Below are 57,671 nucleotides of genomic sequence, written 5' to 3'. Positions count from 1 at the left end.
AGCAATATACGTAAGATAATTGACATGTAGTTCTCCCTTATACAATACGTGCATGTACCACTTCATGCATATTTTTGCTTAAGTTTGGTGTCTAGGTTATCTAAACCATTGAAATAAAACGATAGACATGCAGGTGCGGCTCATGTATGAAATGATATGACCTATATCAAAGTAGCTTTGGCCGCCTTGTCGTTCGCGCATTTTTACCGGCACTTCTCCAATGGTATAACCGTGTCGGGCAAAATATGCCAATGCATCGGGCTCTGGAGCTAAGTCAAAAGCTTGAGCATAGATGCGTATAAGTTTTTTGTTGTACATGCGCAATCCCGATGTTGGATCCTGAATTGATATGTGAGCTATCAGATGAATAAGTGCCGAAATAAGGCGCGATCCAAGTCCGCGCGCGCCTGTGGGTTTATCAACACCGGTACGCGAGCCAATGACAATGTCGGCATCTTGGGCGCACATACATTCGTACATGCTCATAATATAGTCGGGCATATGCTGTCCATCTGCATCAAACTGGACAACAGCTTCGTAGTTATGCCGATATGCATATTTCATACCCGTTTGAAAACCTGCAGTAAGCCCGCAGTTAATGGGAAGTGACAAGTAATTAAACTTGTTCTGCTCGCAGATAAGTGCGGTTGTATCTTTTGAGCCATCGTTTACAACGAGATAATCTATTTGAGGACAACTGGCCGTTAATTCCCGAATAGTTCGCTCTAGACAGGCGGCTTCATTGTAAGCAGGAACAACTGCTAATATTTTTGGCATAAAACTCCTCATAAGTGTTCTTACATGCATGAGTATACACTATTTAAGCACGCATAATTTTCTGTGTATGCTCATCTATTATGGATTTATGAAGAAACGCCATGCAGGTTTATCGCATTTTCTATGGGTTACAATAAAGAAGTTTCGCAAGCGCGCCAGGGGTAAGTGCCTCTGCGCTCATACATCGGGTTATCTCAAGGAGTTACTATGGAATCACCATGTATTGAACAGGGAAATTTTGTCTTTCATCGCAGCAAAATTGATGGGCTTTTCATTATTAACACAAAAGTATTTGGTGATGAGCGCGGCTTCTTTATGGAAACGTATAAAGAACCCGACTTTATACAAGCGGGTATTACAACCAAGTTTGTTCAGGACAATCACTCAAAATCTTGCCGTGGTGTTTTGCGCGGCCTCCATTTTCAAATTCATCATCCGCAATCAAAGCTTGTTCGCGTGGTAAAAGGCCGCGTCTTTGATGTGGCGGTCGATTTAAGAAAAGGCTCTGCTACCTATGGCCAATGGGAAGGCGTTATCCTTTCCGAAGAAAATCATACCCAATTTTATATACCTCAAGGCTTTGCCCATGGTTTTTTGGTTTTGAGCGACGAGGCCGAATTTTGTTACAAGTGTGATGACATCTATCATCCAGGTGACGAGGGTGGCATTATGTGGAATGACCCTGATATTGCAATCGAGTGGCCAGCTTTATCAGGCGATACAGCATTTAATCCATCATCACTTATTTTGTCCGAAAAAGATAAAACGCATCCGTTCTTAAGAGATACTCACATTTCGTTTTAGAAACGCGCGTGTGCGTATAGCTTTGGCACGCTCAATCAAAAATAGACGCAACTGGCATGTGCAAACTTCCAACTAAAGAACTTTTGTATCTTTTTGTAGCATACGATTAAACGACGCTACAATGGTTGTCACATGTAACCAGAATCACTTGGAGGCTTTTGCATGAAAGAATATGATGACAAGACACTTGCTCATGTTCAACGCCTAGAACTGATGATTTTAAAAGATTTTATTCATGTGTGTGACGAATATGACCTGACGTATTTTGCTTATGGTGGAACTGGCATTGGTGCATTTCGTCATAAAGGTTTTATTCCTTGGGATGACGACATTGACGTTTGTCTTCCTGCATGTGACTATAAAAAACTTTTAAGTGTTTTTGAGCGTGATTATTCAAAAACATATACCGTTATGAACGCACATAAAGATCCTCATTATCCACTTCCAACATCGCGTATTATGATTAAAGGTACGCAATTTTGCGAGGAAGCACTTAAAGATTTACCGCTTGATTTAGGCATCTTCCTTGATATCTACTGCCTTGATAACATTCCCGATGACGATAAGCTTTTTCGTAAACAGGCTCGTAAGGCATGGTTTTGGTCGCATATGCGCCTCCTTAAATTAATTCCCAAGCCCTTTATTGTCTATCACGGATTTAAGGGTTCGGTCGTACGTTTTGTAACGTATACCGCTGGTTGGATTATTTCGCACATGCCGCTTAGTCTTGAATACTGTCTAAAAAAAGAAACAGAAGCTCACGAACAGTATGCCGATGAAAAAACTGGTCGCATTGGCTATCTGTGCGATACCAATCCTTATAATCTGGTTTGGACATGGGAAGAAGTATTGCCGCCCGTGATTTTGCCTTTTGAAGGTTTTAACGTAAAGTTTCCAGCAAATATAGACGCTCATTTGCGTGCTTTTTACGGCGATTATATGCAAATGCCTCCCGTTGAACAGCGTAAAAATCACTATCCTGCACGTCTAGATTTTGGTTCTTGGAAGTAAGAGCTATTTTCTCATGTGAGTATCATGCACCTTGCAGCTTTGCCGGGTGCATGCACTTTACCGAGGTATGTCGAGCGATTCTATTCATTTTAACCGCTTTACGCCCGTTTTGAAGTTTGGTTGCTCATTTGTCCACGCGCATACAGTTTGTTTATAGCGCGCGCAATGCAGGTTGGCCAAAAACGTTTCAGCATGCTTAAATCCTCTTGCTCGCGTTTATTATTTTCAATTAAACGAGATGTTTCTGATCCTTCATGGATTCGATGACACATAAGAGGCTTTGGATTATAAACAAACATGCCTTGTTTTCTACTTAAAAACTCCCATGTTTGCCAGTCAAGATTGGATCCATAGCTTGTTTCAAAAAGAGGACGTGTAAATTTATGCATAATATAGGTGACAGCAGGACAACAAATAGGGTTGCCAAAAGCTAAAATTAAGCGCTTTATGAGCTTTACCTGAGCTAAAGTGTGTAATTGAAGCGGCATAAGCATGAGGCGCTTAATACCTAAAAGACGATTATCACAAACTTCCGTAGTTCCACGCAGCTCTGCATATCCCGAGAAATACAGCAGCGGATCTGTGGCGGCATTTATATGTGCAAGCATTTCTTCTACATAACGGGGTTTATATACGTCGTCTTGGTGCGCAATTGTTACAAGCTTTGTGTCTGCACGCGATAATGCAAAATTCCAGTCGCCGCCTATGCCATGAGAATCAGTGGTATTGATATAAAAGGGTATGCCATATTGTGAACATAGATGTTCTATGGTGTCCGATGGCGTGGACGTAACTAAAAGCACACGACTTGTCACACTTTGATTTTTTAGCGAGCGCATGCAATCCTCAAGGTAGGGACTGTCTTTATATGCGCAAATAACAAAACAATGGTCGTTAGATGTATACACGTTCTTCCTTTGGTTGCCAAGATTCTGTAGAGAAACCATAACATAGTATAATAGCAAGATGCGTTGAGAATACGTGTGAAGGCTTATGTATACACATGAGTTATACCGATATATGTATTACAGAAGTGGATGTAGAATGGCCTATAAACAATATGAAGATCCTCATGAATTAAGACAACTCCAGCTCATTTCAACCATGATTTTGGGTGAATTTGATCGTATTTGTCAAAAGCTCAACATTGAATATTATGTGTATGGTGGTACCGCAATTGGTACAGTTCGCCATAAAGGCTTTATTCCTTGGGATGACGATGTTGATATTGCTCTATTTAGAGAAGACTATGAACGCTTTATGCGCGAAGCTCCTCAAGAAATGGGGGAGGCCTTTGAACTTATAAGTGGTAGGACAGAGCCGTTTTTCCCTGCATGCAATGCTAACTTTTCACTCAAGAATACGTTTTGTGTTCCAGAGGAATTTGCACATTGTCCTTTCCAATATCCTATCGGCATTGGACTGTTTGCATTGGATAAGCCTTCGAATAATCCTCGTATGTTTGCACGTCAAAGGCGTATGACATGGTTTTTTGCACGTCTCGCTTTTTTGCGTGCTACGCCTGCGCCTCATGTCCAACTTTCTCAGCCGCTTAAAGGATTAGTATTGGCTGCATGCTATCTGGCCTATTGGGCAATGAAAATTTTTCATGTTTCACCTCGCTGGATTCATGCACGTTGGGAGCATTATGCTCGTCTGGCAGAACATGAACAAGGTGAGACCTACGTTGATTTTATGGACAGAGATCCTCATGCATGGGCGGTAACGCGTGCGGAGGCCTATCCGGCTATCCGTGTTCCCTTTGAAACTATTACGGTTAATCTTCCTAAGGCCTATGATGTGATGCTTAGGCGTGGATTTGGCGATTATATGCAATTACCACCCGAAAATGATCGAAAAAATCATTATCCTTCTCGCTTAGACTTTGGACCGTATAAAGACATTAAGGAATAACGTGTGGAAATAGCTCAAAGTAAGGCGCAACTGCGCAAAAATTATATATGGAATACGCTAGGTAGTGCTGCAAATGCTCTTTCCAGTGCAATTTTGTTGCTTATGACTACACGCATTTTAGGCCTGGAAGCTGCGGGTATTTTTGCGATTGCGTTTGCCTTGTCACAACAGTTTCAAGTTATTGGACATTTTGAAATCCGCTCCTATCAAGCAACCGATTCCCAAGAACGATTTTCGTTTGCAACATACCTTGCCGCGCGTTACATAAGTTGTCTTGTTATGTGTGTAGTAATTGTTGGATATACGCTTTATACCAATGGAATAACACCAGTTGCACTAAGCATTATGTTGATAGCATTGCTTAAACTCTTTGATGCATTTGAAGATGTATTCCATGGCATGTTTCAGCAGCGAGGCAGACTTGACATTGCTGGGCGCGCGTTTTTCGCACGTATTATTGCGTGTATGCTTGGTTTTTGTATTGCGGCGTTTATCACTCGAGATTTATGCTCCTCATGTATCGTGGCTTTTATTTTGTCTGCGTTTGCATTTTTCTTTTGCAATATTCCTTTTGCTCAACGGTTTGTGTCGCTTCGTCCGTCATTTAAGCCTGCGGCCATAATTAAGCTGTTTTGGACGTGTTTGCCACTTTGTATAGGCTCGTTCTTTCTTGTATATATTACTAACGCTCCTAAATATGCAATAGATATGTATTTAACCCGTGATTACCAGGCGCTCTATTCCATTTTATTTATGCCGTCTTTGGTTATTAATCTTTTAAGTGGCTTTGTCTTTAAGCCGCTTCTTACCGATATGGCGTTGTGCTGGTCTCAAGCGCGCATTAAAGACTTTGCGCAGATCATTTTTAAAGGATTTATGGCAATTTGTGCGGCAACACTTGTAACCTGTTTGGCGGCATGGTTTTTAGGAATCGAAGTGCTGGGCGCACTTTATGGTGTTCAACTTGCAGCATATAAGCTTGAGCTTATGCTTCTCATTGTTGGTGGACTTTTTAATGCAAGTGGCATAATTCTTTACTATGCAGTAGTAACGATGCGCATGCAGAAGTACATTTTTGCTGCATATGGTCTTGCGTCCTTGTTTGCATTTTGTGCATATGGATTGGTGGATACCTATAAAATTTGTGGTGCAGTCGTGATATATGACGCGGCTATGTTAATTGTTGCCCTTGTTTTCCTGTGCGTTACGCTCGTGGGATTTATGCAAACAAAACGGAGTAAGCGTTCAAAGACACGGTAAAATCATGCAACTATGACTTGATTTTGTGTCCAAGGCTCTTTGTGTTCAGATTATGTTTGCTCTATAAAATAATTGAACGTTCAATTATCTGACTCTATAATTAAAAAATGAACGCATGAGAGCGTTACCGTATGAATACCATGTTGGTATCGCAGTTGTAAAGGACAGATAATGAGTCTTAGTAGAGCTATGTTTTATATTTTGCGCGCACAAGGAAGCTCCCAGCAGCTCTATACCCAGCGTGAGCTTTGTGAAATAACACATATGTCATTGGGTTCAGTAAATACGGCATATGCGCAGGCAAAACGTGTCGGATATCTTGTAGATGGACGTCTAAGTGAAAAGGGTCGCGCTGCATTAAAGCCCTATGAAGTCCACAATGCAATTATTATGGCGGCTGGTTTATCATCTCGTTTTGCACCCATTTCGTACGAACGTCCTAAAGGTGTTCTTAAAGTTAAGGGCGAAGTTCTTATTGAACGCCAAATCAAGCAGCTACTCGAAAAGGGTATCTCAGATATTACGGTTGTTGTTGGTTATAAAAAGGAATGTTTTTTCTATCTTGCGCAAAAATATGGCGTGGATATTGTAGTGAATCCTGATTATGCAACACGCAATAATAACTCAACCTTATGGCATGTTAAAGATCGCCTGAGTAACACCTTTATTTGTTCGTCTGATAATTATTTTGTTATTAACCCCTTTGAGCGCTATGTCTATCGAGCATATTACGCAACGCAGCATGTAGATGGTGATACCAACGAGTGGTGTGTAACAACGGGGGCTCAGGGGCGTATTACCAAGGTAACCATTGGCGGCCATAACAGCGATATTATGCTTGGTCATGTGTTTTTTGATACGGCTTTTTCACAAAAATTTGTTGATATTTTGCAGGAAGAATACCCAAAACCCGAGACTGCAGATAAACTTTGGGAAGATATTTATGTTGATCATCTTAAAGAATTGTCCATGGTTTCAAGGCTGTATTCAAGTGATGACATTAAAGAATTTGACTCACTTGAGGATTTAAGATCGTTTGATCCTCATTTTTTGGAAAATGTTGACTCTGAGGTCTTTGATAATATTTGTAAAACTCTTTCGTGCTCAAAACAAGATATTGGTGGATTTTATCCACTTAAGCAGGGTCTTACCAATTTGTCTTGTCACTTTACGGTGTGCGGTAAAGAATACGTGTATCGTCATCCAGGTGCTGGCACCGATAAAATGATCGACAGAACAAGCGAACGTGCAGCGCTTCTTAAAGCTCGCGAATTAGGGCTCGATACTACATTTATCTATGAGGATGAACGCAAGGGCTGGAAAATTTCGCGTTTTATTCCCCATGCACGTACCCTTGACCCAACCGATGATGCGCAACTTAAACGTGCAATGCAGATGTGTAGGACGCTTCATGACAGCTCGGCACAGCTTGCTCGTCGCTTTGATTTCTTTGATGAAGGCTTGCGCTACGAGCAGCTTCTTAAAGAGCATGGACCTATTGATATTTATGGCTACGATGAATTAAAAGAAAAAGTTACCTTACTTAAATCGTATGCAGAGGCTGATGGGTATCCCTTATGCATATCACATAATGATTTTTATATGCTTAATCTTCTGTTAGACGAGCACGACACCATGACGCTTATCGACTGGGAATATGCAGGCATGTCTGATATTGCCAATGACTTTGGAACGTTTTGTGTATGCTGCTCGCTTGACGAAGAACGTGCTAATAGATGTATTGATTATTATTTTGGGAGAAAAGCTTCAGACAAAGAACGTCGACATTTCTGGGCGTACGTTATATTTGCAGGCTGGTGTTGGTATATTTGGTCGCTTGAAAAAGAGGCCGAAGGCGAAAATGTTGATGTGTGGCTCTATATTTACTACCGTTATGCTGGCGAGTATGTCGATAAAATTTTGGCTTGGTATGAAAGTGGCATTGCTCCAGCTTGGAAAAACTAGACATTGTAATTATTTGTATTCTTGAATGACTATATGCCATGAGTGCATGATGTGCTTTTGAGTATAAGCAGGGGAGATGTGTATGAAATTTGGTCTTTTAAGCGGTATCTTATGGGGTTTAGATACCTGTATTTTAGGCATTGCATTTTTGTATCATCCGTTTAATAGTGCCCTTGACGCGGCTTTGGTGTGTGCGGCTGTTCACGACATTATAAGTGCGTTAGTTTTGATTACACTTGTTGTTGTGCGCGGAAAATTTTCTCAGTTTTTGCAGGCATTGCGTACAAAAGGAGCTCTCATCATATGTTGTGGTGCTCTTATGAGCGGCCCTGTTGGCATGAATGCGTATATGTCGAGTATCAACAATATAGGACCGGCACCAACTGCAATTATCTCGGCATTTTATCCCGCGGTTGGTACATTTCTTGCGGTATTCTTCCTTAAGGAATCAATGAATACTCAACGTCTTGTTGCCCTTTTTGTGGCGCTTGCAGGTGTTATTATGGTTGGCTTGCAAACTGCACAAGGTTCGGTTGAAGGAAACACGATTATTGGTGTTGCGGCAGCATTTATCTGTGTTCTTGCATGGGGTTCTGGTGCTGTTTTTGCCTCATGGGGGCTACAGTCTACCCAAGATCTAGATTGCGATGTAGCGCTTTTAATTCATGAGCTTACTTCCAGTCTTACCTACGCTTTAATTGTGCTGCCTTTAGTTGGTGCATGGGGTTTTGTTGCACAGATGTCAGTTGCGCCTGCCAGTATATTTGTTGTAGGAGCAGGTATTGCAGGCGCTTTGTCGTATTTGTTCTACTACAAAGCAATCGACGTTACAGGTGCTGCACGCGCGATGGCGTGCAATATTTCTTATTGCGCATGGGCTCTCATTTTTTCATCGTTGTATGCAGCTACTATGCCTAATCTTATAAGTATTATTTGTTGTATTGCTATATTTGTAGGTACCATTTTATCGGCAACACCTGATTGGTCGGTCTTTTTACCTCAAACTGATAGACAAATGTAAGACATGCAAAAACATGGGTATCCTTGATATCATTACGAGAGAATTTTGTAGCCAGCTTTAAATGGGAGCATATTGATGAGTGACAGGGTAATTTCGATTAAGGGCGCGCGTGAACATAATCTAAAAAATATCTCAGTCACCATACCTCGCAATAAATTGGTTGTTATCACGGGACTGTCAGGTTCAGGAAAATCAAGTCTTGCATTTGACACCATTTATGCGGAAGGCCAACGGCGTTATGTTGAGTCTTTGTCAAGCTATGCGCGCATGTTTTTAGGTCGTATGAATAAACCCGATCTAGATTCTATCGAAGGTCTTTCTCCAGCAATATGTATAGATCAAAAGACAACCGGTCATAATCCTCGTTCTACCGTTGGAACTGTTACAGAAATTTATGATTATATACGTCTGTTATATGCGCGGCTTGGTTGTGCACATTGTCCAGAGTGTGGGTGCGTGATAAAAAAACAAACCGTTGACGAAGTTATCGATCGCATTCTTGAACAAGCGCCTAACCGACGTGCATATGTACTTTCACCTGTTGTTATAGGTAAAAAAGGACAGTTTACCAAGTTGTTAGATGATTTAAGGCGCGAGGGTTTTTCTCGTGTTCGTATTGACGGCACTTTTATGCTGCTTGACGACGATATCTCCTTAAAGAAGCAGGTAAAACACACTATAGACGTTGTTGTTGATCGTTTGGTTTTACGTACAACGAGTCGGGTTCGTATTGCTGAGGCATGTGAGAATGCTACCAAGTTATCCGCTGGTCGCGTTATTTTTTATGTCTTAGAAGCGCGTGAGCAGACGGGTCAACACGCAGATACAACAAAGAATGAGAGTGCATTTGAGGCGCAATTTTCATTAGCTCTGGCTTGTCCTGTTCATGGACACTCTATAGATGAGCTCCAACCACGAGATTTTTCATTTAACGCTCCCTATGGTGCATGTCCAGATTGTGATGGCCTTGGAAGTAAGCGATCCATTGATGTTGATGCAATTATAGAAGATCCACGTTTATCGGTTGCAGAAGGCGTTTTTGGTGGTGTTCTTGCGCGCTCAAATTATTATTCTCAGATCCTCGATGCTGTTTGTAATTTTATGGGTGCCTCATCCGCAACTCCGTATAAAGATTTGTCAGATTCGTGTCAGCATGCGCTGCTCTATGGGTTAGGATCACAGGAAATTCCCGTTAGGTATCACACAAAAGATGGACGCATTAACGAGTGGAAAACAACTTTTCCAGGTGTTTGTGATGTACTTTTTGATAAGTATCAAGAAAGTACCTCTGAAACCATGAAGCAGCATTTTGCAAAATTTATTAAAGAAGTTCCCTGCACAACGTGTAAAGGTGCTCGTCTTAAGCCCGAATACTTGGCGGTTACTGTTGGCGATAAAAATATCCAGCAACTTTGTGAACTTTCATGTGCCGAGGCTCTGTGCTTTGTGCAGTCGCTTCATTTTGACAAGCGACTTTCTGCGATTGCACAACCGCTTCTTAAAGAAATTCGTACACGACTTGAATTTATGGTACATGTTGGCTTGGATTACCTTACGCTTGCACGAAGTGCGTCTACCCTTTCTGGTGGGGAAGCACAACGTATTCGCCTTGCAACGCAAATTGGATCGGGATTAACAGGCGTGCTTTATATTTTGGATGAGCCTTCAATTGGTCTTCATCAAAAAGACAACGATCGTCTTATCACTACGCTTAAACAGCTTCGTGATCAGGGCAATACTGTAATTGTGGTTGAGCATGATGAAGATACTATTCGTGCTGCCGATTATGTAATTGATATGGGACCAGGCGCAGGTGAGCTGGGCGGAGATGTAATTGCTCAAGGCACGCCCTCACAAATTATGCGTGCAAAGCATTCGCTGACAGCAGACTATCTTGTGGGTCGACGAAAAATTGCCGTACCACGCACGCGACGAACAGGTACAGGCCATGCGTTTACGCTTTCAGGTGCTGCCGAAAATAACTTACAAAACATAGAGGTGTCAATACCGTATGGAACATTTACTGTTGTAACAGGTGTTTCGGGTTCGGGTAAATCTTCTTTGATTACAGATACCTTAGCACCACTTTTAGCTCATGAAATCAATCATTCAAAACAGCGTATAGGGGCGTATAAAAGTTTTTCGGGTCTCTATGATAGCCAGCATAAATCCTATATTGATAAAGTTATCAATATAGATCAGTCGCCTATTGGTCGAACCCCTCGTTCTAATCCTGCTACGTATATTGGACTATGGGACGATTTGCGCGCCTTGTTTGCTTCTCTTCCCGATAGTCGCGCGCGTGGTTATAGTGCTGGACGTTTTTCGTTTAACGTTTCAGGCGGTAGGTGCGAGGCATGCAAAGGTGACGGGCAACTCAAAATTGAAATGAACTTTTTACCTGATGTTTATGTGCCTTGTGAAGTTTGCCATGGCAGGCGCTATAATCGCGAAACACTTGAGATTTGCTATAAAGGAAAATCTATAAGCGATGTGTTAGACATGACTGTTCACGAAGCTCTTGCCTTTTTTGCGTCAATTCCCAAGATTTCGCGCAAGCTGCAAACACTCTACGATGTTGGTCTGGGTTATATTCACTTAGGCCAAAGTGCAACAACGCTTTCTGGTGGGGAAGCGCAGCGTGTTAAGTTGTCTCGCGAATTACATCGTCAGCAAACGGGAAAAACGTTTTATATTTTGGACGAACCTACGACGGGTTTGCATTTTGAAGACGTACGCATGCTTATTGAGGTACTGCAAAAATTGGTAGATGCTGGCAACACCGTGGTTATTATCGAGCACAATTTGGATGTTATCAAAGTTGCTGATTATCTTATCGATCTAGGTCCTTTAGGAGGAGCGCGCGGTGGTAACGTTATCGCAACAGGTACGCCCGAGGAGCTTGCAGCTTGTGATAAAAGTTATACAGGCCTTTACCTAAAAAGAGTTTTACCTGCCAAGGCATAATTCTAAGGTGTTACTTTCGCAAATGAGATGAAGAACGTATTCGCGTATTATAATGAAATCTAAATTGCACAAATTGCATATGGATATTTCTGTTTCTTGTTAGATAGAAAGACGTTGGATGAAGCATACAAAACAGCCGCGTGTGCAAAAAACAAATGCCATGCGTGAACTTGACACAAAAGGCGTGAGTTACACCGTTCAAACCTATGATGCACACAACGAAGATACCTCAACAGGTGTTGGCGTGCGTATTGCTCAATCATTAGGCAACGAAGTTGACGCGTCCTTTAAAACGTTGGTTACTACTCATGGCGGCTCTTCCTATGTTGTATGTTGTATTCCCGTCAATGCCGAGCTTGACCTTAAGAAGGCTGCAAAAGTTTCGCAAGAAAAATCTTTGTCAATGGTACATGTCAAAGATCTAGAAGCTCTTACAGGTTATATTCGCGGTGGATGTAGTCCTATTGGCATGAAAAAAGAATTCTACACTATTATTGATGAAACGGCATTGTTGTTTGATCTTATTACGATTTCTGGCGGCAAACGAGGTATTACGCTTAAACTTAATCCACGTGATTTACAAACGCATTTTCAGTTTCATTTTGAAGATATTTGCCACGATGCATTAAAATCATAAGCTACGGCAGATGCATTTTGATTATTCGTGCATATAGATCTCTACGTTTTGATACTGATGTTACAAGGTTTATATGTTTGAAAGGTTTATATGGAAACATACAAGCAGTCTTCCTCTGATGTAAGCTCCCAAAACCGAGAGCAGCAACTTGGGAAAAGCGCGGCGCTCATTAGCGTGCTCGTTATTATAAGCCGAATAACAGGTTTTATTAGAACGTGGGCTCAGGCATATGCACTTGGTGCTACCGTTATTGCTAGTTGCTATTCTGTTGCTAACAATTTACCCAATCAGCTCTATGAATTGGTAATTGGCGGAATGCTCGTAACTGCTTTTCTTCCCGTGTATTTAAGCGTTAAAAAGAAATCTGGAATACACCAGGCAAGTGAATACGCTTCTAATTTGACGTCTTTGGTTGTTATTCTTATGGCGGTCGTTACCGTCATTGGTTTTATTTTTGCAGGTCAGGTTGTTTATACTCAGTCATTTTCAGCACGAAGCGATTTTGACACGGCGTTGGCGGTGTATTTCTTTAAGTTCTTTGTTATAGAAGTATTACTTTATGCATTGAGCTCTATTTTTTCTGGTATTCTTAACGCCGAACGCGACTATTTTTGGAGTAGTGCGGCACCCATTTTTAATAACTTTGTAACCATTGCTTCGTTTTTAGCCTATGCATTTTTGGTAAATTCATATCCTGTAGCAGCGCTTATTATATTAGCCCTTGGTAATCCACTTGGTGTATTAATTCAAGTTGTGCTTCAAATTCCTTCTCTTATTAAGCAAGGTATTCGTTTGCGTTTTCACGTTGATCTTAAAGATCCCGCACTTAAAGATACGCTTTCCATAGGCATTCCGTCTTTGGTTGTTATGGCTGGATCATTTGTAACAGTATCCGTGCAAACAAGCTCAGCTCTTTCGGTGTGTGCCGAGGGTGCATCCATAGCATTTTATGCACGTCTTTGGTATACCTTGCCCTATGCAATTCTTGCAGTACCTATAACTACAGCTATGTTTACCGAGCTCTCATATGATATTGCAAAACATGATATGAAGTCATATTGCACAGGTATACAAACGGGTACGCAGAAAATCTTGTTTTTAATGATACCGTTTTCTCTGTTTCTTATTATGTATGCTTTACCTCTTATCCACCTTATGGCTGCAGGAAAGTTTAGTCCACAACAATTACAAGATACCGCTTTATATTTGGCTGGATTAGCGGTTAGTTTACCTGCGTACGGTGTGTGTATGTATTTGCAAAAAATTTGCTCATCTCTGCGCACCATGAAATATTATGCATTCTCTGTGCTTGTGGCATCGGTAATCCAAATTGCATTTTGTATATATCTCACGCCTCTTTTTGGTTTGTGCATGGTTGCTCTTTCAAGCTCTGTCATGTTTATAGTGGTAGACGTTCTTTCCTTTATAATGCTTTTTACAAAGCTACACCAGCTTTCATGTATTTCGCTGTTTGTATCTTGTTTACGTTCATTTTTCTGTGCGGTTGCAGGATGTTTGGTAGGTGGAATTATCTTTTGGCTTTCAGGCCATTCGGCTTTGTTATTTGATTCTCATGTACCTGTCAGTTTAGTTTATGTGTTGGGCTTATTGGTACTTTCGGGTGTACCTGCACTTATAACTACCTTTGGCTGTGCGTGGATATTTCATATGCCCGAGATAGATTTTATACGCTCATTGGTTCATAAAAAATAGCATAAAATTTTTAAGACAGCTCCACGCCTGTTTGCAAAACGGAAAACGAATTAAAAACTTCGGTCTTTTATATAAGGATTTTTTAGGCAAAAATTGCGAAATCGATTCTTAGTATAGCGTAATTTTTGGAATCTGTTGTTATAGATTTATTTACAGAAAAAAACATTCCGCTTATCGAACACATAATACCTTTTGCTGTGTAACCAGTACAATAAATTTTGTTACAAAAACAGTGTTTATACGCATGCTCGTTTTGAACAAGCTTGTACGTGTATAAAGGATAAGGATATAAACACATCAATCAACGATGTGTTCAACCAGGCGAAATGAGGGGTGTTTTATGGCTGAAAAGCACGTATACCGTTTTGGTAATGATGAAAACGGTAATAACGTTACCGAAGTTGCCGGTGCTTCCGTTGATGAAGCAAAATGGATAACCGGTGGTAAAGGTGCCAATCTTGCCGAGATGGCAAATATTGGTCTTCCTGTTCCTCCCGGTTTTTCTATTACCTGTCAAACATGTGTTGCGTATGCTACGCATAACAATACGTGGCCAGCAGGTGTTTTGGACGAGATTGATGTTGCTCGTAAAGATCTTGAACGTCGAATGGGTAAAAAACTCGGTGATCCTCAAGATCCACTGCTTGTCTCAGTACGTTCAGGTGCTCCTTTTTCGATGCCTGGTATGATGGATACTGTTTTAAACCTTGGTCTTAACGATGTTTCTGTTCAAGGTTTAATTAAACAAACCAATAATGAGCGTTTTGCATGGGATTCTTATCGTCGTTTTGTTCAGATGTTCTCAAACGTTGTTATGGGTATTGATGGTGACTTGTTTGAAGATGCTATCAATGAGAAAAAGGAAGAAAAAGGCGTTCGCTTAGATACCGAACTTAATGCAGAAGATCTTAAAGATCTTACGCAGACATTTAAGAAAATCTTTGCTAAAAACGTTGATTCTCAAGCTCACCCCGAGGTTGCTCCTGACGGTAAAGCTTCCTTCCCACAAGATCCATATCTTCAGCTTCGTCTTGCCGAACAAGCTGTATTTGGAAGCTGGATGAATGAGCGTGCATGCATTTATCGTAAGCAAAATAAGATTGATGATAATCTTGGTACTGCTGTTAACGTACAGGTTATGGTCTTTGGTAATAAAGGCGAAACATCTGCAACTGGTGTTGCTTTTACGCGTAATCCTGCCGATGGTACCAATGAGCGCTACGGTGACTTCCTTATTAATGCGCAAGGTGAAGACGTTGTTGCAGGTATTCGTAATACCGAGCCCATTGCCGATTTGGTAAAAGTTCCTGCACTTAAAGAAGCTGGTAAAGAGCTGTTCCATGTTTTTGAGATCTTGGAAGATCACTATGCCGACATGATGGATATCGAGTTTACCATTGAACAAGGTAAACTTTGGATGCTGCAAACTCGTGTTGGTAAACGTACTGCACTTTCCGCGCTTCGTGTTGCTATTCAAATGGTTGACGAAGGCCGTATTACTCGCGAGCAAGCAATTATGCGTGTTGCGCCCGAGCAACTTGACCAACTGCTTCACCCACAATTTGATCCAAAAGCAAAAGTTGACGTCATTGCTAAAGGTATGAATGCCTCACCTGGTGCTGCAGTAGGTGCTGTTGTATTCTCGTCTGACGCTGCAGTTCACTATCACAATATCGAGAAGCCTTGCATTCTTGTACGTTGGGAAACTACTCCAGATGACCTTCGTGGTATGGTTGCGGCAGAAGGTATTTTAACTTCTCATGGTGGAAAAACTTCGCATGCAGCTGTAATTGCACGTGGTATGGGTGCTCCTTGTGTCTGTGGTGCTGAAGCACTTCGTATTGATGCAAAAGCCAAACAAGTAGAAATTAGTGGTACTGGCGTGGTTCTTCATGAGGGCGATGTCATTTCCATTAACGGAACAACAGGCGACATTATTCTCGGAGAGGTTCCTCTAACTCGTCCTGAGCTTACAGGAGACCTTGAAACCATTCTTACATGGGCAGATGATGTCCGCCGTGATGCATCTCGTGGGCGCATCTTTGGTGTTCGTACCAATGCTGATAATCCAGCTGACGCACAGCTTTCTGTTGATTTTGGAGCCGATGGTATTGGTTTGGATCGTACTGAGCACATGTTCTTGGGCGAGCGTAAACAAATTATTCAGTCGTTTATTTTGGCTGAGTCCGATGGCGCAAAGCAACAAGCTTTAGGTCAGCTCCTTCGTGTTCAAACCGAGGACTTTGTTGGTATGTTTAAAGCTATGGACGGCAGAAATGTTATCGTTCGTTTGCTTGACCCACCTCTGCACGAGTTCTTGGATGATCCACGCGCAGTGGCTGTACAGCTTGCACATGCTGAAGCACGCGGTGAGCACGACACAACTCTTAAAGCTATGCGTGCACACCTTGCTCGTCTTGATTCGTTCCAAGAAGCTAACCCTATGCTGGGACTTCGCGGTTGCCGTTTGGGTATTGTGTATCCCGAGCTTAACGACATGCAAGTTCGTGCTATTGCAGGCGCTGCTGCACGTCTTAAAAAAGAAGGGTTTAATCCATGTCCTGAAATCATGGTTCCGCTTATTTCTACCGTTGAAGAGCTTAAGCTTGTACGCAGCCAAATTGAAGATGTTGTTGAAGCTGTTGCCGAGTCAGAAGGTGTTGAACTCCACATTCCTGTTGGATGCATGATTGAGCTTCCTCGTGCAGCCGTAACGGCAGATGAGATTGGTAAATATGCAGACTTCTTTAGCTTTGGTACCAATGACCTTACTCAAACGGTATTTGGTTTCTCGCGTGATGACGTTGAGTCTGCATTCATTCCTCAATATCTTAATAAAAAGATCTTGAAGAGTAACCCATTTGAAACGCTTGATTCAGGTGTTGCAAAATTGGTTGATGTAGCTGTTAAGGGTGGTCACCAAGCTAATCCAACTATCGTGTGTGGTGTATGTGGTGAGACCGGAGGAGATCCTCAATCTATCCAGATGTATTATGACCTTGGATTAGATTATGTATCCTGCTCGCCTTATCGTGTTCCTATTGCTCGTTTGGCAGGAGCGCAGGCTAAGATCAATTCTAATGGCGGACCTGCACAGGTTAAATAGTTGCTGTGTGTAATCACAGTTTGCGAGCCTCGTAAGAGATAACAGCTCTTTTGATTCTGTGCACGCGCGCCATAACCGCGTAAATTCGGTACAATCTTTGTATGAAGGTTGTACCGTTTTTCGTCTTGTGCACATGCGTCTCCTTGTGTTTTAAAGAAACAACCACGCAGCTAAACGTGTTTCATTGTGTTGTAATGTCTAAGGATGCACGCATTTTACGTGTGCATCCGTCGTAGTTACGCGCGGTTCCATGTGTATATTGCGAAGGATTTCATATATTTTTAGTTTTATCGTCTTTGAACCTAAATTGTGCGCTACTATTTAAATCTGTATGTATAGCTATGTGTCGTTCACATGTGTCGGCACCTCTAGAGAATGGATGTGTAATGGATTACATTCAAGCACTTGAGCGTCAGCAAATACGTGAAGATTTGCCACACGTAATTCCTGGCGACAATGTTAAAGTTCACTATCGTATTAAAGAGGGTGAACGTGAGCGTGAGCAGGTGTTTCAAGGCGACGTTATCCGTATGAGCGGTGCAGGCGCGCGTGAAACATTTACTGTTCGTAAAATGAGCTTTGGTGTAGGTGTTGAGCGTACGTTCCCGCTTCACTCACCTAAGATTGCAAAGCTTGAGGTTGTACGTCATGGTGACGTTAATCGTTCTAAGCTTTACTATCTACGTGATCGTGTTGGAAAAGCAGCACGCATTCGCGAGAAACGCTAAGCTAAGCCGCATGAAAAGTCACCTTCGGGTGGCTTTTTTGTTATCGCCTTTATTTTATATTGGTATAAGCGCGAAAATGTGTCTATCCCTTTATGTATCGCGTACCAGGTACCAGGTACGTCATGAAAGCTTATCATGGATAATGTAACATCTCACACACAAATTGAACAGGGTGTGAGTAAAACAAAGACACCCACATGTTCAGATATTATTACCGTTCTGCGCGTGACGCCTTTTGAGGAGCTCAATGCGGTAATTGAGCACTATGCACATGACGAGCGTAAGAGCGTACAAGCAGCAGTTACAAGAGCTGTCAAGCGTTATGAGTTAGAGCGCAAGGAGCGCGCTCGTGTTAATGACATGTATGTGCTTCAAGAGGAATTAGGTGGAGCGGGCACCATCATTGGTGTTGACGAAGTTGGACGTGGCCCTCTCGCTGGACCTTTGGCAGTAGCTGCGGTGATTCTTCCCCAAGAGCCTCACATTTGGGGTCTTAACGATTCAAAGAAACTAACCCCTTTAGAACGTGAGCGCCTAGATGCACAAATTCGTGCGCATGCCCGTGCGGTTGGAATTGCATTTACAAGTCCTGAGGATATTGACAGATTTGGTATTGTTTCTTGCCTACGCGAAACCATGAAGTGTGCTATTTTGCAAACTGGTCTTGAGCCAGATTGTGTGTTGATTGATGGCAATCCTATTCACGCACATCCCAAAGAGAAAACGCTGGTAAAAGGTGATAGCCGTATTGCTTCTATTGCTGCCGCATCAATAGTTGCCAAGGTTGCTCGTGATCGTCTTATGCAAGATTTGGATACGCGCTATCCTCAATATCATTTTGCTGAAAATAAAGGTTATGGTTCCAAAGCACATATTGATGCAATTAAGACCTATGGTTTAAGTCCTGTACATCGCACATCATTTTGTAAACATTTTACAGTTGCTTGATAATCTATGTAGTGCGGTTTTCATTTGGATACGACTATTTTTTCTAATTTATCTACAAATATTTTTTTGCAAGTTAGCGCCAAGTTTTGTGTATGTTTGTAGGTTCAAAATATCCTTTAGGCAAAGCTTCAGGAAAGAAGGCAGCATGAAGGAACATTTTGGATCAAGGATAGCTTCTGCGGATTCTATCGAGTCTTGTGGATCACATAAGCAAAAAGCTACAAAACGCGATAAGAGACAGACGAAAGAAAAAACCAACGATTCGGTAAAAACTCCGCGCAAGTCCGCAGTTAACACTTTAACTAGCAAGGAACTTGGCACGTTGGGTGAAAATCTTGCCTGTTGTTTTTTAGAACGGCAGGATTTTGAAATTTTGGATCGTAATTGGAAATGCCCAGATGGCGAAGTTGATATTATCGCCTCAAAGGGTGATGAGACTGTTTTTGTTGAAGTAAAAACACGCTTGCAGAACAAATCAGGGGAGCTTTTTCCCGAGATTGCTGTTGATAAACAAAAACAAGCGCGCTATATTGCCTTGGCTCGTAGTTATAACACTGCTTATCCTATGTGCGCAAACATACGTTTTGATGTTATTGCATTGGCAATTTTAGATGATTCGCATGCTCAGCTAAGACATATACAGTCTGCATTTGAATGGGACGGGCCTTATGAGTGAGGCTGTTACCATTCACACGGCTATGCTGCGAGGAATAGAAGCAATTCCAGTTAAAGTTGAAGTTTCTACTTCAAGTGGTATTCCTGGGATAACGCTTGTGGGAAATCCTGATATATCGGTTTTAGAATCTCGCTCGCGCGTGCGTTGTGCGCTTAAAAGCATAGGTGTTAATTTACCCAGAAAGCATATCACTATCAATCTTTCACCTGGTGAAATAAGGAAGACGGGAGCTGGATTTGATTTACCAATTGCGGTGGCACTGCTCTATCTAACGCACTCGATGCCTTTAGCCGATATTGAAAAGTGTTTATTTATAGGTGAGCTTGCCTTGGATGGAAGCGTGTGTCCTATACGAGGGTATATGGCATACTATAAATTAGCACGCGCTTTACATAAAATGGTGGTTTGTTCAGCTTTAAGCGTAAACGATATACATGCCAAGCATACGCTTTACTGTCAGCGTCTAAGCGAATTTATGAATGGTATTCCTTGGCTTATGCGAAAATGTAGCGATACAAGTGCGGTGGTTCTTAAAAAGCGCCAACGCCAATCTGTGCATACGTATGATTTTATAGACGTTATAGACCAAGAAGCTGCAAAACGTGCATGTGTGATAGCCGCAGCAGGCAATCATGGATTGCTGATGATAGGCCCTCCAGGTGCAGGTAAAACAATGCTTGCGCAACGTATCCCTTCGATTCTTCCACCTTTAAGTGTTGCACAGAAAGACGAAGCTTTGCTTATTCACTCGGTAGCCGGACTTCCTTTAGACTTGCTTTCTCAAGGAATTCCACCTTTTAGGGCTCCGCATCATTCTATATCAACTGCGGGACTTATAGGTGGAGGAAGACCGGTTTTACCAGGAGAAATATCACTTGCTCACACAGGTGTACTTTTTCTTGATGAATTACCAGAATTTGCCTCGAATGTGCTACAAACCTTACGCCAACCGTTTGAAGAGGGTGAAGTGCGTCTTATTCGCGCAGAAGGTGTGTATGTTTTTCCTGGTAAGTTTATGTTTATTGCTGCTGCAAATCCTTGCCCCTGCGGATATTTAGGTGATAGTGATCATGAATGCGTATGCACCGAGGCAAAAATTTTAAAGTATCAATCTAAGCTGAGTGGACCTTTAGTTGATCGTATCGATATGTGTATTGATATACAACGTCCCTCACCGCAAAAAATCCTTAATGGTGTACAGGGTCTTTCATCTGCCCAAATGCAAGCAATGGTAGAAAAAGCTCGTGCGTTTAGAGCTCAACGTGAAGAGAAACTAAAGAACGCTTTAGGTGGCGCATGTTCGCGGGCTTCGTCTGTTATGGATCAAAAATCGGGTGGAAACCAATTAAAAAATAAAGCTATTGCGTGTGAAGCTCTGTCGCCTGAAGCAAAATCTAAGCTTAACCAAATAGCGTTGAGAACAGGACTTGGGGGTAGGGGTTTGTCGCGCATTGTACATGTTGCTCGAACGATAGCAGACTTGGCAGAACATGAACGCGTTGAAGTTGAGGACATGCTGGAAGCTTGTATGCTTAGAAATAGAAAAGGGAGTTTATGAGAAGATGTGTGAACATAGACAATAACTTATCTGCCGTCATAGAGCCACAAGTAATGCAACAAGTGTGTATGTCCGAGCGCAACATGGCTTTATCTTGTACGCATGTGCAGAGTGCATATGCTGCACGTTGGGAGCTTACGGACGCAGATTCGTGCTATCCTTGCGCACTACACGACCTTGAACATCCTCCTCAGCGTTTGTATGGAATAGGTAATCCAGATGTCCTACAAAAACCGTGCATATCTATTATTGGCGCTCGTGATGCCACTCCTTATGGAAAATCTTTAGCTCAGCTTGCAGGACGTATTTCTGCGGAGTGCGGTTTAACAGTAGTTTCAGGTGGTGCGAAAGGCTGTGATTATGCTGCCTTGCGTGCTGCGCTTGATGCTCAAGGAAACATTTGTATTGTTTCGGGATGTGGAGCCGATAAAATATATCCATCATCGTCAATAGACATTTTTGAAGAAGCAAAAAGTGGTAGAGGTTGTGTTGTTGCGCTTGAAACATGGGGATCTTCGCCAAAGCGTTATGCGTTTCCAAAAAGAAATAAGATTATTGCTGCTTTATCGCGTGTGCTTATTATCTGTGAAGCAAATCATAAGTCGGGTACCATGAGCACTGCCGAAACCGCCGTTCAATTAAATCGTATGTTGTATGCTTGTCCAGGTTCAATTTTTTCTCCACTTTCAAATGGTACGAATGCTCTTATTGCTAACGGAGCAGCGATCATTACCTCAGAAAAAGATCTTGAGGAACGTATTAGTTTGGATTTCAATTCGCTACGCTTAACTTGTGAATCTCTCAAGCCGCATTTAGGTAAAATTATGTCTGCATTATTTGCAAATCCTATGCGTGCAGATGATTTAGCGCAGCAGCTCGACGAACAGATTATAACGATTCTTTCTACCTTGGGCGATTTTGAAGCACAGGGTTTAGTTAAACGCTTAATTGATGGACGGTTTTCTCCAACGTCTCAAGCGTATCTATACTATGGGAAAAAGAGCGAAGATAGCTTGTAGGTTCTCTACTTGAGAATAAATTACGCTAAACTTATATACATAAGGTAAGAGTTTATAAGTTCATTTTGAGAAAGGTACACATGGAACCGCGCGTAACTATCATAGGAGCAGGTCTAGCTGGTAGCGAATGTGCTTTGCAGCTTGCAGCTCGACACATCTATGTTGATCTCTATGATATGAAACCTTCAAAAATGAGCCCTGCTCACCATAGTCCTAACTTTGCAGAACTTGTCTGTTCTAACTCTTTAAAGAGTCTTAAATTAGAAAGCGCTGCAGGCTTATTAAAACACGAACTTTCAATGCTGGGTTCGTATCTGGTGAAGTTTGCTTTTCAAGCTCAAGTTCCAGCTGGTGGGGCACTGGCAGTTGATCGCGACGTTTTTTCGCGCTTGGTCACGTGCGCGCTTGAACAAAATCCCTTTATAACAATACATCATCAAGAAGTAGTTGACATTCCCCAAGGAAACGCAGTTATTGCTGCAGGTCCTCTTTGTTCAGACGGCCTTTTTAATCAGCTTATTTCTTATCTTGGTTCTTCATCATTATCGTTTTTTGATGCCGCTGCTCCTATTGTTGATGTTGAAAGTATAAATTTTAACCTTGTTTTTAAGCAATCACGGTATGCGCACAGTTGCGCTTGTGACACTCAATCAGCTGCACAAGGTGACTACCTTAACTGCCCGTTTACCAAGGATGCGTACCTTGCCTTTTATCATGAGCTTATCAATGCAAAGCGAGCTATTTCAAAAGATTTTGAGCAAAAAGACCTTTTTTCTGCATGTCAACCTGTTGAAGAAGTTGCAAGAACAGGAGTTGATTCCCTGCGTTTTGGAGCTTTAAAACCCGTTGGAATTTCGTATCCAAAAAACCATCCCCATTTGCACATTAATACTTCTGGCGCAGCATTTACAAGACCGTATGCCGTGTGCCAATTGCGAAGTGAAAACTCTCAAAGAACGGCTTATAATCTTGTGGGTTTCCAAACAAACTTGCTTTGGGGAGAACAAAAGCGCGTGTTTCGTATGATTCCAGGCCTTGAAGAAGCAGAATTTTTCCGTTATGGAGTTATGCACCGAAATTCTTTTGTCGATGCTCCAAAATGCCTGGATACCACATTTAAGATTCCGCATACCAAGATACGTCTTGCTGGGCAAATTACAGGAACAGAAGGATATACAGAGGCTATAGCATCGGGTTTGTTGGCTGCTCTTAATACCTATTGTGAGCTTATGGATCACCCTTCTATACAGCTACCTGTTACGGGTGCATTTGGCTCTCTTGTAGCTTATGCAACCAATCCTCAAACAAGCACCTATCAGCCTATGCATGTTAATTTTGGTCTTATGCCTGTGCTTGAGCATACCATTAAATCAAAAGCAGATAGATATAAAGCCTACGCACTTCGTGCAGAAACAGATCTTAGTGTCTACCTTCAAAATCATCCTGAGCTCCTTGTAGAAAGTGTTGTACAAGATGTCGCAACTTTAAACAATATATGTGGGTGAGTGTTGCATGGGTGATGCTATATCTTCTCAAACGAGTGAAAATGTAGAGATTAATTCTTCGCACGTTATAAACTCTTGTGATATAAGACCAGGTGATGATGCATATTCTGCGTATGTGCAGCAGCTTATGGAATCGTTTATTCAGCATCTTATGACCACTCAAAATTTATCGGAGAATACAACTCGCGCATATGAAACAGATCTTAAAGCGTATGTGCGTTGGCTTATAAAAAATTCCTATGATCTCTTAGATATTTCACATAAACAGCTACGGTCATATTTAGCACAATTATATGCAGCTCGCTACGCTTCGCGTACCATTAATAGACATTTATCTGCTATTCGAGCGTGGTATAAATGGCTTGTTCGTAAAGGACTCACCAAAAAAGATTCTGCGGCAGCACTGGCAAGTCCAAAGATTCCCAAAACACTTCCTCATGTTTTAAGTGAATCTTCTATTGAAAAGTTACTTGCCACATGCCAAGAAGATACGGTATGCGGTTTACGAGACCGCGCCCTCTTGGAGTTACTTTATGCAACAGGTTGTCGTATATCTGAAGCTGCTCATTTGTGCGTTTCTGATATATCGTTTGATTCAAAGCAGGTGAGGCTTTTTGGTAAAGGCTCAAAAGAGCGTATTGTGCCAATATATCCCGAATGTGCTCGTATTTTGCATATATATCTAACAAACGCGCGACCAGTTTTGTTATCAAAACAAAAAAATCAAGGGCAATCTCAAACTAATCAACACGTTTTTATTTCAACACGTGGTAAGGCTATGAGCGATCAAGCTCTAAGATACGTCTTTGAGCACTACATGCGCTTAAGTCATCTTCAAGTAATGGCAACTCCTCATACGATGCGTCATTCGTTTGCAACCGAGTTGTTGTCGCATGGTGCAGATTTACGCAGTGTGCAGGAGCTTTTAGGACATGCAAGCCTAGCAACTACACAGATATATACACATGTATCTGTTAATGCGTTAAAAGACGCAGCGCGGCGCGCAAATCCGCGCGCGTAATCTTTGATTGGTATACACGTGCTTGAAACGTATGCACCCCGCCTTGAACCGTGGACGCTCTTGGCGGTTATGCGCAACATATGGAGCTGAGTAGTGGCTAAAAATAAGTATAGAAAAAACGTGTGGAGCTTGGTATACTTTATTGTTGCTGTACAAGAGTGCAGTGTAAAAATACACACGTAAGCAGGACTTGTGTGCTCTGGTGCTTTAAATTCAGCCAAATTTAAAGTAGTGCTCAGGGATGATTGCTTACGGAGGAACAACCAATGGAGGTTTTATTATGGCTGTAAAGATTAATATTCGTACGCTTCTCGAAGCTGGTTGCCACTACGGACACCAAACCCGTCGCTGGAATCCAAAAATGAAGCCATACATCTTTGGCGAGCGTAATGGTATTTATATTCTTGATCTTAAACAAACTGTTGTAAATGCAGATAAAGCATATACTTTCCTTAAAAATTGCGCTTCAAAAAAAGGCCGTATTCTTTTTGTTGGCACCAAAAAGCAGGCTCAAGAGGCAGTTGCTGAACAGGCAAAACGTTGTGATATGCCCTACATCAATCAGCGTTGGTTAGGTGGTATGCTTACTAACTTTGTAACCATGCGTTCACGTATTGATCGTATGGAAGAGCTTGAAGCTATGGTAGAAGACGGTCGTATGGCTGCGCTTCCTAAAAAAGAGCAAGCCGTGTTGGGTAAAGAGCTCGAAAAGCTTCAGCGCAATCTTGGTGGTGTTCGTGATATGCATGCACTTCCTCAGGCGCTCTTTATTGTAGATTCAAAGCGTGAAGAAATTGCAATTCGTGAGGCAAATCGTCTTCACATTCCTGTTGTTGCATTGCTTGACACTAACTCTGATCCTGATGTAGTTGATTATGGTATTCCTGCTAATGATGATGCAATTCGTTCGGTAAATCTTATGTGCGAACTTGTTGCTGATGCTGTTCTTGCTGGTAAGGGTAAAGAACAAATTTCTGAGGAAGAAATGAAGCAGGGTAGTCAAGAAGAAAAGACACAAGAAGATTCTTCAGATAAAGAATCTGTTTCTGAGTAGTAGTATTGTAGACTCTAATCCTATAAAGGAGAAATCATGGCACAAATTAGCGCAGCATTGGTTAAACAACTCCGTGAAATGACCGACTCGCCTATGATGGAGTGTAAAAAAGCTTTAGTAGAAGCCGAGGGTGACATCGAAAAAGCCGTAGACGTACTTCGCAAGATGGGCGTTGCAAAGGCTGTTAAACGCGCTGGTCGTGATACGAATGAAGGTACCATTGCTGCTTATGTTTCTGAAGACGGTAAAACTGGTGCACTTTTGGAGCTTACCTGTGAAACAGACTTTGTAGGCACTAACCCTAAGTTTACTTCTTTTGCAAATAAACTGGCTCAATGTGTTGCACAGCATGATCCTAGTGACGTTGAAGCTCTTAAAGCATGTCCTTTGGATAATTCTACGGTTGCCGATGAATTAACCGAAATGATTCACGTTATTGGCGAGAACATGAAGGTTGCTCGTTTCCAGCGTGTTGTTGCTGAGGATGGTTGCTTGAGCAGCTACATCCATCTTGGTGGAAAGCTTGCAGATATTTGCCAATTTAGCTTTGACAAACCCGAAACTGCTGAAAGCGAAGAGTTCAAGACATTTGCTCACGATGTTGCTATGCAAGTAGCGGCATCGGCACCTGTGAGTGCACGTCGTGAAGATGTTCCAGCTGATGTTATTGCTCATGAGAAGAGCATTTACATGGCTCAAGCTGCGGCAAGTGGAAAACCTGAATTTATTCAGGAAAAAATGGCTGAAGGCAAACTTGAGAAATACTTTAAAGAAAGCGTTTTAAGCGAACAAGAATTCATTAAGGATTCAAGCGTAACGGTTATTGAACTTGCTAAAAAAGTAGGCAAGTCTGTTGGTGATGATTCTATCAAGATCGTTTCATTTGTTCGTTATGCTTTTGGTGAAGAATAAGTTCTCTCATCTTTTGTATACGTGATATTAACCCGATTTATCTTTGATAAGTCGGGTTTTTTCTTGCTCATTTCTTTGTAACTTCTTTGCTTTGCGTACATTCCCTACTGAGCAAGCGTGCTCTTCTGTTAAAATGAGAAAAACATGCATTACATGTGATGCACAGATATATGCGGCTTTTTTGCATATACGTTTATATGGAAAGGTTTACTATGTCGGCTTACAAATATAAGCGCGTTCTTCTTAAGCTCTCAGGTGAAGCCCTTATGGGTAATAAAGACTTTGGTATTGATCCTGTTGTTCCTCAGCATATAGCGCACGAGCTTAAGCCTGCCTATGATGCAGGGCTCGAAATTGCAGTTGTAGTTGGCGGAGGCAATATTTTTAGAGGTCTTTCTGGCGCAGCCGCAGGTATGGATCGTGCTCAAGGCGATAACATGGGTATGCTTGCAACTGTTATCAATGCGCTTGCGCTTCAGGATACCTTTGAGCATAACGATATGCAATGTCGCGTTATGAGCGCAATTGAAATGCATCAGGTTTCAGAAACTTATATTCGACGTCGCGCAATACGTCATTTGGAAAAAGGCCGTATCACCATTTTTGCAGCTGGTACGGGAAATCCTTACTTTACTACCGATACAGCAGCTGCTTTGCGCGCTTGCGAAATTGGCGCACAAGTTCTTATGAAGGCAACTAAAGTCGACGGTATTTACGATTGTGATCCCGTTAAGAATCCCAACGCAAAGAAATTCGACAAAATTACCTATATGGATGTCCTTAAAAAGGAATTGCAAGTTATGGATTCTACAGCAACTGCATTATGTAACGATAATCATATGCCTATTATGGTCTTCAATCTTGATGCAAAGGGTATTTTTGATCGTGCACTACAGGGCGAAAACGTTGGCACGGTTGTTTGTGAAGACACGTCTAAGTAGGTTTAGCACGCAGATATTATAGGAATTTTTTCGTGGTCGCATAGACAACAACATGAGGAGGATATATGAGCGCATATACCGATCAAGCACAAAAACACATGACTAAATGTATTGATGCACTTAAGAATAATTTTTCTAAGGTTCGTACCGGACGTGCAAATCCTCAAGTACTTGATGGTATTCGGGTAGATTACTATGGTCAGCCTACTCCAATTGTGCAACTTGCTGGCATTAAGGTTCCCGAGCCTTCAATGTTGGTTGTTGAGCCTTGGGATAAGTCTTCGCTTAAAGCTATTGAAAAAGCTATTGAATCTTCTGATTTAGGCATAACGCCTAGTAATGATGGAACTTCCATTCGTTTGCCGTTTCCTAAGCCAACAGAAGAGCGTCGCCGTGAGCTCGTAAAAGAATGTAAGCAATATGCAGAAGACGCAAAAGTTGCTGTTAGGAATGCTCGTCGCGATGCTAATAATAAAGCAGAACGTGACGAAGAGCTTAATGAAGACGATGTCAACCGCGAAAAAAAGGCTATCCAAAAGCTTACTGATGACTTTGTAGCAAAGATAGACGAAATGCTTAAAGCTAAATCACAAGAGGTCATGGAGATTTAGTTGTCTATTTCACAAGAGTTAGCATCATATTTTTCTTGTCCGCCAGACGATACGAGTTTATCTGATATTGCGTTGGATCGTTTGCCTTCGCACGTTTCCATTATTATGGACGGAAACGGTCGTTGGGCGCAGGCGCGTGGCTTGGATAGAGCTTTAGGCCACAAAGCTGGAGTTTCCTCGCTTAAAGAAATTGTAACTGCTTCGGTTCGTTTGGGAATTAAGGTGCTGAGCGTTTATGCGTTTTCTACCGAAAATTGGAAACGTCCCCAGCACGAAGTTACCCTGCTTATGCATTTATTTGCTACCACTTTGGTTAAGGAGTTACCTCTTTTTGCGCAAGAAAATGTTCGTTTGCGTTTCTTTGGCAATATTGACGCTCTTCCTGCAACTACGCGTAAGGTATTTAAACAAGGTCTCCAACAAACTCAGCATAATACGGGCATGGTATTTGCGTTGGCAGTAAATTATGGTGGACGTTACGATCTTGTGCAGGCAGCTCAAAGCATAGCTACCCAGGTACAAGATGGAAAATTTCAGCCGTCAGATATTGATGAAGAAGTGCTTTCGTCGTATCTTTATACCAGCGGCCTTCCTGATCCTGATTTGGTTATACGCACATCGGGTGAGATGCGTCTGTCAAACTATTTGTTGTATCAAATTGCATATTCTGAGCTTTATATAACCAAAACGTTATGGCCTGATTTTACTAAATGGGATTTCTTGCGAGCAATTAAATCATATCAAGAGCGAACGCGCCGATTTGGGGGTGTTCGTTCGTGAATAAATTGCACGTTTTTACTAAAAGAGGCTCTGCTCATAAATCAGAGCAAGAGATGCACTCGCGTCTTACATCTGGTCTTGGCTTAGAGCGTGGTATAAAGAAGCTCGAAGAAAGACGCAGCCAAAAAGAATCCGTTAGACAAAAAGGCGAGCTCAAAACGCAACGTGCTCGTGCATGGACCGAAAAGCTTTTACTTCGTGTATTTTCAGGTGTTTTATACTCGGTTGCTGTGGTGAGTTGTATTTATGCCGATCCTACGAGTACTGCATTTGCGATTGCAGCTATGGCCTGGCTTTGCTGCTCAGAATTTTTTCATATGATTAAGCTTGCGCACTATAATCCTTATGATTTTGTGGGATTATTTGTTGCGTTGCTTTTTCCAATATTAGCCCTTTTTAATTCGTATACGCTTCTTTTGGGTACGGCAATACTTTATGCGTTGGTATTAAGTGTGTTTTATATTGCGTCTCCGCATGTTACGATAGCTGATACCGCCCTGAGTTTTTTTGCTCCCATGTATACTTCACTGCTTTTTTCACATATCGTACTTTTAAGGTGTAGCCAGCCAAATTTTAATGCTGCTGTTTTAACCCTTGTAGTTATGTGTTCGGTTTGGGCAAATGATATTTCGGCGTATTTTGTAGGCTGTAATTTTGGTAAGCATCCACTTGCACCTACCATTTCTCCGCATAAAAGTATCGAAGGGTTTTATGGTGGTCTTGCTGCCTCTGTTGCGGTGTGGTTTGGTATTTATTATTTTAGACTTGTTCATATTTCACTTGGATATGCTCTTATCTGCGGTTTAGTTGTGGGTATTGTTTCTGTCATAGGCGATTTGTTTGAATCTCGTATTAAACGCTCGGTGCACCTTAAAGATTCTGGCACTATAATGCCTGGTCATGGTGGTTTGCTTGACCGCAGCGATTCCATGCTTTTTGGGTGCACCGCAGCATATTTTTTGCTTGTTTTAGGTGGTCTTATATGAGTTTATTTACTACAAATTCTTCTCAGCAGTTTGATTCATCTTCATCTGATGAATACGCTCATAAACGCTTGCGTGTGGCAATTTTAGGCTCATCGGGTTCAGTTGGCTCTCAAACGCTTGATGTATGTCTTCAACACCGCGACAAGATTGATGTCGTTGCGCTCTCTGTATATAATTCGTGCGACGCACTTGTTAAAGCGGCGCATACGTGTGGCGCTCAACACGTTGTCGTAGTTGATGAAACGCATAAGAATGATGCCGTTCTGGATGATCTTCCTGCCACGTGTTCGTGCGAATTTGGTTCTCAAGCGCTCCTTGATATTGTTCAAAGAGACGAAATCGACCTTGTTGTGTGTGCCATTGTTGGAGCTGCAGGCATGGAAGTGGGTTATCATGCCCTCAAATGCGGCAAGACACTTGCTTATGCTAATAAGGAATCGCTTGTTGTAGCTGGCGATCTCATTATGCCACTTGTTAAGCCTGGGAAGCTTATCCCAGTTGATTCTGAGCACAGCGCAATTTTTCAATGTCTTCAAGGTGAGTCTTTACGTGAGCTAAGCGATATCTGGCTTACCTGTTCAGGGGGACCGTTTTACGCTAAAACGCGTGCTGAGCTTGCCGGAGTTACTGCCGCCGATGCACTTCGTCATCCTACGTGGAAAATGGGTTCAAAAATTACGATTGACTCGGCAACACTTATGAATAAAGGCTTAGAAGTCTTGGAGGCAACGCGTCTGTTTGAGCTGCCAATTGATGACATTCATGTTGTCATCCACCGACAAAGCATGATTCATTCTATGGTTCAATTTAAGGATGGCACAACAAAGGCTCAGCTTGGACCTTCTGATATGCGTATTCCCATTCAATATGCACTCAGCTATCCTAATCGTTGGGATACGCCATCAACAAAGTTACCCGACTGGCGAACTATTTCTGACCTTAGTTTTGCAGCTCCTGACACCACAACGTTTGGTTGCCTAAAACTTGCTTTACAAGCAGGTAAAACGGGTGGAACCATGCCATGTATTATGAATGCTGCAAATGAGGTTGCTAATAAAGCATTTAGAGAAGGTCGCTGTTCATTTTTAGATATCGAACGTATTGTTACCCAAACGATGCAAACATGTGAGCCTGCACCCGTTGAATCGCTTGAACAACTTCGCGAAGTAGACACGCAGGCACGTATGTGCGCACAAACTTATCTATCTTAGTTTCGGAGAATGTATGTCGTTAGTCCTTCAAATTATACTGCCTATATTCTGGGGAGCTGTTGTCTTGTCGTTTCTTGTGGCTATTCACGAAGCGGGACATTTTATTGCTGCTCGCCTGTTTGGAATGCGCGTGACCGAATTTTTTATCGGCATGCCCTGTAAATATAGATGGTCCTATAAGCTCAAACGATGGGGAACCGAGATTGGCATTACTCCTTTGTTGCTTGGTGGATATACACGTATCTGCGGCATGGCGCATGTTGATGATGAACTGTTAGAGCAGTGTCTTATCTTTGTTTATACACAAGGACGCACAACAGCCGGCGCATGTGCCGAGGCACTTGGATGTAGTACTGCGTATGCGCATGAGCTTTTAGCCGTGTTGGCCGATTGGGCTTCAATACAAAAAGCGACGAGCGATTCTAGTTGTAGTGAACAAGACATTATATATACCACTGTTGCACGTGACGATCAGATGTTAACGCTTTTTGATACAGGACATCATTTTTTGCCCGAGAAGGTAAAACCAGCTGGTAGTGCTTATACGCTTTCTGATTCTCATCAATTTTTTCTAGACGAAAAAGCGCGTACGTATACGGGTAAAAGTTTTATCAAACGATTTGTAGCTCTTGCAGCAGGGCCATGTGTAAATATTGTATTTGCGTTTGTGGTTCTTGTTGCCACACTGAGCTTGGCAGGTGTGACTACTACGGTTGATTCCAATGTTTTAGGTAACGTTGAGGCAAATTCTCTTGCACAAAATGCTGGTTTATCTACTGGTGACAAAATTGTGGCGCTTGATGGTGAGCCCGTACACTCATGGACTGATATTGTTCGCGTTTTGTCGGATAAAATGAAAGACGGAGCTTCTTTTGAAATGAAATATGTGCACGATGGGCAACAGGTGCGCTCAACAGTTGATTTTTCTCATCTTGAGCCCCATGAGCTTTTTGGTATTCACGCTCAAACAAAAGTGGTGTATCCAAGCATTGGGCAATCTTTGCAGTTTGCTACTGCGTATACTGTTCAGGTTACGCAATTTGTGTGTAGACTGATTATGCCTCAATATGCACTACAAACGGTGCAACAAAGTTCAAGCGTGGTGGGGATCTCAACCATGGCTGCCCGCGCCGCAGAAGAAGGCGCGCAGCAGTTTTTCATGCTTGCTGCTATGATTTCGATGTCACTTGGCTGTATGAATCTTTTGCCCATACCGCCTTTAGATGGTGGTAAAGCGCTCTTTGAAATCATTGGCGTAGTTATTAGAAAGCCAGTACCGCTTAAAATTCAAACGTTTGTTACCTACATTGGAATTGCGCTCTTTTTGTTGCTTTTTGTTTTTGCGCTGCGAAATGATATAGCAGCTCTTATTCAGGGGTAATAAAACGATATGGCTTCTGTTTAAAACAATAAGTCATCTAAGAGGCGCGTGAGCTGCGTGCATTAAAAATTTGGTTACAACAGAAAGATAGTATAGTGAAAGCTCGTTCTAAAACACATCAGGTTTTTGTGGGAGATGTTGCAGTGGGTGGGGGAGCACCCGTATCTGTGCAGTCGATGTGCACAACTAAGACCTCAGATGCTGCTGCAACACTTGAACAAATTAACAAACTTATGAATGCTGGTTGCGAACTTATTCGTGTTGCAATTCCGCTTAAAAGTGATCTAGATGGCTTTGAAGAAATTTGTCACAAAAGTCCGCTTCCCGTTATTGCTGATATTCATTTTGATTATCGTTTAGCTATCGAGGCTGCCGAGCGTGGTGCTTCTGCGTTGCGTATCAATCCAGGAAATATTGGTTCCATGGAAAAAGTTGATAAGGTTATTGATGCTGCAAAGCAGGCTCATATTCCCATTCGTATTGGTGTTAATGCAGGCTCTTTGGATCGCAAATTTGACGCGCGCGATGATTTAACCCTTTCTCAAAAAATGATTGCCTCTGCTACAGGCTATGTTGAGCATTTTAGAGACCGTGGATTTAATGACATCGTTTTGTCAGCTAAAGCGCACTCTGTTCCCACTACGCTTGAAACCTATCGAAATTTATCGCAAGCCTTGCCAGACATACCTTTACATGTTGGTGTTACCGAAGCTGGAGGTCTAAGACAGGGTACCGTAAAAAATTGCGTAGGCGTAGGTATTCTTCTTGAACAAGGTATTGGCGATACAATTCGCCTTTCCTTAACTGCAGATCCTGTAGAGGAAGTATACGTGGCGTGGGATTTATTGTCCTCACTTGGCATGAGGCGACTAACTCCAGAAATGGTAAGTTGCCCTACGTGTGGGCGCTGTCAAGTCAATTTAATTGAAATGGCTAACGTTGTATCCGAACGACTTGCAAAATTAAAGGCTCCTATTTCGGTTGCAGTTATGGGATGTGCGGTTAACGGTCCTGGAGAAGCGCGTGATGCTGATATTGGTGTTGCCTGCGGAAAAGATAAAGGTGTGCTCTTTCAAAACGGCAAACCAATTCGAAGTGTGCCTGCGGAAAACATTGTTTCTGAGCTCTTTAAGGAGATCCAGGATCGTTATGGTTATGACGTGTCAAAAGATATCTGATTTACATGTAGGATTTAGAAAGAACCGTTAATTGATAATAAGCTTTCCGCATCGTAAGACAGGCAGAAAATCATTGTGTATTTTAGGAGCGCAATGGAAACATTAGTCTTCTTTTCATTCTCAATTTCTTTTCTTATTATGTCCATTCAGCTGTTTAGAAATAAGTGGTTAATGCTGATTTCAGGTTATAATACCATGCTTAAGGAAGAGAGAGATAAAATAGATGTAAGGCCATATGCTATTGCTGATGCAAAGACTATGGCAGCTACCAGTTTGCTTATGTGTGTGTACGGTCTCAATTCGTTAGACTTAACTATTTTGAGAGAGTATATTCTCGTCGCTTTTATTATCTCGTGGATATTATTTATTTGGTCACTTATAAGTATGTTTGCGTTGGTGTTTAAAAGTCAACAACCATAGTGATTTATTAATAATGCAAGACACTATCTAGGTAAGTTTTTAAGCAGGCGACTGTTTATAATTATATTCTCTTTTCAGGTTAGTTTATTTCTTAGGTATGGTATGTGGTTTAAGATCCTCGTGCTAACTCCTAAAGGAGATATTTTTGTAAGTTATGCACTCGTACACATTGTCACCATGCTCGTCCGTGCTTTTCTTTGTATAATTAAACACTGTTATATACCTGTAGCGAAAGGATTTATCTTGAAACGCTATGCAAGAATGTCAAAACTTTATGCACCAACTCTTAAGGAAGACCCAACTGACGCTGATATTGCCTCTCATAAATTACTTGTACGAGCAGGTATGATACGCAAAGCTGCTGCAGGTTTATATTCGTATTTGCCTTTGGCATGGCGCTCTATACAAAAAATTGAATCCATTATTCGCGAAGAGATGGAAGCTATCGACGCACAGGAAATGCTTGCTCCTATTTTAACTGATGCAGAGCTGTGGCATCAAAGTGGTCGCTGGGGTGCATACGGTCCAGAGCTTATGCGCCTGACCGATAGGCATGACCATGAGTATGCGCTTGGTCCTACTCATGAGGAAACGTTTACCGATCTTATTCGTAATGAGCTTAAAAGCTATAAGGATTTGCCTGTTACGCTTTATCATATTCAGGACAAATTTAGAGACGAGCGTCGTCCGCGTTTTGGTTTGATGCGAGGTCGCGAGTTTATCATGAAAGATGGCTATTCGTTCTGCGCCAATCAGGAATCTTTGCATGAATGTTATGAGCAAGAAAAAGAGGCCTATGCAACTATCGCTCGTCGTTGTGGTTTGCGTGCCGTGCCAGTGGTTGCTGATTCTGGTCAAATAGGTGGCGATACCTCTGTTGAGTTTATGGCTTTGGCAGATGCAGGAGAAGCCGAGCTCATCTATTGTGACGCGTGCGATTATGCCGCAGACACCGAAGCAGCAGTTGGGAAGATAGACGTCTTAGACGATACGGTTGCTGCGTGCGAAAAAATCAAAACGCCTGCATGTCAAACTATTGAAGATTTGGCACAATTTTTGCACGTTGATGTTCGTCTCACGCGTAAAGCTCTTGCACTTGTTGACGAAGCGGGCAACCCAGTTGTAGTTTTTGTTCCAGGCAATCGTAACCTTAACGAAGTAAAAGCAAGCCATCTTTTTGGTGATTATCACATGATGACTGATGAAGAGCTTATGCAGTTTGGGCTGCATAAAGGTTTCATTGGACCTGTTGGCTTGCCTCAAGGAATTCGTGTTGTGGCTGATTTGTCTTTGAAGGATCTCAATCAATGGATTTGTGGTGCTAACGAAGTAGATTATCACCTTCGTCATGCTTGTCTTGGAAAAGATTTTTCTATTAACGAGTGGCAAGACCTTATTGTTACCGAAGCTGGGGATAGCTGTCCTTGTTGTTCTGCTGCTCTTAAATCAGCGCGCGGCATCGAAATTTCTCAAGTCTTTCAACTTGGAACCAAATATTCAAAGGCTATGGGTGCAACCTTTATGGATGAAGACGGTACCGAAAAGCCTTTTATCATGGGTTGCTATGGTATTGGTGTTTCCAGAACACTTGCAGCGGTTGTGGAGCAGTCACACGATGAGCATGGTATTATTTGGCCTGTATCTGTTGCTCCTTATGAAGTAGCTGTTATTCCGCTAGATGTCCACGATGAAACGGTGTGGCCTGTGGCACAGCGTCTGGCTGAAGGTCTTATTAAAGCAGGTATTGAAGTTATCGTAGACGATAGAGGAGAGCGACCTGGTATCAAGTTTAATGATGCCGATCTTATGGGATTTCCGTATCAAATTGTTTGTGGTAAAAAGGCTCTTGCACATGCGTGTGTTGAGGTTAAAATCCGCGCTACGGGTGAGCGCACAGAAGTGCCTGTAGATGAGGTTGTGGACTATCTTGTGCATGAGATTGTACCTCAGCGTCAAGGATTGCAAGCATAGAGTACCTAACGGCTGTATAAGCGTTATTGGAGCGTTTAAGCGCGCTGTTAGCATTATCTCGCCTTGTTTAATAGCTTGTTTAACCCGTGTGAATTACGTAGAGTCGTAGCTATTTTTAATTTGATGCTTGCCAAAATGAGTTTTCTTGCGTATTCTACTAACGTACTTGCAATGATTTTGCTGCAGTATTTACGGGCCTATAGCGCAATCGGTTAGCGCAGAGGACTCATAATCCTTTGGTTGTAGGTTCAAGTCCTACTGGGCCCACCATTAGACTTATAACCCAACAGAGAGTCTGTTGGGTTTTTTCTTAGTACAACTTATGGTAAGTGCTTGGTTAGAGGCTTCTATAGGTTTTTAAGTGCGTTGCCTAGTCGATCATACGATCTGTTTGCGTGCCTCGTGCTCATGAAGAAATAGCATAATTTTTGAAGCATAAAAAATCTGTGTTGACGAAATTATATGTTTTGATATTATAAATAAGTCTTGAAGACCTTAATGGGGAATTAGCTCAGTTGGGAGAGCGCATGGCTGGCAGCCATGAGGTCACGGGTTCGAACCCCGTATTCTCCACCATTATTTTGGAATTTACAGCATACACTACCTAGTTCTAAAACAAATTTTTTGTATACCTAGTGAAGCGGTTCTATTTTGCATACATTTCGGTCAAAACCAAGTTTTTTCACGTATAATTTTACCGTTTGTCAAACATGTGGGACATATCGTTTCCCCTTAGGAAAGAAGGCGATTATTCGTGATTACACTACCTATGATAGGTGAGTTTTTAGGAACATTTATTATGATGCTTTTAGGAGAGGGCGTTATTTGTTCCGTTGAATTAAAGCAAACAAAATCATACGGCACTGGCTGGATGCAAACGGCTACTGGTTGGGCGATGGCAATTACGTTGGCAGTATACGTTGCGGGAATTTTTGGACCGGCACATTTGAATCCTGCAGTTAGTATTGCACTTGCATACGTAGGGGAGATTTCATGGGAGCAGGTTCCTCCTTTTATCCTTGCACAATTTTTGGGCGCTATGTGCGCCAACGTATGCGTTTGGCTTCATTTCTATCCTCACTGGAAGCAAACCACTAATCAAGATGCTATTCTTTCATGCTTTTGTACGGCGCCTGCTATTCGTCACACGCCTTCTAATTTATTTGGTGAGATATTATCTACTTCGGTGCTTATCATTGGTGTTTTGTGTCTTGGGCCTAATCGTCTTGAGCACGGACTTGGACCAATTGTCATAGGTATTCTTATTTTAGTTATTGGATTATGTCTGGGTTCTACAACAGGATATGCTATGAATCCTGCGCGCGATTTAGGACCTCGTATTATGCATTCGCTTTTGCCTATTGCCAATAAAGGTACATCACATTGGGAATATGCATGGATCCCTGTAGTTGGTCCACTTATGGGTGCAACGCTGGGTGCGTTTTTATATCACAGTCTTTTAATGTTGCTTTAATGTCGGTCTCATATTGATGAAAAGACTGTTCAAAGTTGCTCTCATGCCGAGATATTTGTACAAGTGTTTCATCTAATAGTGAGAACAAAATAATGGGTTTTGCTGGTATAAGCGAAACCCATTTTTCCTATATTTTTACGTAGTGACCCCTCTACATTATGTGACCGAAATGTGACAGGTGGTATTTTACTGTTATGCAAATAAGTATGTTTACCTGGGTAAAAAGGAAGAAAAAAGTGGTGGGCGATGCGGGATTTGAACCCACGACCCCTTCCGTGTGAAGGAAGTGCTCTACCCCTGAGCCAATCGCCCGCGTAGCTTTAACAATGGTAACAAATTGTGGTAAGCTTCGCAAAGAATAATAGAAATCTGTACTGTAAATTCATAGACCTATTCATCTAGGCTATAATAGAGACTAGTATTAAATCGTAAAGGATATCGTTTATGAAGGCTGGTTTAGACAATCAACAGATTTCGTCCTATTTGAAGGATAAAGCTGCGCACTCGGCGCATGCTATAAAAGCACAAGCTCATACTACAAAAGAGCACGCAAAGTCTACCGTTAAAAACTATATGGTTGCCGAAGATTCTACCGCACCGGTTGGTACTTCATCTAACCCTTCATACCAAATTTATACGGTGGCTAATGGTATAACTTTTTGTAGGCTCATTCTTACCTTTATTTTTTTAGTTCTCTTTATTTCTCGCACCAACAGAATTCTTGCATTCATGTGTTATATGATTGCCGCGGTTACTGATTTTTTAGACGGACAAGTTGCGCGTAGAACGCAAACGGTGAGTTGGTTGGGTAAAATCATGGATCCCATTATGGATAGGGTATTGCTTGCCACGGGCGTTTTAGGCCTTGTAATAACAGGAGAAATACCAGTTTGGATAGCTGTTTTTGTGATTTTAAGAGATACCATTATGGCCTGTGGAGCGCTTATTCTGCAACGTTACCAGCGTCGACCACTTGATGTAATTTACATCGGTAAAATTGCTACTGCGTGTTTAATGTTTGGGTTTTGCGACGCACTGTTTGGTTTGCCGTACGTTCACGGACTTGGACTTTATAACCTAGAATTTATGCCAGGAATTGACGCTCAAAGTGTACCGTTGGGTATGTTCTTCATATATGTTGGCGTTGTTTTTTCTTCAGTAACTGCAATAACTTACATAACGCAAGGTTTAAAAATTATAAGAAGTAAACATTAAGGACACAGTATGACCCATCATGGAATTCTTTACGACGAACACGTGGTATTAGGTGCAAATTTTGCCCTCGATGAGGGTGGTACTGAGCATGTTGCGTCCTACCCTCAGCAATCTTCTGATGCAGCAGATAGCAAAGATCTTGCAGATCACGAGTGCTTTATAGCAGATATGTCTGGCGTCTTTTATCGTGTAATTTCTGGCGTGGATGCGCAGGCGTACATAAGTATGTTGAGTGCAACAGATCATGCTGGAATAGGGGATACACGCCTATCTTGTGTTTTATCGGGTGACGGTAGCGTTATTTCGTATCCTTTTATAGCACATAGTGGAGATAATGAATACGTTATTCTTGATACTAGTTCTCGCGCGCAAACGCTTGGCATGTGGATGGATTTTGTGCAACATATAAAACAGGATACCTTCGAGCCATTTGCTCACGTACGTATAGCAACTTATGACGAAAAACTTGTGCCAATTGCACTTTATGGAAGTGCGGCAGACCAACTTTTGCTTGATTATATAGACCATGATAGTGCTGTTTTTGAGAATGGGAGCGTTTGTGCTATCTCACTTGATGGTCATATAACATGTTTGTGTCTTCATCCGAGCCAATCTTGGTATTTGCTGTTTGTACCTGCGCGGTATGCACGTCTTATGTGGAGAAGTTTTTTGTCCTTTGCGTATGTAGAGCCTCAACCATATCAACATGCATGCACCAGACTTTGTTTAAGCTTACCAGAGGAACTTAACGTTAACAGTAACGATAAACTAACCCTTTCGTATAGGGTTCTAAATAACTATAATCTAGTTCGTTCGGATATGTCCTATATTGGAGCACGTGAGTTACAAACCACTAAAGGCTAGGGGGTAAACAATGAAGTATGCTATTAGCTCGGCAGATGTCAGTCAAAGCAAAGGTTTTTATTCTCAAGCCACTACTGCAGGTCGTCTAATCTTTATATCGGGGCAAACAGGAATTGATAAAGATCAAGATCAAGGCCACGCGTTATCATCTATAAACCAACACTCAACTAACACTCAAGTAAACTTGAGTGTTGCTGAACAAACCGAAAAGATTATTACAACGTTTGTAAAGCTTTTAGACGAGGTAAATTGCACGCTTTCCGATATTTCACAGATGACTATTTTTGTTACTTCGCCTGAAGACGTACCAGAAATTGACGCTGTTTTACGCAAACATTTTGATCTACCTGCGCCAGCACGAAGTGTAGCCCACGTCTGTTCACTGCCTGATGATGCTCGCGTTGAAATTAGCTGTATTGCCTGTAGATAAGTCTAGTCAAAAGGCCTTACTTAGCGCTATGATAGTATATGAATTGCTTTTGAAAGGGATACTATGCAACAAGAACCAAACAACGCAACTACTGCAGGATCTACGCAGATTTTTCGCATGCCAGCAACTGATGTTACTTCACCGAGTATCTTTGATAAACCAGATCCAGTGTATCCTACACTTGCTATTGTCAAAGGTCCTCAAACTGGCATGGTTTTTGAACTAAATACATCAATTATTACTATAGGGCGCGATCCATCTAACAGCATTTTTCTTAATGATATGACTGTTTCAAGAAAACATGCACGTATCGATTTCACCTCTTTAGATCAAGGCTATGTCACTATAGAAGATCTCAATTCTCTTAATGGTACCTGGATTGACGGTGCTATTGTCAATAAAGCATTTCTTAAAGATGGCTCCACCATTCAAATTGGCACGTTTCGTATGATTTTCCATACTAACAAGCATGTGTCTACGCATGATTCGTCTGCGCTTAGCAGATAGGTATTGTTATGGCACATCAAGCTTGTCTTACCATCGGTAAAGTAGTAGCTCACCTTAAAGAACGTTATCCGGATATTAGCATATCTAAAATTCGGTATCTAGAAAACGAAGGCCTTATAGAGCCTGCGCGCACAAAAACCGGTTATCGGCTTTATTCAAGTTATGACATTAAGCGTTTAGAAGATATCCTTTACCTGCAAAAACATAAATTTATGCCGTTGTCGGTTATAAAAGAAAAATTGCAGCGTACGCAAGAGTTGCAATCACGTGGAATGGACACAGACGCTACACAAGAAGAGATCCTAGCACCTTCGCATAGGCTGTATCCTTTAGATAGAATACCAGAGTTGGTGGGAGTTTCTATTAGCTTTACACGTCAACTAGCCGATGCTGGTCTCATTGATTTTAAACGTTCACCTCATGGTAGAGAGTTGGTTGATAGTAGAGACTTTGATCTCATTAAAACATGTGATGAGTTAACGCATTACAGTATTGGACCAAAAAATTTGCGGCAATACGTAATTGCTTCTAATCGTGAGTCAGCACTGTTTGAACATGCGCTTGTTATTTTTGCAACTAAAGCCGGTGGAGTAGACGTGCAGCAAACAAAGCAAAGTCGTGAAAGATTTGAGAAAGCTTTTGATACAATCCTATCGCTTACGGGATCTATTAGAAATCAGCTTATACGCAAAAAGATTCAGAAAACATTTAACACGCATAAAGAGGATATAAAGTAAGAGCTCCATGTTTTAGCTATGGTTTTTGTTTTGAAAGGACAAATATGTCTTCATTTGATTTTGAGTCACTTATTTATAACATCAAAGATTATCCTGAACCAGGTGTTGTGTTTAAAGATATTACGCCTTTAGTTGCAAATCCCGAAGGATTTGCAGCTGCTGTTGATGCTATTGCTGATCACTTTGCTGATAAACACATTACCAAGGTGATTGGTGCCGAGGCTCGTGGGTTTTTACTGGGAGCACCTGTTGCTTATAAGCTTCATGCAGGCTTTATCCCTGCTCGTAAGCCAGGAAAATTGCCTCGAGAGGTTTTGCGCGAAGCCTATGATTTGGAATACGGTTCTAATGAGCTTGAAATTCACAAAGATGCACTTACAAAGGATGATCGTGTTCTTATTGTTGATGATTTAGTTGCAACTGGAGGAACCTCTGTTGCAACTGCGCATCTCATAGAGCAAACAGGAGCACAGCTGATCGGTTTTTCTTTTCTTTTAGAGCTTGCCTTTTTGCATCCTCGTGACATTATTAAAAAGGAATTTGACCAAGAAATGTACACACTTGTACAGGTCAATTAATATGGATTTATCTGCCCGTTGCTTGACTTATGCTCATGTGCATCGTATCATCTTAACCACTATACGTACAAAAATCGAACTCTAATTGTGAAGTCCGTATATTTTGGAAGGTAATAAAATGTTACTAACTACCAAGAATAACAAGCTTGGTTATAAAGCTGTAACTGCTGGTCTTGTTTGTGCCCTTACATTAACTTCATCCTATCCTATAACTGCTGCTTATGCCGTGCAGCCGTCGGAGATCCAGGCTGCATCTGATAAGATTGATTCGCTTGCAGCAGAACTTAAAGATTGTCAGAATAGTTTGGATGAAAACGAAGGAAATCTGCAAAAGATCGCCACCGAAATTGTTGATAAAGAACAAGAAATTACACAGACAACTCAAAAGCTTGATACTGCAAAAGAAATACTGAGCAAGCGTGTTCGGAGTAGCTATAAATCGGGTGTTGCATCTATGCTTGAGCTTATTATGGGCTCAACAAGTATGGAAGATCTTGTAAGTCGTATTCATTATATGGATTCTGTTTCGCAAGAAGATGCACGCACCATTAATGACGTACGTGATTTGTCGCGCGAGCTTGCCAGCCAAAAATCAGCGTTGGAAGAGCAGCAGGCAAAAGAAAAAGCACAGGGCGAAAAACTTCAGTCTCAAATTGATGATATTCAGTCAAAACTTAGTGAAGCTCAAAGCTATTACAACAGCTTAAGCGCAGAAGCGCAGGCAGCCATCCAAAAGCAGGCAGAAAATACTGATTCACAGGCTGCATACGTGATGGGGGCTATTCAAGAAAACTCGGATAACACTCAGCCAGCCGCTGGTAATTCATCTGCTCAAAGTGATAATCAAGGTAACAATCAAAATAATGGTGGTGGTGGTAGTTCTACGCCTTCTCCTTCGCACTCAAATTCTTACAGTGATGCAGGCGGTCCTGTCTCCAATGCTTACCAATTTTTAGGAAAAGGTTACCGATATATTTGGGGAAGCAATAACCCATCTAATGGCGGCTTCGACTGTTCTGGATTTACACAATACATATTCCGTCTTTCGGGTTATTCTATAAGCAGAACCACATGGACGCAACGTGACGAAATCAAAGCAAAAGGCAACTGGAAAACAAGTCCTTCTCAGCTTGTTGCTGGCGACCTTGTATTCTTTAACGGATGCAACCATGTGGGTATCTATGTTGGTGGCGATCAGTTTATACATTCAAGCAGCTCAAGAGGACCCGTTTGCGTTTCTCTGTCAGGTTATCTTAGGTTTAGCAGCTTCTATGGCGGCGGATCTATCCTGTAAAACAATCGTTCATTATGTCAAAATCTTCTATACTGTATGAACTTAATAAACAATTTTCAAGGCGTTTACAAATTGACCTTGTTGTTGAAGGAGTTATAGTTGGTCTTTTAGCAGGACTAACTATAACTCTTTACCGTATTACCCTTGATAAAGCCGAAGAATTTGTAATATGGCTGCATAATTATATGCACGAGATGCCATTAGTTATAATCCTTTGGCTCGTCATCGCTGTGTGTTTAGGCTGTGCTGTTTGTTTCTTAACTCGTTGGGAGCCACATTCTAAAGGGTCTGGTATTCCTCATGTTGATGCAGAAATAAAAGGCGAGCTTTCAATGAAGTGGTGGCGTGTTTTACCCATTAAATTCTTAGAGGGGAGTATGTGCTCGCTTGCAGGCATGTCACTTGGCCGAGAAGGACCAAGCGTACAGCTTGGAGCCGTTGTTGGTAAGGCAGTTTCAAAGCTTTTTAAGCGTCGTCGCATAGAAAAACGTCTTCTTATTACATGTGGTGCAGCTGCAGGTATGGCTGCAGCTTTTCATGCGCCTCTTACCGGAACGTTATTTGCACTCGAAGAAATTCATAAAGAATTTAAGCCGGCACTCTTGATAGCTGCTATGATTTCAAGTATTGCATCAGATTTTGTAGTATCTCAAATTTTAGGTGTCCAGCCTGTTTTAGCTTTTCACTTTATTAAAAATATTAATCATGCATATTATGCATATATCCTGCTTCTTGGTGTATTTTGTGGGCTTTTAGGAGCAGTGCATAATGCTGGTATGTTTTTTATTCAGGAAACGTTTTATGCAAAGCTCGAGAAATTTCATGCGTATGCACCACTTATTTTTGCAAGCTGCATTCCGTGTATAGCTATTTATTATGCTCCCACGTTATGCTGTGGTGGAGATAAAATTTTTGAATATTTATCTCATGCGCAAAATCTTGCACTTTCGGCGATTATTGCTTTATTGTTGGGTAAATATCTCTTTACCACATTCTGTTTTGCTTCAGGTGCACCGGGAGGAACCTTGTTTCCTCTTTGTGCAATGGGCGCTCTTACAGGTTGCCTTTTTGGTGTTTTTGCATATACGTATTTAGGACTTCCTCAAGTCTATATTGTTAATTTTGTTGTGCTTGGCATAGCTGGATTATTTGCATCAGTTGTGCGAGCTCCTGTTACAGCAGTTATTCTTGCTTTTGAGCTAACTGGTAGTTTCAATGCACTTTTAGCAGTATCAATTGTATCTATTGTGTCGTATATCTGCGCAAATATGTGCAAAGTTGATCCATTTTATGAGCATTTAACAATGCGTTTGATACAAAATATTTCTACCGAGCAAACCCATGCTATTCAGAAAATGATGCGTGTGGATTCGCATAAAGAAATAATTGCTAAAAAGCTTCCGCATAAAAAAGAACTGGTGTTTCAAACGCTTCATGTGGGTGTAAACTCAAGCGTTGAACATAAATGTCTTGCGGAGATTAATTTTCCTCAGGATATGCGCATTATCACAATTAATCGAGAAGGAATGACCATATTGCCAACAGGTGATTCAAAGCTCGTGGCTGGCGATGAGTTGTTATGTTCATTTATAACTCAAACAGAATTAACAACAAAAACTAACGTTCAAAAATTACTTGATAGTCACTTTGTCGATGGTGCATAGGTTTTATCTGAGCTATTTCACCCAAGAAATAAAAGAGGAAGAGAAGCTATGCCTCTCAACCTCTTCTGTTTAACTACTTTACATAAGATATATTATCATGTTTTAGTATCGGATTAGTTTACAACGTTAGACCCAAGTTATATACATGCAGTTTATGTCTTACTTTATAGAGTACACGCTTAAACTTATGATAAACCTTTAAGCCTTGTGCGTCTGTGCGTTCATTTGAGACGTACGTTTAAGTTTTCTAATATAACTTGCAGCACTTGTTGCAGCAACCGCGCCATCTGAAGCTGCTGTAATCAGTTGGCGTAAGACCTTATCGCGAACATCGCCTGCGGCATATAAGCCCTCGGTACGTGTCTGCATATGATCATCAGTTTTAATGAATCCATTTTTATCGGTATCTACAAACTGACCAACAAGCTGGTTCATAGGTTTTCTACCTGCAAATACAAATACACCAATACCATGTGGCTCACAGGTAATAGTTTCGGTAGAGCGAGTTTTGGTATTTTCGAGGGTAATAGATGTAAAGCCTTCGTCAGACTCCCCTGCAATTTCTTTAATTCGTGTATTGTATACAATATGCATTTTTGGATTTTCTTTTACTTGACGAATAACACCATCTTGTGCGCGTAAGACATCTCGTCTTACCAAAAGCGTTACCTTTTTAGCAAAGCGTGTGAGAAAAAGGCCTTCCTCACATGCAGCATTACCTCCACCAACTACATACACTGGTTTATCGCGATAAAACATAGCGTCACAGGTGGCACAATACGAAACACCGTGACCAGTATAGCGGCTTTCACCTTTAAATTCTGCCTCTTTTGCGGTAGCTCCACACGCAATAAGCACAGCTTTGGCTTTAAATACATGACGTGAGGTATGTACGAGGAAATATGGTGGTTCTTGCTCATTTTCAATACGTTTTAGTGAGTCAACACGCTCCATACAGAGTGGAACATCCATGTCCTTTACTTGGTTGCGCATAATTTCTGAGAACTCATAACCATTAATATGAGGAACGCCTAGATAATTATCAATTTTATCGGTAACGATCATTTGTCCACCCAGCGCTTCTTGTTCGAGAATTACAATATCCAAAAGCGCGCGTTGGGCATATAAAGCAGCAGACAAACCTGCAGGACCGCCTCCGATAATAACCAAATCTTTTAACGTGGGTTGCTCAGTTTGTTCTGTTGTAGTTGTATTCATGCCTTCTCCTCATGTATGCAATTAAATGACTGCAGTATACATACCCATATATCATTTAGCGTAACATGGAAAGTGTAAGTCTCATATAAACGAGCAAAACTTGGACTTGTAGTAGTAAGGTAGCTAAATCTATAGAGGTGTAGTTCAAACAATGTAAAACTCCAGCGTAGGTATCAGTTGTGGATACGTACGCTGGAGTATATTAAATGGCACAAACACAAAACTTTATGCATTTGAACGGATATATAGAGTTGTTTAACCGCTCTAAATATCTGTGTGCGTGTTTATACTTTATCTTTATGATGGCGTGGTAGAACAGCGTTTAACAGGATACCAACTAAGGTAGACGTTGCCATGCCTGGTAAGGTATAGCCTCCCAGTGGAATGTTAATTTGTGCGGTTTCCATACCTACACCTAAAATAATGACAACTGAGGCAATCATAAGGTTACGATTGTCGTCAAAATCAACCTTATTGGTAACAAACATACGCAAGCCATTAGACGCAATCAAGCCAAAGAGTAACAAGCTTACGCCGCCCATAACAGGCACAGGAATTGTTCCAATAAATGCAGCAACTTTGGGACAAAAACCACCAACGATAAGTGCAAATCCGGCAGCGTACCAAAAGACCTGAGTTGCAAAAACATGTGTAACGCTCATAACGCCAATGTTTTCTGCATATGTTGTTGTTGGAGGTCCTCCTAAGAAACCTGAGATACAGGTTGAAATGCCGTCACCGGCTAAGGACTGAGGAAGCATTGCTCTATAATCTTTACCTACAATTTCGCCAACAGCAAGCAAGTGACCAATATGCTCGATAACAACCACAATTGCAACAGGAGCTATCAAAACGATTGCGTGTGGGTCAAAATGAGGTGTCTGAATAGGTGGAAGGCCAATCCATGGTGCATCAACAACAGCTTGAAAATTGATGAGACCTACACACGCAGATGCAATATATCCAACAAAGATAGCTAAAAGAACCGGAAGCGTACCAATGATTCCTTTTTGTTCAGAAAAAATTACAGCAGCTAAAAGCGTAATACCTGCAATACAAGCACTTACAGCCGCAAATTTGGAATCAGGACCAAGCAATGCCATACGCGCAGCCGCTGCTGAGAGTCCAACACCAATAACAACCATAACCGATGCAACCAAAACAGGTGGAAGCAAAGTGTTAAGCCAGTTGGTGCCTGCAATTTTAATAATTCCTGCAACCGCTAAAAAGACGCAACCTGCTACAACTACACCCGATAATGCCGTGTGTAAGCTTCCTGTAGCTGCGGTAGCAACAATTATTGGGCTGATGAATGCAAACGAACTACCCAAATAACTAGGGATTTTATTACGAGTAACCAAAAGATACACAATGGTACCAATACCTGAACACATGATAGCCAAGTTTGGATCAAGACCGGTAAGCACTGGAACCAAAACGGTAGCTCCAAACATACTCATCATATGCTGTATTCCTAAAGGAATAGCTCGTGCAACGGATACATGGTCATCAACGCCGATGATTTTTGCATTGTCCGCTCTACCCATAACACTCCTTTCTTCAGATATATGCGCATGCTCTACCTTTGAGAACACGCGCATAATATCATACAATCTTAAGATTTACCGATCATGCATTCGGTAAAAATTAAAGCGATATTTTAAAGCAGGAAGAAATAGACGATAAACATAAATCCTGCAACCCACATAAGAGGTTTAATCTTCTTAACATTGCCGGTAATAAGGGCAACAATGATGTAGGAAATAAAACCAAATCCGATACCATCAGAAATTGAGAAGGTTAAAGGAATACCGATAATGGTTGCAAATGCAGGGAAGCTTTCTGACAGATCACTCCAGTTAATTTCAACAGTGTCGCTGATCATAAGGTAGCCAACCAAAACCAAGGCACCACAGGTAGAAGCAGCACTTACTACCGAAATGATGGGCGCAAAGAGTGCCGCTAAAATGAAAAGAACTCCTGTTACAACCGCAGAGAGACCAGTGCGTCCACCATCGGCTGCACCAGATGCAGATTCAACAAATGTAGTAATTGAGGATGCGCCAAAAAGGCCACCAAGTGCTGCAGCTGCAGAGTCAACAGTTAAGATCTCGCTGATATTTTCTACGGTACCGTCTTCGTTAAGGAAGTCTCCGGCTTTGGCAACAGCGGTTGCTGTACCCATGGTATCAAAGAAGTCGGACATAAGAAGGGAAAATGCACATACAAGGCAAACAGGATTGATAAGCGCTTTAACAATTCCCATAGTCCCCTCTTCGTCAACCATAAAAGGAGCACCAAAGGTAGAGAAATCAAGCGGAGCAACAAAGCCCGTAGGAAGTGAAGTAACGCCTAAAGGAATACCTGCAATGACCGCAAGAGCAATACCAATTAACAAAGCACCCTTAACTTTGAGGGCATAGCATGCAAGCGTTACTGCAACAGAAATAACACCAACGATGAAAACAGGATCGGTAATTTTGTTAAGCGTAACAAAGGTAGCAGGGCTCGGAACAATAACGCCACCGTTTTTAAGACCAATGAATGCAATGAAGATTCCAAGACCCACAGAGATTGCATGGCGCAATGAAACAGGGATTGCGTCCATGATAGCTTCGCGCAGACCACAGAACACTAACAGAAGGATGACAATACCTTCGATGAATACGATTGCCATAGAAGTATGCCAATCGTTGTTAGTGATAAGAGGCAAGGTAAACGCAACAATAGCGTCAAGACCTAAGCCTGTTGCAAGTGCAACAGGACGATTTGAAATGAGTCCCATAAGAATGGTTACAATACCTGAACCAATGCAGGTTGCTGTAATAGCAGCGTTTAAAGGAATACCAGCATGTACCAAAATTGCAGGGTTAACAGCAATAATATATGCCATCGCTAAAAACGTAGTAAGACCGGCTCTACATTCCTGTGAAACAGAAGATCCTCTCTCACTTGCCTTAAAAAATGTTTCCATCTCCATCCTTTCTGAATTCCTATAGAAACATAAAAAAACCGATAGTGAAAAACACTACCGGTTAATTACCACTGGAACCAAAACCGTTATCGCCACGGTCGGTAGAAGAAAGCTCAGCTGTCTCAACAAGCTCTACAACGGGAACTTTTTGAATAACAAGCTGGGCAATTCGATCCCCTTTTGAGATATGAATATCGTTATGAGGATCTAAATTGACGACGCTCACAAACAATTCTCCGCGATAGTGAGCATCAATAAGGCCTGGTGTATTAGGCATAGAAAGACCACATTTATATGCTAAACCACTTCGTGGCTGTACAAAACCAGCATAACCATCTGGAATTGCAATAGCTAAACCAGTGGGAACCAAGAAGCGTTGAAAAGGTTTTAAAACAAGGTCAATATAGGAACACAAATCAAGACCTGCATCACCTGAATATGCATACCGAGGAAGAATTACATCTTCGTGTAGGCGTTTTATAGGAAGTTGAATGGTGTCAGATGAAGGGTTATTCATTTGATAAACTCCTTAACTCTTCGCTGAATTCTTCGACATCTTTAAAATCTCTGTATACCGAGGCAAAACGTACGTAAGCAACTTTATCTATATCAATAAGTTTTTGAAGAACGCGCATACCAATTTCTTGTGACGTGATTTCTGTTTTTCCGTTATCACGTAGCTCAGTTTCTATAGAATCAATGAGCTGATTGATGCGATTAAGATCAATGGAACGTTTAATAGTTGCCGCTACAAGACCACGACGCAACTTTTCATGACTAAAAGGTTCCTTGGTGCCATCTTTCTTAATAACAAGAATGGGCATTTCCTCACGTCGTTCATAGGTTGTAAAACGCGTTTGGCAACCTATACATTCGCGACGACGACGAATTGCATCGTTTCCTTCAGAGGAACGGGAGTCTACAACTTTAGATACATCACATCCACATTTTGGGCAGTGCATACAACTCCTAACGATTAAAACTCCGATATCAATGTAACATAATAACGGTTTATCACCTACAGAGGTAATCATTTTGACTCTAAGCGTAAACAATCTCGAAACAATTCATGAAACTGTATGTTCTTGTGTATGGTTTTAGACATTATTGCATGTACAGATAATAATATGGATGAGTCAATGAATATTTTAGTTGGAAAATTGCATTGGTATATATATGAGTTGACCTTCGCGTAGACGAAAACCTTCTAAATTATTGTATGAAATGATCCAGGATTCAATTGCCGAGCGCTCAATGCACTTGAGGTTAGACTCATTAACTAGTGAGTCGATTCCTTCTCCTTTTTGGACAATTGTAGCCGAAGGAATACTTGCTTTGAGAAGCGTGGAATCATGGGCTAATCGATAGTTGGTGCTTAAAGCGCTGATAAGAAAACTTGTGATAAATACAAAAGAAAACAGAATTGTTAAGCTCCAAGATAATTGCTGTGCCTTAATACGTTTGAGGTCGTGAAAGTTTTTCTCTGTTAAATCGGTTGTGTGCATGCTCATCTTTTGTCCTTTCTTTTTTTCTTAACTTATATATACACGAGGCCACGGACATTAATTAAAATCGCAGGTAGTAAAGTCATTACGTAAAATGATTTATAGGATATAGACGAGGAAAAGTTTGTGATCAGTATGGTAAAAATAATTTTATAAAAATTAAGAACATATGTTTGTAATTTAAAAATGTTCATGCTATACTAAATTAACTACAAAAAGAGGAGCGTGTTCTATGAGAAAACTTGGAAAACGACAAGAGCAAATTTATTCCTATCTGTGTTCCTATGTTTCAGAGCATGGTTATCCACCTTCAGTGCGAGAAATCGGAGAAGCGGTTGGATTAGCCTCTCCCTCTACCGTGCACATGCATTTGCACGCCCTGCAGGATCTTGGTTACATTCGTAGAGATCCTAAAAAACCACGTGCACTTGTGCTTCCCAAGCTTGTACAAGACGAAGGTGAACAACATCGTGTTGAAAAGGACAATGTTGAGCTTAATGTAACTATTCTTCCTGTTGTTGGTCGTGTAGCTGCCGGTGTACCTATTCTTGCAGAACAAAATATCGAAGATCATCTTGCGGTTCCTACTTCTATAAGCTCAGATTCAAGTTCGTTTATCCTTAAAGTTCAAGGCGAGTCTATGATTAACGCTGGTATTTTTGACGGAGATTATGTTGTGGTAAAAGAACAGCATGATGCACGTAACGGCGAAATTGTCATTGCGATGATTGATAATGAATGCACGGTAAAGCGTTTCTTTAAAGAAAGTAGCTATATTCGCCTACAACCAGAAAACGATACAATGAAGCCTATTATTGCTAAACATCCAACAATTATTGGTAAGGTAACAGGCTTGTTCAGAGCGGTTGTTTCATAAAGGCACGCGTGTGCATGGGTCTCAACGCATAGAAGCTTTTGATGTAATACGAGGTTTTTCACTTGTATCTATGATTGCTTTTCATGCGTGTTATGACTTGGTATCGCTGTATGGTGTATCACTTACCTGGTTTATTTTTCCCTATATTGATCTATGGCGCAACAGTATTGCATGGGTATTTATTTTTCTTGCAGGTATGATGTGCTCATACTCAGTGCATAAGATTAAACGCTGTGTTGTTTATCTTGTATGTGCTTTCTTAATTTATGTAGTTACAACTTTAGTGGCTGTGGATATTCCTATCAATTTCGGCATAATTTTTTGTTTAGGTGTGTCAACAACTGTTGTTACGCTTGTATCATACATGCTTTTACGTGTTGTTAAAACAGCTTCATTCGTAAAAATGAGCGCAGTCGTGCCTTCGTTTACGGACAAAGTAGGTACGTTTATTTTGTTTTGTGTTATGCTTGGCTTCTTTGGATTCACGTATCACATACCGCACGGATATATAAGCTTCTTTCAGTACACGTGGCGTTTACCTGCATGTCTATATTCCTCATACGTTACAGCAGCATTTGGGTTTGCTCCGAGCTATTTTCAATCAGGTGATTACTACCCCATTTTTCCGTATCTGTTCTTATATAGTAGCGGTGCTTTAGCAGGATGGTTAAGCAAGCCGTATGTGATGACATTACAAATGGAGCGTTCGCGCAAAGAATCAGTTACGCTTACTTATGGCTCCTCGGGTGCGTTACTTGTTTACGGTTTAACATTTATTAAAAATCTTCTTGCATTCATGGGAAGACACTCTTTACAAATATATGTGCTTCATCAACCGCTTTTATGTGTTCTTATATTTTTATGTATGAGTATGCGAGTATAAAAACTTACAATTCAAAAGGTTTAAGTCGCTCCACAAGCCTATGAGGAACATATACACAAAGCTGAGTACCTTGTTCGTCATACGTTTCACGCACTACTCTACCATACGTATGAATTAAAGGAATAAACGAAGAATCCTTGTACGCAACATGTAAAACCATATACGTCTCTTGGCTCATAAGTTTCTGAGAAATCATTTGTAATAGTGCTTCTATCCCCTGTCCTGTTTCGGCAGAGATATAAGCGACATTAGTGGGGTCTATTGAATTGAATATTGCAAGCTCTTTGGACTGTGTGTGGGCACTACATGAATTTGAAGGAGTGAGATTCTCTACACATGGAGACGCTTCATGCCCGGTTGCGTAAACATAAGAGTTAGATGCAATACGATCGATTTTATTAGCCACTATAAGATATGGGATTGAGCCTGCGCCAATCTCATTAAGAATGGACTGAACCACATTCATTTCTTTTTCTGCATGAGCGGATGAAACATCTACAACACACAGCAGGAGATCGGCTGAAACAACATCAAGCAAGGTAGTTTTAAATGCATCTATGAGTTCAGTGGGTAATTTTTGTATAAAACCTACCGTATCGCTCAGTACTGCACGACGAGTGTCAGGAAGGGTAATCGAACGCGTTGTTGAGTCTAAAGTTGCAAATAATTCATCTTTTACGTAGGTTGAGGAATGACTTATACGGTTGAGCAAGGTAGACTTACCTGCATTCGTGTACCCTACGAGTGCAATTTTATACAAAGGTGAAGATGATCGAATACTACGTTGAACCTTGCGTTGCGTCTCTAAAGCTGCAAGCTGCTGCTTAACGTGAGCAATTTTTTCGCGTGAAAGACGTCTATCAATTTCGAGCTGACTTTCTCCTTGACCAAAACGTGATCCTATACCACCACGGGTTTGTTCGCCTAATAGATGGCTCCACATCCCTTTAAGGCGAGGAAGCATATATTGCATATGCGCAAGCTTAACTTGAAGTTTGCCTTCCTTAGTAGTGGCATGAGCTGCAAAAATATCTAAGATAAGCGAACAGCGATCAATAACTTGAAACGATTTTCCAACAGCATGGCAAATGTTACTTTGTTGAGATGGGCTCAGTTCATCATCAAAGATAATAAAATCGGCCATTAATGATTGTGCCATATGTTTAAGCTCGAGTAATTTTCCTGAACCAATATAGGTTGAGTGTACAGGTGCATCAAGCTTTTGGACAAGCTTACCAACAGTTGTAATGTTAAGTGTTTCTGCCAAATGTGAAAGTTCTGATAAGCTTTCTTGCGCCGTAAAATCACAGGCAGCCGATGGTGTTTCAACTGCAACAACAAGAGCGCGCGAACTGTTTTCATGTGGATTATAAAATGAAAATCGAGCCATATAGTCTTCTTAGCTTATATCGTTAATAATTTTGTGACACATATCATCTAAAGATTGCGTTGTACAATTTAGCCACTCAACGCGCGAATCACGGGAAAACCACGAGATTTGACGCTTTGCATAATGACGCGTACGGCGTTTTATCAGGTCAACAGCCATTTCAAGTGAATATGTTCCGTCTAAATACGACAAAATCTCTTGATAGCCTATTGCCTGCGATGCCGTTTTGCTATGCTGGAGTCCGCGTGCTTTGAGACGAACCACTTCATCAACAAGACCTTGTTCAATCATGGTATCAACTCGCTTTTCAATACGGCTATACAGCTTTTCACGAGGCCAAGAAAGTCCATATATACGTGCCGCATAGAATGGCTGCAAACGCTGTAATCCCTTTACATGTTCGGCGTAGGAAATACCATCATCGAGCATTTCAAGTGCACGAATAACACGACGAACATTATGAGGATGAATGAGCGCAGCAGAAGCTGGGTCGCGTTTGCATAATAACTTAAAAACAAAATCAGAACCCTCAACCTCAACGAGAGATTCATAGTAGTGTCTTTGAGGATTTTCAAAAGAGCCTTGAGGAAAGTGCATATCATCTATAACTGCATTGAGATACAGCCCTGTTCCTCCACACAATATAACCTGTTTATGATTTGCACGAAGCGATTCCACGCACGCGCGTGCCTCAAGTTGAAAACGTTGGACTGAATATGTTTCTTCAAGTTCGGCACAATCCACCATATCAAGCTTAGCTTTGCGCTCTTCTGGCGGCAGTTTGGCAACGCCGATATTCATACCCTTATAAATTTGTAGTGCATCAACAGAGATAACATGGGTAGTAAAATTAAGCGCAAGCATATCGGCCAGTGATGATTTACCTGAGGCAGTTGGGCCAACAATGGCAATAATGGGAGACGCCATCGATCATCACCTAGGCTGACCTGTGAGTTTACCGCGCAAATACCATGTTTTTGCTTCTTCAACATAGACATCGCACATTTTGCCAATATAGTCTTGGGGTGACGCGCCTTCAGGAAGCGAGAAAAGAACTGTTTGGTTTTTAGGACTATGACCAACCAAAACACGGGAATCCTTTTTTGATGTACCTTCGACAAGCGAGGTAACACATGTGTGCAGTTCCTTTTGATTTGCTTTATAGGCAAGTTCTTCAATAAGATCTGTTAAGCGATTAAAGCGTTGTTGAATAACCTCATGCGGTGTTGTATCTTCTATGTTTGCGGCAGGTGTCCCAGGACGTTTAGAATAGATAAATGTAAACGCAGAACTGTATTCAACTTCACGTACAAGTGATAAGGTCTCTTTGAAATCTTCCTCGGTCTCTCCTGGAAAACCAACGATAATATCTGTTGAAAGAGCTATATCGGGCATAGCACGCTTGAGATGGTCAATAACCTCTAAATACTTCTCACGGGTATAGCTTCGGTGCATAGCTTTAAGTATTCGAGTTGATCCACTTTGAACTGCTAAGTGAAGTTGTGGCATAACAGCAGGCGTTTCGGCCATGGCTGCGATCGTTTCGTCAGAAAGATCCTTAGGATTAGAAGACGTAAAGCGAATACGTTCGATGCCTACCTCCCCCACTTTTCTTAAAAGCTCTGCAAAACAAGGTTTTTTGTAAAGATCTCTACCATATGAATTAACATTTTGTCCAAGAAGCGTTACTTCACGAACTCCATCATCTTTAAGACGACGCACTTCATCAACAACGCGTTCAAGAACACGACTACGTTCCCGTCCACGTACATATGGCACAATACAGAATGTACAGAAATTATTGCAGCCGGTCATAATAGGTACCCACGCATGAAAGCTTTGGTCACGTTTTGAAGGAAGATCAGTTGAAAATCCGCGATTTTTCTCGATAGTATCTACAAATACTTCGTCATCATTGCTTTCAAAGGCTTCGCATAAAAGCTCAGGAACGCTTGCAAGTGCAGAGGTACCAAAGACAACATCAACATTTGGAACATGTTCACGTAACTTGGCGCCATCGCGCTGGGCGATGCAACCTCCAACAGCAATTACGCGCTTACCGCACGGCGAAGGTGGAAGCGTTACCAAATTAGAAACTGCGCCATACAGATGCGTGTCGGCTTTTTCTCTAACTGAGCAGGTCATAAAAATAACGATATCAGCTTCTTCAAACGTAGCGACTTCATTTGCTCCGCAATCGTCCAGAAGACCAGCAACACGCTCTGAGTCATGAAGGTTCATCTGGCAACCAAAGGTTTTGATAAGATATGTTTTTCCTACTAATTTGCTTGCTCTAGCCACAAAATTCCTTTCCATTGAAGCTTTGAAGACTTGTTAAATGTGTTTGTAACATAAGGTGATGGTGAGCATCACCAGGAACTAAAATTTTGCTCAAAATATATTGCTCGGCTATAAGGCGCGTCAATATTTGATTGTTAAAGTGTAGTATTTTGTGATATATGGTGCACCAAAACGGCAATTTTTATAGCGGTGCGATCGTGACCTTCTATGTTAATATCTGCAAAGGTAGGAGAACATGAAATATCTAGACCAACAGGAATTAAAAAACCTCGTGCAATTGCAACTGCTTTAATTGCTTGATTAACAGCGCCTGCACCAACTGCCTGCAGATTTACAGGAACACCATCTTTTACCATGCCTGCTATGGCGCCTGCAATAGAAGCAGGAGACGATTTGGTTGAGATCTTAAGAAATTCCATAGTTGAGACTCCATTTATACATCAAATAAACTATAAACATACGTATAGTAGTTTAGCGAATTTAAGCAGGTAATGCACGATATATTTCAAAATTATACGAAATCTGATTCGTCGTAGTCAAACGTAACAATAATCTTATTATTCCGCATAACGATTGACGGCTCACGTACTAAGCCTATGTAGTATTTTTGCGCTAGTTTATCAAATGTTGAAGACAAATTGCGCGCAAACGCCGCTTTATCCTCAGGTGTTAAGTGCACCGCTCGTTTGGTGTCATAGATATTAATGGGAGCAGGTGCACTTTGATGAGTTTTCCGAAAATACGAACAAAGTGATTTTACTGGCTTAATCTGTCCAGATAAAATGCGGTGTATATTTCGCTCTGAGACTTCAAGCGCGCAATGGTGCGCTACATCCATAAGCTCATGAGAATCACTTGCTGCAAAAAAACGATCAACGATGGGAAGAGAATCTAAGCTATCGGCAAACAAAAAATCTTGTACATCCGTACGTTTAGAGACTAATGCATAGAGCGTAGCAATGATTTCGGTAGGTGTTCCTAAATATACTTCGCAATTTTTTGACTCGCGAAGGGCAAAATCACAGCAGGTTCGAATAATATTATGCGGTCCCACCAGTTCAAAATCAGATGTCGGCGCTTGTTTTATTTTAGATTTAGATTGGGTATCGCCCGAATCTTGTTTAAGTGCATGATAGAGCGGCCGACTTGATTGATCGCGCTTTTCGGTAACTTTATCAGTGTTAACACGTACAACAAGCGCCGTGCCAAGACCTGGCAGAGAAGATGCAACATAAGCTTGTTGCGCCTGCTCTTTGATGGCGTAAAGTGCCATTCCTCTACCATGAATCCCCCAGTGGTCACTGTGAACGCTATCGAGCTTGGAGGTAACGCGGGCTTCAAAAATCCTGTCATGCATGGATTGCGGAATACCCACCCCGTCATCTAAAACAGTTATGGTGCGTATAGTATCCTGCTTGGTGGTGGCAACAAAAATATGACGAGCTCCAGCATCACGACTGTTACGAAGAAGCTCAATAACAATATCTTCTACGCAACGGATATCCTGTTGAGCCTGCCTGCGCTCTGCTTCTCTAATACGTAGACGAACAAAACCACATCCGAGCTTTTCTTCAACACGAAGATTGCTTTGTGGGGCTACGCTATCGAGAAAATCTTTCATATCTTTATGTGATTCACTCATAATAACACTCAGTTTTCACAACGTTTTTTGACATATGAGCAGG

Annotated in this window: 53 protein-coding genes and 3 tRNA genes (1 of these 56 only partly in view); 41 read left to right on the top strand and 15 right to left on the bottom strand. The window is 41.5% G+C overall.

Translation table 11 applies throughout. The features are described from left to right. On the bottom strand, positions 1–26 hold the 5' portion of the coding sequence (locus tag AC1DBT_RS00540; RefSeq protein ID WP_480018173.1) for a DUF2304 domain-containing protein. It extends 373 nt beyond the left edge of the window; the window shows 26 of its 399 coding nt (coding positions 1–26); the start codon lies at positions 24–26; its stop codon lies off the left edge, out of view. A gap of 70 nt (positions 27–96) precedes the next feature. Then, positions 97–777 carry a glycosyltransferase family 2 protein gene (locus AC1DBT_RS00535; RefSeq protein ID WP_480018172.1) on the bottom strand — a complete coding sequence of 227 codons (681 nt, stop codon included), beginning with the start codon at positions 775–777 and terminating at the stop codon, positions 97–99. A 207-nt stretch (positions 778–984) separates the two neighbouring features. Here AC1DBT_RS00535 and rfbC point away from each other — a divergent pair, with 207 nt between their 5' ends. Beyond that, positions 985–1,581 carry a dTDP-4-dehydrorhamnose 3,5-epimerase gene (gene rfbC, locus AC1DBT_RS00530; protein WP_480018171.1) on the top strand — a complete coding sequence of 199 codons (597 nt, stop codon included), beginning with the start codon at positions 985–987 and terminating at the stop codon, positions 1,579–1,581. Between the two features lie 162 nt (positions 1,582–1,743). Further along, entirely contained in the window at positions 1,744–2,592 is an 849-nt protein-coding gene (locus tag AC1DBT_RS00525) for a LicD family protein (protein WP_480018170.1), read from the top strand. Positions 2,593–2,690: 98 nt separating this feature from the next. Here AC1DBT_RS00525 and AC1DBT_RS00520 read toward each other — a convergent pair whose 3' ends face one another. Then, positions 2,691–3,500 (bottom strand): glycosyltransferase, encoded by an 810-nt coding sequence (locus AC1DBT_RS00520; protein ID WP_480018169.1) that lies wholly within the window; start codon positions 3,498–3,500, stop codon positions 2,691–2,693. A gap of 136 nt (positions 3,501–3,636) precedes the next feature. On the opposite strand from AC1DBT_RS00520, the gene AC1DBT_RS00515 reads away from it, so the two are divergent. From AC1DBT_RS00515 to AC1DBT_RS00375, 29 genes are all read left to right on the top strand, one after another. Then, positions 3,637–4,506, top strand: a complete 870-nt coding sequence (locus AC1DBT_RS00515) for a LicD family protein (protein WP_480018168.1) — start codon at positions 3,637–3,639, stop codon at positions 4,504–4,506. Between the two features lie 3 nt (positions 4,507–4,509). After that, entirely contained in the window at positions 4,510–5,766 is a 1,257-nt protein-coding gene (locus AC1DBT_RS00510) for a lipopolysaccharide biosynthesis protein (RefSeq protein WP_480018167.1), read from the top strand. A 171-nt stretch (positions 5,767–5,937) separates the two neighbouring features. Then, complete coding sequence (locus AC1DBT_RS00505) at positions 5,938–7,731, top strand: phosphotransferase (protein ID WP_480018166.1); 1,794 nt, start codon at positions 5,938–5,940, stop codon at positions 7,729–7,731. An 82-nt stretch (positions 7,732–7,813) separates the two neighbouring features. Further along, entirely contained in the window at positions 7,814–8,752 is a 939-nt protein-coding gene (locus tag AC1DBT_RS00500; protein ID WP_480018165.1) for a DMT family transporter, read from the top strand. Between the two features lie 75 nt (positions 8,753–8,827). Further along, the gene (gene uvrA, locus AC1DBT_RS00495) at positions 8,828–11,719 is read left to right on the top strand and encodes an excinuclease ABC subunit UvrA (protein WP_480018164.1); all 2,892 of its coding nucleotides are present in this window, start codon (positions 8,828–8,830) and stop codon (positions 11,717–11,719) included. A 118-nt stretch (positions 11,720–11,837) separates the two neighbouring features. After that, a complete protein-coding gene (gene ybaK / locus AC1DBT_RS00490; RefSeq protein ID WP_276790270.1) occupies positions 11,838–12,356 on the top strand; it encodes a Cys-tRNA(Pro) deacylase in 519 nt (172 codons plus the stop codon). Positions 12,357–12,446: 90 nt separating this feature from the next. Continuing rightward, positions 12,447–14,069, top strand: coding sequence for a murein biosynthesis integral membrane protein MurJ (murJ, locus tag AC1DBT_RS00485; protein WP_480018163.1), 1,623 nt, complete (start codon positions 12,447–12,449; stop codon positions 14,067–14,069). A 340-nt stretch (positions 14,070–14,409) separates the two neighbouring features. Then, entirely contained in the window at positions 14,410–17,175 is a 2,766-nt protein-coding gene (gene ppdK, locus AC1DBT_RS00480) for a pyruvate, phosphate dikinase (RefSeq protein WP_480018162.1), read from the top strand. Between the two features lie 386 nt (positions 17,176–17,561). Then, complete coding sequence (gene rplS / locus AC1DBT_RS00475) at positions 17,562–17,903, top strand: 50S ribosomal protein L19 (protein ID WP_006302946.1); 342 nt, start codon at positions 17,562–17,564, stop codon at positions 17,901–17,903. A gap of 135 nt (positions 17,904–18,038) precedes the next feature. Beyond that, the gene (locus AC1DBT_RS00470; RefSeq protein ID WP_480018161.1) at positions 18,039–18,851 is read left to right on the top strand and encodes a ribonuclease HII; all 813 of its coding nucleotides are present in this window, start codon (positions 18,039–18,041) and stop codon (positions 18,849–18,851) included. A gap of 145 nt (positions 18,852–18,996) precedes the next feature. Next, positions 18,997–19,527: a YraN family protein gene (locus AC1DBT_RS00465; RefSeq protein WP_480018160.1), complete on the top strand. Its 531-nt coding sequence runs from the start codon at positions 18,997–18,999 to the stop codon at positions 19,525–19,527. Beyond that, entirely contained in the window at positions 19,520–21,085 is a 1,566-nt protein-coding gene (locus AC1DBT_RS00460; protein WP_480018159.1) for a YifB family Mg chelatase-like AAA ATPase, read from the top strand. The genes AC1DBT_RS00465 and AC1DBT_RS00460 overlap by 8 nt, the downstream gene beginning before the upstream one ends. After that, positions 21,082–22,104, top strand: coding sequence for a DNA-processing protein DprA (locus tag AC1DBT_RS00455; RefSeq protein ID WP_480018158.1), 1,023 nt, complete (start codon positions 21,082–21,084; stop codon positions 22,102–22,104). The genes AC1DBT_RS00460 and AC1DBT_RS00455 overlap by 4 nt, the downstream gene beginning before the upstream one ends. Positions 22,105–22,184: 80 nt before the next feature. Beyond that, the gene (gene trmFO, locus AC1DBT_RS00450) at positions 22,185–23,609 is read left to right on the top strand and encodes a methylenetetrahydrofolate--tRNA-(uracil(54)-C(5))-methyltransferase (FADH(2)-oxidizing) TrmFO (RefSeq protein WP_480018157.1); all 1,425 of its coding nucleotides are present in this window, start codon (positions 22,185–22,187) and stop codon (positions 23,607–23,609) included. 7 nt (positions 23,610–23,616) lie between these two features. Continuing rightward, entirely contained in the window at positions 23,617–24,630 is a 1,014-nt protein-coding gene (locus AC1DBT_RS00445) for a tyrosine recombinase (protein WP_480018156.1), read from the top strand. 280 nt (positions 24,631–24,910) lie between these two features. Then, positions 24,911–25,684, top strand: a complete 774-nt coding sequence (gene rpsB, locus AC1DBT_RS00440; protein ID WP_416432074.1) for a 30S ribosomal protein S2 — start codon at positions 24,911–24,913, stop codon at positions 25,682–25,684. A 36-nt stretch (positions 25,685–25,720) separates the two neighbouring features. Next, the gene (gene tsf, locus AC1DBT_RS00435) at positions 25,721–26,596 is read left to right on the top strand and encodes a translation elongation factor Ts (RefSeq protein WP_061102513.1); all 876 of its coding nucleotides are present in this window, start codon (positions 25,721–25,723) and stop codon (positions 26,594–26,596) included. A 212-nt stretch (positions 26,597–26,808) separates the two neighbouring features. Further along, positions 26,809–27,537 (top strand): UMP kinase, encoded by a 729-nt coding sequence (pyrH, locus tag AC1DBT_RS00430; RefSeq protein ID WP_061102512.1) that lies wholly within the window; start codon positions 26,809–26,811, stop codon positions 27,535–27,537. Between the two features lie 65 nt (positions 27,538–27,602). Then, positions 27,603–28,148, top strand: a complete 546-nt coding sequence (gene frr, locus AC1DBT_RS00425; RefSeq protein ID WP_480018155.1) for a ribosome recycling factor — start codon at positions 27,603–27,605, stop codon at positions 28,146–28,148. After that, positions 28,149–28,928: an isoprenyl transferase gene (locus AC1DBT_RS00420; RefSeq protein ID WP_480018154.1), complete on the top strand. Its 780-nt coding sequence runs from the start codon at positions 28,149–28,151 to the stop codon at positions 28,926–28,928. After that, positions 28,925–29,914, top strand: coding sequence for a phosphatidate cytidylyltransferase (locus AC1DBT_RS00415; protein ID WP_480018153.1), 990 nt, complete (start codon positions 28,925–28,927; stop codon positions 29,912–29,914). The genes AC1DBT_RS00420 and AC1DBT_RS00415 overlap by 4 nt, the downstream gene beginning before the upstream one ends. After that, positions 29,911–31,125 (top strand): 1-deoxy-D-xylulose-5-phosphate reductoisomerase, encoded by a 1,215-nt coding sequence (gene dxr / locus AC1DBT_RS00410; protein WP_480018152.1) that lies wholly within the window; start codon positions 29,911–29,913, stop codon positions 31,123–31,125. The genes AC1DBT_RS00415 and dxr overlap by 4 nt, the downstream gene beginning before the upstream one ends. Before the next feature lie 13 nt (positions 31,126–31,138). After that, positions 31,139–32,506 (top strand): M50 family metallopeptidase, encoded by a 1,368-nt coding sequence (locus AC1DBT_RS00405; RefSeq protein WP_480018151.1) that lies wholly within the window; start codon positions 31,139–31,141, stop codon positions 32,504–32,506. Positions 32,507–32,601: 95 nt separating this feature from the next. Next, positions 32,602–33,684, top strand: coding sequence for a flavodoxin-dependent (E)-4-hydroxy-3-methylbut-2-enyl-diphosphate synthase (gene ispG, locus AC1DBT_RS00400; protein WP_311444334.1), 1,083 nt, complete (start codon positions 32,602–32,604; stop codon positions 33,682–33,684). A 93-nt stretch (positions 33,685–33,777) separates the two neighbouring features. Further along, complete coding sequence (locus AC1DBT_RS00395) at positions 33,778–34,104, top strand: DUF3784 domain-containing protein (protein ID WP_311444335.1); 327 nt, start codon at positions 33,778–33,780, stop codon at positions 34,102–34,104. Between the two features lie 243 nt (positions 34,105–34,347). Then, positions 34,348–36,075 carry a proline--tRNA ligase gene (locus AC1DBT_RS00390; protein ID WP_480018150.1) on the top strand — a complete coding sequence of 576 codons (1,728 nt, stop codon included), beginning with the start codon at positions 34,348–34,350 and terminating at the stop codon, positions 36,073–36,075. Positions 36,076–36,268: 193 nt separating this feature from the next. After that, positions 36,269–36,345: transfer RNA gene (locus AC1DBT_RS00385), tRNA-Ile, on the top strand. Between the two features lie 230 nt (positions 36,346–36,575). Then, a tRNA-Ala gene (locus AC1DBT_RS00380) sits at positions 36,576–36,651 on the top strand. Positions 36,652–36,829: 178 nt separating this feature from the next. After that, positions 36,830–37,549, top strand: a complete 720-nt coding sequence (locus AC1DBT_RS00375) for an MIP/aquaporin family protein (protein WP_276799195.1) — start codon at positions 36,830–36,832, stop codon at positions 37,547–37,549. Between the two features lie 237 nt (positions 37,550–37,786). On the opposite strand, the gene AC1DBT_RS00370 is transcribed toward AC1DBT_RS00375, so the two are convergent. Then, positions 37,787–37,861 (bottom strand) — tRNA-Val (locus AC1DBT_RS00370). A 132-nt stretch (positions 37,862–37,993) separates the two neighbouring features. Here AC1DBT_RS00370 and AC1DBT_RS00365 point away from each other — a divergent pair. From AC1DBT_RS00365 to AC1DBT_RS00330, 8 genes are all read left to right on the top strand, one after another. Next, positions 37,994–38,764, top strand: a complete 771-nt coding sequence (locus tag AC1DBT_RS00365; protein ID WP_480018149.1) for a CDP-alcohol phosphatidyltransferase family protein — start codon at positions 37,994–37,996, stop codon at positions 38,762–38,764. A 9-nt stretch (positions 38,765–38,773) separates the two neighbouring features. After that, positions 38,774–39,628, top strand: coding sequence for a glycine cleavage system protein T (locus AC1DBT_RS00360; protein WP_480018148.1), 855 nt, complete (start codon positions 38,774–38,776; stop codon positions 39,626–39,628). Positions 39,629–39,638: 10 nt separating this feature from the next. Beyond that, entirely contained in the window at positions 39,639–40,058 is a 420-nt protein-coding gene (locus AC1DBT_RS00355) for a RidA family protein (protein ID WP_480018147.1), read from the top strand. Positions 40,059–40,121: 63 nt separating this feature from the next. Further along, the gene (locus AC1DBT_RS00350) at positions 40,122–40,565 is read left to right on the top strand and encodes an FHA domain-containing protein (RefSeq protein WP_480018146.1); all 444 of its coding nucleotides are present in this window, start codon (positions 40,122–40,124) and stop codon (positions 40,563–40,565) included. Between the two features lie 8 nt (positions 40,566–40,573). Then, positions 40,574–41,302 carry a transcriptional regulator FtsR gene (gene ftsR / locus AC1DBT_RS00345; protein WP_480018145.1) on the top strand — a complete coding sequence of 243 codons (729 nt, stop codon included), beginning with the start codon at positions 40,574–40,576 and terminating at the stop codon, positions 41,300–41,302. Positions 41,303–41,346: 44 nt separating this feature from the next. Then, a complete protein-coding gene (locus AC1DBT_RS00340; RefSeq protein ID WP_480018144.1) occupies positions 41,347–41,880 on the top strand; it encodes an adenine phosphoribosyltransferase in 534 nt (177 codons plus the stop codon). 118 nt (positions 41,881–41,998) lie between these two features. Next, the gene (locus tag AC1DBT_RS00335) at positions 41,999–43,174 is read left to right on the top strand and encodes a C40 family peptidase (protein ID WP_480018143.1); all 1,176 of its coding nucleotides are present in this window, start codon (positions 41,999–42,001) and stop codon (positions 43,172–43,174) included. A gap of 14 nt (positions 43,175–43,188) precedes the next feature. Next, a complete protein-coding gene (locus AC1DBT_RS00330) occupies positions 43,189–44,838 on the top strand; it encodes a ClC family H(+)/Cl(-) exchange transporter (RefSeq protein WP_480018142.1) in 1,650 nt (549 codons plus the stop codon). Between the two features lie 198 nt (positions 44,839–45,036). Here AC1DBT_RS00330 and AC1DBT_RS00325 read toward each other — a convergent pair whose 3' ends face one another. The 6 genes from AC1DBT_RS00325 to AC1DBT_RS00300 form a co-directional block, all read right to left on the bottom strand. Next, positions 45,037–46,056, bottom strand: coding sequence for an NAD(P)/FAD-dependent oxidoreductase (locus tag AC1DBT_RS00325; RefSeq protein WP_480018141.1), 1,020 nt, complete (start codon positions 46,054–46,056; stop codon positions 45,037–45,039). Positions 46,057–46,340: 284 nt separating this feature from the next. After that, positions 46,341–47,603 (bottom strand): uracil-xanthine permease family protein, encoded by a 1,263-nt coding sequence (locus tag AC1DBT_RS00320; protein ID WP_480018140.1) that lies wholly within the window; start codon positions 47,601–47,603, stop codon positions 46,341–46,343. Positions 47,604–47,716: 113 nt separating this feature from the next. Beyond that, complete coding sequence (locus AC1DBT_RS00315; RefSeq protein ID WP_480018139.1) at positions 47,717–49,030, bottom strand: NCS2 family permease; 1,314 nt, start codon at positions 49,028–49,030, stop codon at positions 47,717–47,719. Positions 49,031–49,091: 61 nt separating this feature from the next. Continuing rightward, entirely contained in the window at positions 49,092–49,547 is a 456-nt protein-coding gene (gene dut / locus AC1DBT_RS00310) for a dUTP diphosphatase (protein ID WP_006302916.1), read from the bottom strand. Continuing rightward, the gene (nrdR, locus tag AC1DBT_RS00305; protein ID WP_006302915.1) at positions 49,540–49,992 is read right to left on the bottom strand and encodes a transcriptional regulator NrdR; all 453 of its coding nucleotides are present in this window, start codon (positions 49,990–49,992) and stop codon (positions 49,540–49,542) included. Before nrdR ends, dut begins: the two co-directional genes overlap by 8 nt. Before the next feature lie 186 nt (positions 49,993–50,178). Then, positions 50,179–50,541 carry a hypothetical protein gene (locus AC1DBT_RS00300; protein ID WP_480018138.1) on the bottom strand — a complete coding sequence of 121 codons (363 nt, stop codon included), beginning with the start codon at positions 50,539–50,541 and terminating at the stop codon, positions 50,179–50,181. Positions 50,542–50,767: 226 nt separating this feature from the next. Here AC1DBT_RS00300 and lexA point away from each other — a divergent pair, with 226 nt between their 5' ends. Both lexA and AC1DBT_RS00290 read left to right on the top strand, forming a co-directional pair. Continuing rightward, positions 50,768–51,412 (top strand): transcriptional repressor LexA, encoded by a 645-nt coding sequence (gene lexA, locus AC1DBT_RS00295; protein ID WP_464361076.1) that lies wholly within the window; start codon positions 50,768–50,770, stop codon positions 51,410–51,412. A gap of 10 nt (positions 51,413–51,422) precedes the next feature. Next, positions 51,423–52,295, top strand: coding sequence for a heparan-alpha-glucosaminide N-acetyltransferase domain-containing protein (locus tag AC1DBT_RS00290; protein WP_480018137.1), 873 nt, complete (start codon positions 51,423–51,425; stop codon positions 52,293–52,295). 4 nt (positions 52,296–52,299) lie between these two features. Here AC1DBT_RS00290 and hflX read toward each other — a convergent pair whose 3' ends face one another. From hflX to AC1DBT_RS00265, 5 genes are all read right to left on the bottom strand, one after another. Then, entirely contained in the window at positions 52,300–53,685 is a 1,386-nt protein-coding gene (hflX, locus tag AC1DBT_RS00285; RefSeq protein WP_480018136.1) for a GTPase HflX, read from the bottom strand. A gap of 9 nt (positions 53,686–53,694) precedes the next feature. Continuing rightward, positions 53,695–54,612, bottom strand: coding sequence for a tRNA (adenosine(37)-N6)-dimethylallyltransferase MiaA (miaA, locus tag AC1DBT_RS00280; RefSeq protein ID WP_480018135.1), 918 nt, complete (start codon positions 54,610–54,612; stop codon positions 53,695–53,697). Positions 54,613–54,618: 6 nt separating this feature from the next. Further along, positions 54,619–56,001: a tRNA (N6-isopentenyl adenosine(37)-C2)-methylthiotransferase MiaB gene (gene miaB / locus AC1DBT_RS00275; protein ID WP_480018134.1), complete on the bottom strand. Its 1,383-nt coding sequence runs from the start codon at positions 55,999–56,001 to the stop codon at positions 54,619–54,621. Positions 56,002–56,120: 119 nt separating this feature from the next. Further along, the gene (locus AC1DBT_RS00270) at positions 56,121–56,405 is read right to left on the bottom strand and encodes a stage V sporulation protein S (RefSeq protein WP_006302908.1); all 285 of its coding nucleotides are present in this window, start codon (positions 56,403–56,405) and stop codon (positions 56,121–56,123) included. A gap of 92 nt (positions 56,406–56,497) precedes the next feature. Continuing rightward, a complete protein-coding gene (locus AC1DBT_RS00265) occupies positions 56,498–57,628 on the bottom strand; it encodes an ATP-binding protein (RefSeq protein WP_480018133.1) in 1,131 nt (376 codons plus the stop codon). Positions 57,629–57,671 lie beyond the last annotated feature (43 nt).

It is taken from the genome of Fannyhessea sp. C0108B2 (assembly GCF_056583915.1).
Note: the sequence above shows the minus strand (reverse complement) of the source record. Positions and strands in the feature narration are given on the sequence as shown.

What these genes read in the sequence shown, in the direction of transcription:
- tsf (WP_061102513.1), top strand. Translation starts at nt 25,721, where the DNA reads ATGGCACAAATTAGCGCAGCATTGGTTAAACAACTCCGTGAAATGACC.
- AC1DBT_RS00325 (WP_480018141.1), bottom strand. Translation starts at nt 46,056, where the DNA reads ATGAATACAACTACAACAGAACAAACTGAGCAACCCACGTTAAAAGAT.
- lexA (WP_464361076.1), top strand. Translation starts at nt 50,768, where the DNA reads ATGAGAAAACTTGGAAAACGACAAGAGCAAATTTATTCCTATCTGTGT.
- miaA (WP_480018135.1), bottom strand. Translation starts at nt 54,612, where the DNA reads ATGGCGTCTCCCATTATTGCCATTGTTGGCCCAACTGCCTCAGGTAAA.
- AC1DBT_RS00505 (WP_480018166.1), top strand. Translation starts at nt 5,938, where the DNA reads ATGAGTCTTAGTAGAGCTATGTTTTATATTTTGCGCGCACAAGGAAGC.
- AC1DBT_RS00465 (WP_480018160.1), top strand. Translation starts at nt 18,997, where the DNA reads ATGAAGGAACATTTTGGATCAAGGATAGCTTCTGCGGATTCTATCGAG.
- AC1DBT_RS00455 (WP_480018158.1), top strand. Translation starts at nt 21,082, where the DNA reads ATGAGAAGATGTGTGAACATAGACAATAACTTATCTGCCGTCATAGAG.
- AC1DBT_RS00330 (WP_480018142.1), top strand. Translation starts at nt 43,189, where the DNA reads ATGTCAAAATCTTCTATACTGTATGAACTTAATAAACAATTTTCAAGG.
- AC1DBT_RS00535 (WP_480018172.1), bottom strand. Translation starts at nt 777, where the DNA reads ATGCCAAAAATATTAGCAGTTGTTCCTGCTTACAATGAAGCCGCCTGT.
- rplS (WP_006302946.1), top strand. Translation starts at nt 17,562, where the DNA reads ATGGATTACATTCAAGCACTTGAGCGTCAGCAAATACGTGAAGATTTG.
- AC1DBT_RS00335 (WP_480018143.1), top strand. Translation starts at nt 41,999, where the DNA reads ATGTTACTAACTACCAAGAATAACAAGCTTGGTTATAAAGCTGTAACT.
- AC1DBT_RS00395 (WP_311444335.1), top strand. Translation starts at nt 33,778, where the DNA reads ATGGAAACATTAGTCTTCTTTTCATTCTCAATTTCTTTTCTTATTATG.
- rpsB (WP_416432074.1), top strand. Translation starts at nt 24,911, where the DNA reads ATGGCTGTAAAGATTAATATTCGTACGCTTCTCGAAGCTGGTTGCCAC.
- ppdK (WP_480018162.1), top strand. Translation starts at nt 14,410, where the DNA reads ATGGCTGAAAAGCACGTATACCGTTTTGGTAATGATGAAAACGGTAAT.
- AC1DBT_RS00500 (WP_480018165.1), top strand. Translation starts at nt 7,814, where the DNA reads ATGAAATTTGGTCTTTTAAGCGGTATCTTATGGGGTTTAGATACCTGT.
- AC1DBT_RS00340 (WP_480018144.1), top strand. Translation starts at nt 41,347, where the DNA reads ATGTCTTCATTTGATTTTGAGTCACTTATTTATAACATCAAAGATTAT.
- AC1DBT_RS00350 (WP_480018146.1), top strand. Translation starts at nt 40,122, where the DNA reads ATGCAACAAGAACCAAACAACGCAACTACTGCAGGATCTACGCAGATT.
- ybaK (WP_276790270.1), top strand. Translation starts at nt 11,838, where the DNA reads ATGAAGCATACAAAACAGCCGCGTGTGCAAAAAACAAATGCCATGCGT.
- frr (WP_480018155.1), top strand. Translation starts at nt 27,603, where the DNA reads ATGAGCGCATATACCGATCAAGCACAAAAACACATGACTAAATGTATT.
- ftsR (WP_480018145.1), top strand. Translation starts at nt 40,574, where the DNA reads ATGGCACATCAAGCTTGTCTTACCATCGGTAAAGTAGTAGCTCACCTT.
- AC1DBT_RS00315 (WP_480018139.1), bottom strand. Translation starts at nt 49,030, where the DNA reads ATGGAAACATTTTTTAAGGCAAGTGAGAGAGGATCTTCTGTTTCACAG.
- pyrH (WP_061102512.1), top strand. Translation starts at nt 26,809, where the DNA reads ATGTCGGCTTACAAATATAAGCGCGTTCTTCTTAAGCTCTCAGGTGAA.
- AC1DBT_RS00515 (WP_480018168.1), top strand. Translation starts at nt 3,637, where the DNA reads ATGGCCTATAAACAATATGAAGATCCTCATGAATTAAGACAACTCCAG.
- AC1DBT_RS00360 (WP_480018148.1), top strand. Translation starts at nt 38,774, where the DNA reads ATGACCCATCATGGAATTCTTTACGACGAACACGTGGTATTAGGTGCA.
- hflX (WP_480018136.1), bottom strand. Translation starts at nt 53,685, where the DNA reads ATGGCTCGATTTTCATTTTATAATCCACATGAAAACAGTTCGCGCGCT.
- dut (WP_006302916.1), bottom strand. Translation starts at nt 49,547, where the DNA reads ATGAATAACCCTTCATCTGACACCATTCAACTTCCTATAAAACGCCTA.
- AC1DBT_RS00355 (WP_480018147.1), top strand. Translation starts at nt 39,639, where the DNA reads ATGAAGTATGCTATTAGCTCGGCAGATGTCAGTCAAAGCAAAGGTTTT.
- AC1DBT_RS00300 (WP_480018138.1), bottom strand. Translation starts at nt 50,541, where the DNA reads ATGAGCATGCACACAACCGATTTAACAGAGAAAAACTTTCACGACCTC.
- AC1DBT_RS00270 (WP_006302908.1), bottom strand. Translation starts at nt 56,405, where the DNA reads ATGGAATTTCTTAAGATCTCAACCAAATCGTCTCCTGCTTCTATTGCA.
- AC1DBT_RS00470 (WP_480018161.1), top strand. Translation starts at nt 18,039, where the DNA reads ATGGATAATGTAACATCTCACACACAAATTGAACAGGGTGTGAGTAAA.
- murJ (WP_480018163.1), top strand. Translation starts at nt 12,447, where the DNA reads ATGGAAACATACAAGCAGTCTTCCTCTGATGTAAGCTCCCAAAACCGA.
- AC1DBT_RS00365 (WP_480018149.1), top strand. Translation starts at nt 37,994, where the DNA reads ATGAAGGCTGGTTTAGACAATCAACAGATTTCGTCCTATTTGAAGGAT.
- nrdR (WP_006302915.1), bottom strand. Translation starts at nt 49,992, where the DNA reads ATGCACTGCCCAAAATGTGGATGTGATGTATCTAAAGTTGTAGACTCC.
- AC1DBT_RS00460 (WP_480018159.1), top strand. Translation starts at nt 19,520, where the DNA reads ATGAGTGAGGCTGTTACCATTCACACGGCTATGCTGCGAGGAATAGAA.
- AC1DBT_RS00525 (WP_480018170.1), top strand. Translation starts at nt 1,744, where the DNA reads ATGAAAGAATATGATGACAAGACACTTGCTCATGTTCAACGCCTAGAA.
- AC1DBT_RS00320 (WP_480018140.1), bottom strand. Translation starts at nt 47,603, where the DNA reads ATGGGTAGAGCGGACAATGCAAAAATCATCGGCGTTGATGACCATGTA.
- AC1DBT_RS00265 (WP_480018133.1), bottom strand. Translation starts at nt 57,628, where the DNA reads ATGAGTGAATCACATAAAGATATGAAAGATTTTCTCGATAGCGTAGCC.
- rfbC (WP_480018171.1), top strand. Translation starts at nt 985, where the DNA reads ATGGAATCACCATGTATTGAACAGGGAAATTTTGTCTTTCATCGCAGC.
- AC1DBT_RS00445 (WP_480018156.1), top strand. Translation starts at nt 23,617, where the DNA reads ATGGGTGATGCTATATCTTCTCAAACGAGTGAAAATGTAGAGATTAAT.
- AC1DBT_RS00405 (WP_480018151.1), top strand. Translation starts at nt 31,139, where the DNA reads ATGTCGTTAGTCCTTCAAATTATACTGCCTATATTCTGGGGAGCTGTT.
- trmFO (WP_480018157.1), top strand. Translation starts at nt 22,185, where the DNA reads ATGGAACCGCGCGTAACTATCATAGGAGCAGGTCTAGCTGGTAGCGAA.
- uvrA (WP_480018164.1), top strand. Translation starts at nt 8,828, where the DNA reads ATGAGTGACAGGGTAATTTCGATTAAGGGCGCGCGTGAACATAATCTA.
- miaB (WP_480018134.1), bottom strand. Translation starts at nt 56,001, where the DNA reads ATGGAAAGGAATTTTGTGGCTAGAGCAAGCAAATTAGTAGGAAAAACA.
- dxr (WP_480018152.1), top strand. Translation starts at nt 29,911, where the DNA reads ATGAGTTTATTTACTACAAATTCTTCTCAGCAGTTTGATTCATCTTCA.